General features: G+C 42.8%; 48 protein-coding genes and 1 pseudogene (2 of these 49 cut by a window edge). 27 read left to right on the top strand and 22 right to left on the bottom strand.

All coding sequences use genetic code 11. The annotated features are described in order from the left end of the window. The 6 genes from JMW61_RS12730 to guaD form a co-directional block, all read left to right on the top strand. Positions 1-666, top strand: partial view of a 1-pyrroline-5-carboxylate dehydrogenase gene (locus JMW61_RS12730; RefSeq protein ID WP_201551760.1) — the 3' portion only. Its footprint begins 24 nt before the window's first position; only the last 666 of its 690 coding nucleotides appear in the window; the start codon falls outside the window, past its left edge; it ends in the stop codon at positions 664-666. A gap of 370 nt (positions 667-1,036) precedes the next feature. Continuing rightward, a complete protein-coding gene (locus tag JMW61_RS12725) occupies positions 1,037-2,398 on the top strand; it encodes a uracil-xanthine permease family protein (RefSeq protein WP_265090124.1) in 1,362 nt (453 codons plus the stop codon). A 261-nt stretch (positions 2,399-2,659) separates the two neighbouring features. Then, positions 2,660-4,288 (top strand): xanthine dehydrogenase small subunit, encoded by a 1,629-nt coding sequence (locus tag JMW61_RS12720; protein ID WP_201551759.1) that lies wholly within the window; start codon positions 2,660-2,662, stop codon positions 4,286-4,288. A gap of 176 nt (positions 4,289-4,464) precedes the next feature. Next, on the top strand, positions 4,465-7,035 hold the full coding sequence (gene xdhB, locus JMW61_RS12715; protein WP_201551758.1) for a xanthine dehydrogenase molybdopterin binding subunit: 2,571 nt from the start codon (positions 4,465-4,467) through the stop codon (positions 7,033-7,035). Continuing rightward, positions 7,028-8,113: an XdhC family protein gene (locus JMW61_RS12710; RefSeq protein WP_227687466.1), complete on the top strand. Its 1,086-nt coding sequence runs from the start codon at positions 7,028-7,030 to the stop codon at positions 8,111-8,113. Before xdhB ends, JMW61_RS12710 begins: the two co-directional genes overlap by 8 nt. A 216-nt stretch (positions 8,114-8,329) precedes the next feature. After that, positions 8,330-9,772 carry a guanine deaminase gene (gene guaD, locus JMW61_RS12705; protein WP_201551757.1) on the top strand — a complete coding sequence of 481 codons (1,443 nt, stop codon included), beginning with the start codon at positions 8,330-8,332 and terminating at the stop codon, positions 9,770-9,772. Between the two features lie 345 nt (positions 9,773-10,117). On the opposite strand, the gene JMW61_RS12700 is transcribed toward guaD, so the two are convergent. After that, positions 10,118-11,290 (bottom strand): cupin domain-containing protein, encoded by a 1,173-nt coding sequence (locus JMW61_RS12700; protein WP_201551756.1) that lies wholly within the window; start codon positions 11,288-11,290, stop codon positions 10,118-10,120. A 158-nt stretch (positions 11,291-11,448) separates the two neighbouring features. On the opposite strand from JMW61_RS12700, the gene JMW61_RS12695 reads away from it, so the two are divergent. Beyond that, positions 11,449-11,631, top strand: coding sequence for an NF038104 family lipoprotein (locus JMW61_RS12695; RefSeq protein WP_197133471.1), 183 nt, complete (start codon positions 11,449-11,451; stop codon positions 11,629-11,631). Between the two features lie 25 nt (positions 11,632-11,656). Here the strand turns inward: JMW61_RS12695 and JMW61_RS12690 are convergent, their stop codons facing one another. From JMW61_RS12690 to mnmA, 3 genes are all read right to left on the bottom strand, one after another. After that, positions 11,657-12,295: a DUF2238 domain-containing protein gene (locus tag JMW61_RS12690; RefSeq protein ID WP_201551755.1), complete on the bottom strand. Its 639-nt coding sequence runs from the start codon at positions 12,293-12,295 to the stop codon at positions 11,657-11,659. A 40-nt stretch (positions 12,296-12,335) separates the two neighbouring features. Then, positions 12,336-13,739: an adenylosuccinate lyase gene (gene purB, locus JMW61_RS12685; RefSeq protein WP_194197511.1), complete on the bottom strand. Its 1,404-nt coding sequence runs from the start codon at positions 13,737-13,739 to the stop codon at positions 12,336-12,338. 112 nt (positions 13,740-13,851) lie between these two features. Further along, positions 13,852-15,078 carry a tRNA 2-thiouridine(34) synthase MnmA gene (mnmA, locus tag JMW61_RS12680; protein ID WP_201551754.1) on the bottom strand — a complete coding sequence of 409 codons (1,227 nt, stop codon included), beginning with the start codon at positions 15,076-15,078 and terminating at the stop codon, positions 13,852-13,854. A 274-nt stretch (positions 15,079-15,352) separates the two neighbouring features. Here mnmA and ispF point away from each other — a divergent pair, with 274 nt between their 5' ends. The 6 genes from ispF (at position 15,353) to JMW61_RS12650 (ending at position 21,677) form a co-directional block, all read left to right on the top strand. Next, on the top strand, positions 15,353-15,853 hold the full coding sequence (gene ispF, locus JMW61_RS12675) for a 2-C-methyl-D-erythritol 2,4-cyclodiphosphate synthase (RefSeq protein ID WP_201551753.1): 501 nt from the start codon (positions 15,353-15,355) through the stop codon (positions 15,851-15,853). Positions 15,854-15,976: 123 nt separating this feature from the next. Then, entirely contained in the window at positions 15,977-16,327 is a 351-nt protein-coding gene (grxD, locus tag JMW61_RS12670; RefSeq protein WP_110922946.1) for a Grx4 family monothiol glutaredoxin, read from the top strand. 276 nt (positions 16,328-16,603) lie between these two features. Next, entirely contained in the window at positions 16,604-17,134 is a 531-nt protein-coding gene (locus JMW61_RS12665) for a hypothetical protein (RefSeq protein WP_201551752.1), read from the top strand. A gap of 331 nt (positions 17,135-17,465) precedes the next feature. Beyond that, positions 17,466-19,361 carry a tRNA uridine-5-carboxymethylaminomethyl(34) synthesis enzyme MnmG gene (mnmG, locus tag JMW61_RS12660; protein ID WP_201551751.1) on the top strand — a complete coding sequence of 632 codons (1,896 nt, stop codon included), beginning with the start codon at positions 17,466-17,468 and terminating at the stop codon, positions 19,359-19,361. A 257-nt stretch (positions 19,362-19,618) separates the two neighbouring features. After that, positions 19,619-20,578: an AEC family transporter gene (locus tag JMW61_RS12655; RefSeq protein WP_197100289.1), complete on the top strand. Its 960-nt coding sequence runs from the start codon at positions 19,619-19,621 to the stop codon at positions 20,576-20,578. Positions 20,579-20,645: 67 nt separating this feature from the next. Further along, a complete protein-coding gene (locus tag JMW61_RS12650; protein WP_201551750.1) occupies positions 20,646-21,677 on the top strand; it encodes an ornithine cyclodeaminase family protein in 1,032 nt (343 codons plus the stop codon). A 91-nt stretch (positions 21,678-21,768) separates the two neighbouring features. Here the strand turns inward: JMW61_RS12650 and JMW61_RS12645 are convergent, their stop codons facing one another. The 4 genes from JMW61_RS12645 to katG all read right to left on the bottom strand — a co-directional run bounded on the left by JMW61_RS12645 (position 21,769) and on the right by katG (position 26,657). Next, a complete protein-coding gene (locus tag JMW61_RS12645) occupies positions 21,769-21,924 on the bottom strand; it encodes a hypothetical protein (protein ID WP_201551749.1) in 156 nt (51 codons plus the stop codon). Between the two features lie 48 nt (positions 21,925-21,972). After that, entirely contained in the window at positions 21,973-22,974 is a 1,002-nt protein-coding gene (locus JMW61_RS12640; RefSeq protein WP_201551748.1) for an LLM class flavin-dependent oxidoreductase, read from the bottom strand. Positions 22,975-23,302: 328 nt separating this feature from the next. After that, the gene (locus JMW61_RS12635; RefSeq protein ID WP_197100293.1) at positions 23,303-24,229 is read right to left on the bottom strand and encodes a LysR substrate-binding domain-containing protein; all 927 of its coding nucleotides are present in this window, start codon (positions 24,227-24,229) and stop codon (positions 23,303-23,305) included. 250 nt (positions 24,230-24,479) lie between these two features. Next, positions 24,480-26,657, bottom strand: a complete 2,178-nt coding sequence (katG, locus tag JMW61_RS12630; RefSeq protein WP_201551950.1) for a catalase/peroxidase HPI — start codon at positions 26,655-26,657, stop codon at positions 24,480-24,482. Between the two features lie 814 nt (positions 26,658-27,471). Here katG and JMW61_RS12625 point away from each other — a divergent pair. From JMW61_RS12625 to JMW61_RS12610, 4 genes and pseudogenes are all read left to right on the top strand, one after another. Beyond that, complete coding sequence (locus tag JMW61_RS12625) at positions 27,472-29,397, top strand: AmpG family muropeptide MFS transporter (RefSeq protein ID WP_201551747.1); 1,926 nt, start codon at positions 27,472-27,474, stop codon at positions 29,395-29,397. Positions 29,398-29,453: 56 nt separating this feature from the next. After that, positions 29,454-30,350 carry a peptide chain release factor N(5)-glutamine methyltransferase gene (prmC, locus tag JMW61_RS12620; protein WP_201551746.1) on the top strand — a complete coding sequence of 299 codons (897 nt, stop codon included), beginning with the start codon at positions 29,454-29,456 and terminating at the stop codon, positions 30,348-30,350. Positions 30,351-30,457: 107 nt separating this feature from the next. Further along, positions 30,458-31,252: a HesA/MoeB/ThiF family protein gene (locus tag JMW61_RS12615; protein WP_201551745.1), complete on the top strand. Its 795-nt coding sequence runs from the start codon at positions 30,458-30,460 to the stop codon at positions 31,250-31,252. Between the two features lie 90 nt (positions 31,253-31,342). Then, positions 31,343-32,655 (top strand): annotated as a pseudogene (locus JMW61_RS12610) (ABC1 kinase family protein). Between the two features lie 310 nt (positions 32,656-32,965). Here JMW61_RS12610 and JMW61_RS12605 read toward each other — a convergent pair. Further along, on the bottom strand, positions 32,966-33,454 hold the full coding sequence (locus JMW61_RS12605; RefSeq protein WP_201551744.1) for an Lrp/AsnC family transcriptional regulator: 489 nt from the start codon (positions 33,452-33,454) through the stop codon (positions 32,966-32,968). A gap of 216 nt (positions 33,455-33,670) precedes the next feature. Between JMW61_RS12605 and leuA the strand changes: the two genes are divergently transcribed. Further along, complete coding sequence (gene leuA, locus JMW61_RS12600; RefSeq protein ID WP_201551743.1) at positions 33,671-35,458, top strand: 2-isopropylmalate synthase; 1,788 nt, start codon at positions 33,671-33,673, stop codon at positions 35,456-35,458. Between the two features lie 361 nt (positions 35,459-35,819). Beyond that, positions 35,820-36,440: a hypothetical protein gene (locus tag JMW61_RS12595; protein ID WP_201551742.1), complete on the top strand. Its 621-nt coding sequence runs from the start codon at positions 35,820-35,822 to the stop codon at positions 36,438-36,440. A 184-nt stretch (positions 36,441-36,624) separates the two neighbouring features. Here JMW61_RS12595 and accC read toward each other — a convergent pair whose 3' ends face one another. From accC to JMW61_RS12575, 4 genes are all read right to left on the bottom strand, one after another. Then, positions 36,625-37,986 (bottom strand): acetyl-CoA carboxylase biotin carboxylase subunit, encoded by a 1,362-nt coding sequence (gene accC / locus JMW61_RS12590; RefSeq protein ID WP_110922932.1) that lies wholly within the window; start codon positions 37,984-37,986, stop codon positions 36,625-36,627. Between the two features lie 156 nt (positions 37,987-38,142). After that, positions 38,143-38,571 (bottom strand): acetyl-CoA carboxylase biotin carboxyl carrier protein, encoded by a 429-nt coding sequence (accB, locus tag JMW61_RS12585; RefSeq protein ID WP_201551741.1) that lies wholly within the window; start codon positions 38,569-38,571, stop codon positions 38,143-38,145. 359 nt (positions 38,572-38,930) lie between these two features. After that, positions 38,931-40,298 (bottom strand): MATE family efflux transporter, encoded by a 1,368-nt coding sequence (locus JMW61_RS12580; RefSeq protein ID WP_201551740.1) that lies wholly within the window; start codon positions 40,296-40,298, stop codon positions 38,931-38,933. A gap of 373 nt (positions 40,299-40,671) precedes the next feature. Then, a complete protein-coding gene (locus JMW61_RS12575; RefSeq protein ID WP_201551739.1) occupies positions 40,672-41,145 on the bottom strand; it encodes an EVE domain-containing protein in 474 nt (157 codons plus the stop codon). Positions 41,146-41,387: 242 nt separating this feature from the next. Here JMW61_RS12575 and hemW point away from each other — a divergent pair, with 242 nt between their 5' ends. Further along, positions 41,388-42,716 carry a radical SAM family heme chaperone HemW gene (hemW, locus tag JMW61_RS12570; RefSeq protein ID WP_201551738.1) on the top strand — a complete coding sequence of 443 codons (1,329 nt, stop codon included), beginning with the start codon at positions 41,388-41,390 and terminating at the stop codon, positions 42,714-42,716. 440 nt (positions 42,717-43,156) lie between these two features. Here the strand turns inward: hemW and JMW61_RS12565 are convergent, their stop codons facing one another. Next, positions 43,157-43,297 (bottom strand): entericidin A/B family lipoprotein, encoded by a 141-nt coding sequence (locus JMW61_RS12565; RefSeq protein ID WP_101204419.1) that lies wholly within the window; start codon positions 43,295-43,297, stop codon positions 43,157-43,159. A 260-nt stretch (positions 43,298-43,557) separates the two neighbouring features. On the opposite strand from JMW61_RS12565, the gene JMW61_RS12560 reads away from it, so the two are divergent. Beyond that, positions 43,558-44,130, top strand: a complete 573-nt coding sequence (locus JMW61_RS12560) for a tRNA (cytidine(34)-2'-O)-methyltransferase (RefSeq protein WP_201551737.1) — start codon at positions 43,558-43,560, stop codon at positions 44,128-44,130. A gap of 245 nt (positions 44,131-44,375) precedes the next feature. On the opposite strand, the gene JMW61_RS12555 is transcribed toward JMW61_RS12560, so the two are convergent. From JMW61_RS12555 to tusD, 4 genes are all read right to left on the bottom strand, one after another. Then, positions 44,376-44,738 (bottom strand): TusE/DsrC/DsvC family sulfur relay protein, encoded by a 363-nt coding sequence (locus tag JMW61_RS12555; protein ID WP_227687465.1) that lies wholly within the window; start codon positions 44,736-44,738, stop codon positions 44,376-44,378. After that, positions 44,735-45,064 (bottom strand): hypothetical protein, encoded by a 330-nt coding sequence (locus JMW61_RS12550; protein WP_201551736.1) that lies wholly within the window; start codon positions 45,062-45,064, stop codon positions 44,735-44,737. Before JMW61_RS12550 ends, JMW61_RS12555 begins: the two co-directional genes overlap by 4 nt. A gap of 22 nt (positions 45,065-45,086) precedes the next feature. Then, complete coding sequence (locus tag JMW61_RS12545; RefSeq protein WP_110922923.1) at positions 45,087-45,410, bottom strand: hypothetical protein; 324 nt, start codon at positions 45,408-45,410, stop codon at positions 45,087-45,089. An 88-nt stretch (positions 45,411-45,498) separates the two neighbouring features. After that, positions 45,499-45,915: a sulfurtransferase complex subunit TusD gene (tusD, locus tag JMW61_RS12540; RefSeq protein ID WP_110922922.1), complete on the bottom strand. Its 417-nt coding sequence runs from the start codon at positions 45,913-45,915 to the stop codon at positions 45,499-45,501. Positions 45,916-46,132: 217 nt separating this feature from the next. Between tusD and glnE the strand changes: the two genes are divergently transcribed. The 6 genes from glnE (at position 46,133) to JMW61_RS12510 (ending at position 54,458) form a co-directional block, all read left to right on the top strand. Then, the gene (gene glnE, locus JMW61_RS12535; RefSeq protein WP_201551735.1) at positions 46,133-49,000 is read left to right on the top strand and encodes a bifunctional [glutamate--ammonia ligase]-adenylyl-L-tyrosine phosphorylase/[glutamate--ammonia-ligase] adenylyltransferase; all 2,868 of its coding nucleotides are present in this window, start codon (positions 46,133-46,135) and stop codon (positions 48,998-49,000) included. A 261-nt stretch (positions 49,001-49,261) separates the two neighbouring features. Next, entirely contained in the window at positions 49,262-50,191 is a 930-nt protein-coding gene (locus JMW61_RS12530) for a branched-chain amino acid transaminase (RefSeq protein ID WP_197100309.1), read from the top strand. Positions 50,192-50,299: 108 nt separating this feature from the next. Then, positions 50,300-51,136, top strand: a complete 837-nt coding sequence (locus JMW61_RS12525; RefSeq protein ID WP_201551734.1) for a glycosyl transferase — start codon at positions 50,300-50,302, stop codon at positions 51,134-51,136. 108 nt (positions 51,137-51,244) lie between these two features. Beyond that, positions 51,245-52,111: a glycosyltransferase gene (locus JMW61_RS12520; protein WP_201551733.1), complete on the top strand. Its 867-nt coding sequence runs from the start codon at positions 51,245-51,247 to the stop codon at positions 52,109-52,111. Positions 52,112-52,177: 66 nt separating this feature from the next. Then, the gene (locus JMW61_RS12515) at positions 52,178-53,269 is read left to right on the top strand and encodes a glycosyltransferase (RefSeq protein WP_201551731.1); all 1,092 of its coding nucleotides are present in this window, start codon (positions 52,178-52,180) and stop codon (positions 53,267-53,269) included. A gap of 52 nt (positions 53,270-53,321) precedes the next feature. After that, positions 53,322-54,458 (top strand): glycosyltransferase, encoded by a 1,137-nt coding sequence (locus JMW61_RS12510; RefSeq protein WP_201551729.1) that lies wholly within the window; start codon positions 53,322-53,324, stop codon positions 54,456-54,458. Here JMW61_RS12510 and JMW61_RS12505 read toward each other — a convergent pair. The 4 genes from JMW61_RS12505 to JMW61_RS12490 form a co-directional block, all read right to left on the bottom strand. Beyond that, positions 54,455-55,222: a hypothetical protein gene (locus JMW61_RS12505; protein ID WP_201551727.1), complete on the bottom strand. Its 768-nt coding sequence runs from the start codon at positions 55,220-55,222 to the stop codon at positions 54,455-54,457. The genes JMW61_RS12510 and JMW61_RS12505 overlap by 4 nt on opposite strands. Positions 55,223-55,311: 89 nt before the next feature. After that, a complete protein-coding gene (locus JMW61_RS12500) occupies positions 55,312-56,325 on the bottom strand; it encodes an NAD-dependent epimerase (RefSeq protein WP_197216100.1) in 1,014 nt (337 codons plus the stop codon). Next, the gene (locus tag JMW61_RS12495; protein WP_201551725.1) at positions 56,325-57,491 is read right to left on the bottom strand and encodes a nucleotide sugar dehydrogenase; all 1,167 of its coding nucleotides are present in this window, start codon (positions 57,489-57,491) and stop codon (positions 56,325-56,327) included. Before JMW61_RS12495 ends, JMW61_RS12500 begins: the two co-directional genes overlap by 1 nt. Positions 57,492-57,547: 56 nt before the next feature. Beyond that, positions 57,548-57,671 carry the 3' portion of a Stealth CR1 domain-containing protein gene (locus JMW61_RS12490; RefSeq protein WP_201551721.1) on the bottom strand. The gene runs 875 nt beyond the window's last position, so the window shows 124 of its 999 coding nt (coding positions 876-999); its start codon lies off the right edge, out of view; its stop codon occupies positions 57,548-57,550.

The following is a 57,671-nucleotide window of genomic DNA, read 5'->3' as shown; positions in this document are numbered from 1 at the left end:
CATGCACAGGTCTGTGAGTCTTGGAGATTACTGGGTGCAGTAAACCGTGCAACCTATCTACAGGCAGCCATTCCAAAGCTGGCGCTGCTAACTGGTGATGCCAACAAAGCCAAGCGCTTATTCAATCATCTATTGAGTGCAGCACCTAGTTTGGATGAGATACATCGTATGGTTGGTGCCACTGGCGAATCAAACGATTTGTACGTCACTGGTCGCGGTAAGACGATGGTGGTGGGCGGTGAATCTGCCCGTGCAATGGCCGTACTAGGCCAGCTGATTGCAGCACTATTGACAGGCAATGAAGTCATATTGCATTGTCCAAGCCAAGATGAGATGTGTGTTGAAGCAGCAAAAGTGCTTTATGAAACGGGCATTAGCGAAGATGTGTTGAGCGTTGCTAATGACTCACAGACCATTACTTTGTTGTATATCGATCGTCTTGCACAAGTGGCAGTGTCTGGTAGCCGAGCTGATGTACAGACAATCAGCCAAGAGCTGGCTAATACTGATGGTATTTTGACTCAAGTCATTAGCGTAACGGATATGGAAGGCTTATCAGAGATGTTAACGCCTGATTATCTGCATCGTTTTGTCACTGAGCGTGTTAAAACAATCAATACCACCGCTATCGGTGGTAATGCAAGCTTACTTGAGCTTGGTACATAAGAAAAATTAAATGTGCTAGGTAGCAAGACGCTATTTAGCATCGTTCCAATAACGGTTAATGTTTATTTTCAAGAGCTTCAAAACTCTTAGAAAATAAGCATTGACCGTTTTTTTTATGGCTGCTTTTCAAGTATTTCATATTTTAGACGGTGAATACTTAAAATCTTATGACTTATGAACGCTATTTTATCGCTTGTCGGCAAACAGCAGTAGTGATATCATCATAAAACCTGACCAAATGGTCATCTTTCAAATCGGTGTTATCACTAACACCAAATCACTCAGACCGAAACTATTAGCGAGGCTGCCGGCACCTGTTATCAAGAAGTGTTAGTAGACTTAAAAATATATTAATCAAGGATGATTAACAGTGCCTGAATCTATAGAGTCTCAAAAAAACAGCGAGTTGATGTATCAGCTCAATGACAATCCTAGTTTTTGGCCAGCAAGCTTCGCGGCTTTACAACACCTATTAGCCAGCATCGTTGCTATTGTTACACCCACTTTGATTGTCGCTGGGACTTTGGGGTTGGGTGAATATGTTCCTTATTTGATTAGCTGTGCTCTAATCTCCTCTGGTATTGGTACTTATATTCAATGTAAAAAAATAGGTCCCGTAGGTGCTGGCATGTTAAGTTTACAAGGGACTAGCTTTGCTTTTTTGACTGCGATTATTTCTGCTGGCCTGATTGTAAAAGGACGTGGTGGTTCACCAGAAGATATTTTGGCCACCATCTTTGGGGTTAGTTTTTGCGCTGCCTTTGTCGAAGTTGTACTGAGTCGTTTTATTCATAAATTAAAAAGAATATTTACGCCTGTTGTCACTGGTACTATTATTATTCTCATTGGTGTTCCTTTGATCGAAGTGGCCATGACTGATATTGCAGGTGGCTTTGGTGCCGAAGATTTTGGTAGCTTACAGAATCTGTTTTTAGGTATGGTTGTACTGGTATCAGTGATTGTTTTTAACCGCTCAAAAAATCCCTTGTTAAGACTTTCCTCGATTGTTATTGCTTTAGTTTTAGGTATGCTAGCCGCCTTTTTTATGGGCAGGTTGGATTTTTCTTCACTGAGTAATGTTGGCTTCGTAACAGTTCCTATCCCCTTTAGATTTGGTTTTCAATTTGATATCGCCGCCTTTATTCCATTAGCCATTCTGTATTGTGTAAGTGCGCTTGAGACGACAGGCGATTTAACGGCAAATGCCGTGGTGTCAAAAGAGCCTGTCACAGGACCTGTCTATCTCAATCGCATTCAAGGTGGGGTATTGGCAGATGGTGTGAACTCTATGATTGCCGCGACTTTAAACAGTATGCCGTCGACGACTTTTAGTCAAAATAATGGCGTTATAGCGCTTACCGGAGTTGCCAGTCGCCATGTCGGGATTTATATTGCAGCGCTGATGATTATCATTGGGATGTTTCCTATCTTTGGCGCCTTATTACAAACCATGCCTCAGCCAGTACTAGGCGGTGCAACCTTGGTGATGTTTGGCACAGTAGCGGTGGCTGGTATCAAGGTATTGTCGACTGCCAAGCTCGACCGTCGCGATATGTTGATTGTCGCGACTTCTGTCGGAATGGGAATCGGTGTGTCTATGGTGCCTGAAGTGCTATCACATGTGCCTGAATTGATACGTAACGTGCTGATATCACCTGTAGCAATCGGTGCTATCACAGCCATTACATTAAGTTTGTTTTTACCAGTGGATACTCAGGACGCTGATATATAATAAAAATATAGTCAATCCTTTATAAAAGAGCTACAGCGTTAACCTTGCTTGAAGTATCACAGTTACATCTGTACTCGGTTGCCTTGACGCTCTTTTAAAATGAATTAACTATCTAGCCAGAAAGTATTATTAAATGCCATTATTGTTTAAGGTTTATTAAATATAGATTGATTGTTTTGAGCGATTTAGTAGATATTTATGTTGGTGGTTTATCTGAGCTGCCTAATTTTATAAAGCCCAATTTTTTAGCCGAGTCTTGCTATGATTAGTTTCTATCTGAACGGAAAGCACCATGAGATAACCCACCTCAATCCGAATACAACGGTACTTGAGTATTTACGCTTGCACGAACGACAGACCGATACCAAAGAAGGCTGTGGTAGTGGTGACTGCGGTGCCTGTACCATCATGGCGCGACGATTGGCTATAGATGATAGCGAACAATCTACCACTCCTTTTTATACTCTAAATTCCTGCATTACTTTACTGTCACTGATGGATGGTCATCACCTGATGACAGCGGCTTATCTCGCGGACAATCCTGAGCATCATCCAGATCGCGCCTCATTACACCCAGCACAACAAGCGATGGTTGACTGTCATGGTTCGCAGTGTGGCTTTTGTACGCCTGGGTTTGTGATGTCGCTGGCCAGCGTTTATGAAAACCATCGTCTGCAAAAAGTGCAGGATGCGACGATAGATGCGCTAAGCTATGATGATATTGTCGCTTCAATATCGGGGAATTTGTGTCGCTGTACGGGTTATCGTCCTATTATCGAAGCCGGTCTAGCCATGGGTAATATTGGTCTGCAGCGCCATGAAGCGCAGACAGTAGCAAAAGACCTCACGATAGCGTTAGCTACCGATGCGATGGCAACTAGCAAAGCGCCTTTTTCAACGAAGAATAATGCTATCGAACCTGCATTGACGCAAGACTCGCGACAGTTATTTGTGCCACAGTCAATTGATGAGCTGAATCAGGTGCTAGCGGCTAACCCAAAGGCGACTATATGGGCAGGCGGGACTGATTTGGGTCTAAGTGTGACGCAGCATTTGGTCGATCATGAAGTGATTGTGCAACTGTCTGCGATTGATGAGCTAAAATCTTGGTCAGTGGTGGATCCTAATGACAATGCGCTATCAGATGATAAGCAAAACGTAGCATCAGCATCTACAAAATCGCTAGTACTTGGTGCTGGTATGAGTTATAAAAAAATGCTGCCTGTGCTTGAGCAGTATTTTCCTACATTTGCTGCGGTATTTGAGCGCATTGCTTCACCACAAATTCGGAATATGGGTACTATCGGTGGCAATATTGCCAATGCCTCACCGATTGGGGATTTGCCGCCGATTCTGTTGGCGTTAGATGCGCAGGTTCATTTACGTCATTGTGGTATGGCCAATCGTACTGACAAATCTCAGGCATCTTACACTGATGAGATGATACCTTTATCAGCATTCTTTTTAGATTATAAAAAAACCAAGCTACGTGCAGGCAGCTATGTGGTCGCCGTCCATATACCACTTCTGCAATACAATCAGTATCTATACATTCATAAAATTAGTAAGCGCTATGAAGATGATATTTCTGCCTGTCTACTTGCGGCAAGACTGGATATCTCAGCAGATGGCATGACCATTGAGGATGTCAAATTTGGGCTTGGTGGGATGGCGGCAATACCTCTGTTAGCGACAAAATCTCAGCAAGCATTGATTGGACAGCCTTTGACGGTAGCTAGTTTTGAGAAGGCTGCACAGATGCTACCAATGGATGTCTCACCAATGACAGATGTGAGAGCGAGTCGAGAGTATCGTATGCATGTGGTGCAACGACTGCTCACTAAGTGCGGTAAGCAACTGGTAGCAGAAGTGCAAACGATAAGCGTTTGATAGAGACAGCTGGTATCGAAAGTGGGACTAACTTTCCTTTAACCCAAGTATAGATATTTATAACCGTTATGATTTTAACTTTTAATCCAGCTGTTCGTTATATCGTTCTTATCATGCCGCCAAAACGCTAGAATCCGAACATATAGGTTTGACCAAAAATATAAGAGAGCATCATCATGAGCCATCATTCTTCATTATTTGACAGCTACAGTATCCGTCGCGTACGTCCACCTAAAAACAAAATCGGTACTGGCGCAAAGCATGATAGTGCGATCAGTCATGTGATGGGCACTGCCACTTATGTCGATGATATGCTAAAGCCCCAAGGCACTTTGCATTTAGCCATCGGCAAGAGCACTCATGCACATGCACGCATATTGAGCATGGATCTGGACATGGTGAAAGCAGCCGATGGGGTGATAGATGTTATTACCTTTGAGGACATACCGGCTAAAACTGATATCGGCCCTGTCTTTGATGGCGATCCGCTGATGGTGGATAAGATTACAGAGTATATGGGTCAGACACTGTTTGCCGTCGTTGCTACCAGTCATCGGGCGGCCAAAAAAGCCACGCTCAAAGCAGTTATAGAATACGAGCCATTACCAGCAATATTGACTATTGAAGACGCATTGAATCAAGAGCAGTTTGTGCGTCCTAGCCATTTCATGACGCACGGGGACGCTTCAGCAGCACTTGAGTCTGCGTCTACTCGTATTGCAGGCCATATTCATATGCTGGGGCAAGAGCATTTTTATCTCGAAGGTCAGGTATCATATGTGGTGCCTTGTGATGATGGTGGTCTGGAGGTTTACACTTCCTCGCAGCATCCTAGCGAAGTGCAGCAACTCGTCGCTGAAGTAGTCGATCTGCCTTTTCATGCAGTGACTACCGTCGTACGTCGAATGGGTGGTGGTTTCGGCGGTAAAGAAACGCAAGCCGCTGCTTGGGCTTGTCTGTGCGGTATCGTGGCCAAACGCCATAATGTGCCAGTGAGTATGCGTCTAGACCGTCAGGATGACATGGTGGTGACGGGTAAACGTCATGAGTTTGCCAACCGATATGATGTGGGTGTCGATGATGCAGGTCAAATACTTGGCGTGGATATGCAATTATCAGGATTGTGTGGTTATTCGCCTGATTTATCTGATGCTATCGTTGATCGTGCGATGTTCCATTGTGACAATGCCTACTACTATCCAGCGGCACAGATAGCAGGCCATCGTTGTAAGACACACACCGTATCCAACACGGCATATCGAGGTTTTGGTGGTCCGCAAGGATTACTAACGGCTGAATATATGATGGATCATATCGCCTATACATTGGGAAAAGATCCGCTACAAGTACGATTAACGAACTTATATAAAGATGGTCAGAGCACCCATTATGGACAGCCGATTGAGCATTTTGATCTTGCCACGATAATGAAATCGCTGGCTGATGACAGTGAATATGATAAACGTCGTCAGCAGGTTACAGAGGCTAATAAAAAAGCAGACGCCGAGGGCAGTGATAAGCGCTTAGGTCTTGCATTGACGCCTGTCAAATTCGGTATCTCATTTACCGTACAGCATTTGAATCAAGCAGGGGCGCTGGTACATATCTATACCGACGGTACTATCCAGATCAATCATGGTGGTACTGAGATGGGGCAAGGGTTATATGTCAAGATTGCCCAGATTGTCGCCAATGAATTTGATGTAGATTTAGATACTGTAAAAGTTACGGCGACACGTACGGATAAAGTACCGAACACCTCGCCCACAGCGGCTTCATCGGGTACAGATATCAATGGTAAAGCGGCACAGAATGCTTGTATTACCATTAAAGAGCGCTTGGTTGAGTTTGCTGCTGAGCATTTTGAAGTTGTTGCAGAAAGCATTCAGTTTGAGAATAATCATGTCTATATTGCCGACAAAGCCACGCTTACTTTCGCTGAATTAACGCTACTGGCTTACCAGCATCGTATTAGTCTGTCTTCGACTGGCTATTATAAAACGCCGAAGATTTTTTATGACCGATCAAAAGCATGGGGTCGTCCGTTCTTTTACTTTGCACTGGGTGCATCGTGTTCAGAAGTCGAGATTGATATCTTAACGGGTGAGTATAAGGTACTGCGCTGCGATATCTTGCATGATGTTGGACAATCTATTAATCCAGATATTGATATTGGTCAGATCGAAGGTGGCTTCGTTCAAGGTATGGGTTGGCTGACCGCGGAAGAGCTGATTTGGGATAAGACAGGCAAACTTGCTTCCAATAGCGCGGCAAATTATAAGATTCCAACGGCTCATGACTTACCAAAGCAGTGGAGCGTGAAACTGTTCGATCGTAAGAATGAAGAGCAGACTATTTATAATTCTAAAGCAGTGGGCGAGCCACCATTTATGTTGGCCGCCAGCGTCTGGTGTGCGATTAATAATGCAGTCGCAAGCTTAGGTGATTATAAGAAAAATCCAGAATTGACCATGCCAGCGACGCCAGAGGCCGTATTGAAAGCTGTGATGCGTATGCAAGGTCAAGCGTGGGAGATTGCTGATAAAGTAGATGTTGACACTATTGAGAGCTTAACGTCAGCTGATGATAATTACGGTATTGATGATGATCGAGTACAGCCGCAGCAAGTACCTCATGGCAAAAATATCAATCCGACAGAGACTGAAGGTCAGCTATTCGACGATCAGCCCGAGGCGATAAAAGATCCAAATGTATCAACGGCTAGAGGTCCTGCGCACGGTGAGTAATATATCAGCGCCACAAACACCAGTATCACAAATATCCGAGCCACACTTATCTGAGCCACAAGTAACATCGTGTTCAGCTGTACACTCGATGCCCTTGATGCATTCGACGCGTTGGTATGATGGACTGGCACAATATCAGCAGCGGGGTGTCGCACATGTTTTGGCCACTGTCGTTGCTGTTAATGGTTCAGCGCCTCGAGAGTTACAATCCAAAATGATTGTAACGCTTGATGACTGCTGTGACACCTTGGGCGGCGGTAGTCTCGAGCATGATGTGACGATAACTGCTAGGAAGCTACTAAAAGGTGAGCCAGATACAGATGACTCAAAAGGCTCTAAATCATCAAGAGAAGGTAAGTCTGAAAAAGCCCAAGCAGTGCGCCGTGACGCTGTTTATACCAAAAATTATCCATTGGGCGCCAAGTTAGCGCAGTGCTGTGGTGGTAGTGTCACCGTCATGTTTGAGTGCTTTAATGTGACGCCGCCCATGTCGTTATTGGTTTTTGGAGCAGGGCATGTCGCCGCGGCATTAATGACCATACTTGCCGATTTACCTTGTCAGGTGGATTGGGTGGATAGCCGTGCTGAGATGTTTGAGCGGTATGTGATGCAGGATGCTGATGCTATAAATAGCCAAGTCACTTATCAATTGCCTGCGCATATTCGTCCTCATATCGAAGAAGATCCCGTGGACTTTGTACGCCCATTTGTTGTAAGTAGCCGCCGGAATGCAACAGCCAATAAAGGGTCTCAGCACTTCATATTAGTTATGACTCATGATCATAGTCTTGATTTTGACTTGGTGCGTGCGACGTTGGATGCTTCTCTAGATATAAATGCCGATGCTCATGAGGCCAATACCGACGATAGCGCATTACAATCTATGCCTTATCTAGGTTGTATCAGCTCAAAAACCAAAGAAAATCGTTTTAGAACTCGTTTGCTTCAGCGCGGCTATAGTGAGCAAGCGATTGCCAAGTTAACCATGCCAATAGGACTTAAAGTTGGTGGCAAAGAGCCTATGGCCGTTGCGGTATCTATCGCTGCGCAAGTTTTGCAGATTTATCATCGTGAATAAATGTTATAGGTCATAACTGATATTGACCCATAAACTTTGCGTCATTGTTCAACTTTCTATTATTTAGACATTACTTTCGTCTTTTATCTTTGTACGCCATAACGATATATAGGCTGCACTCAGTCACTTTGTGTTCAAAATATGCTCGTCATGCTTGAGTGTTTAACATGGCCTAATCTTGTGCCAAAGTGCTGATCCATTAATGTGAGATTTTTTATGGCCATACATATTTATCAAGCCCAATTACTGCATTATCTTACCGAAGATGACCTTGCTATCCGATCAAAAGAATTGGAGGCTGCGGCAAAAGATTCAGACAATGCCCAGTATCTAAATACCATAGAGCTGGATAGCAGTACCTCACTATTACCTGTCATCGCAGGCGTGAACGTTTATCCTGAATATATTGCAGACGGTGCACTCGTGGTCGATGATACGACGGGTCTAGTCGTGGATTACGGATATTGTGCCTCAATGATGTCACAGTATGGCAACGAGAGCGAGCAAGAGAGTAAAGCATCAGTACAGATTCATAACTGTAAGCACAATCTTATCATGCCAGGTTTTATCGATACTCATGTGCATTACCCGCAGATAGACATGATTGCTGCTTTTGGAGAGCAGTTGCTCGATTGGCTCAATAATTATACTTTTGTCACCGAGGCAAATTTTGGTAATTTAAAAGTTGCCCATGATACCGCGCGATTCTTTTTAAACCAGTTGTTGGCCAACGGTACAACGAGTGCATTGGTGTTTTCGACCAGTCATCCGCAATCGGTAGAGGCTTTCTTTACTGAAAGTATTCGACTGAACACACGCATGATTACTGGTAATGTGCTGATGGATAAAAATGCGCCTGAAAATCTGTGTGTGCCCACTGAGCAAGGTATCCGAGATACACAAAATATCATCGATAAATGGCATGAGCGTGGACGTCAGCATGTGGCCATCACCCCAAGGTTTGCGATTACATCGACGCCAAAACAATTGCAAATGACGGGTGAGCTATACCGCAGTTACGATAGTGTTTATCTGCAAACGCATCTGGCCGAAAACCTTGATGAAGTGGCTTTTGTACGTGAGCTTTATCCCAATCACAAAGGCTATCTGGATGTTTATCATGATATGGGCTTACTGGGTAGACGAACCACACTGGCACATGGTATTTACCTTGAAACCTCAGAGTACGAAGTGTTACGTGATACGGGAACTCAAATAGCGCACTGTCCAACCTCCAATTTATTTTTGGGTAGTGGGCTGTTCGATTTGTCCAAGACCTTGAGTTATACTGGCGTGAGTATCGCGACTGATGTGGGGGCGGGTACTAGCTTATCGATGCTGACGACTTTATCAGAGGCCTATAAGGTTCAGCAATTACAGAGAAAATTACTATCAGCCCATCAAGGGTTGTATCAGATTACATTGGGTAATGCGCAGTCGCTATTGTTGGATGATAAGATTGGTAATTTTATGCCAAACAAAGAAGCTGATTTTGTCGTGATAGATATGGGCGGTACGGAATTGCTCGAGCGTCGTATGACACAGACTAAGTCACTTGAAGAGCAGTTGTTTGTATTGATGATGCTAGGCGATGATAGAGTGATTGAGCAGACCGTTATCGCTGGCGTGAGTCGCTATAAAAGATCTACGATTTTATAGGATAAGTGTTTGTAGAATTAGTGATAAAAGTATGGTTTGTTTAACAAAGTATAGTACTTCAAATGACAGCGTTTAAATGCCCATATTCGAATGGCTTTTATTTGAAGGGCTCTTATTTTAATAGCTTTTATTTGAATAGCACCCAGTATCTATTTTACTAAAGTTACTCTGTAAATAGACACTGAGCGTGTTTCGCTATGAAGCCTGTTTAATATTTAGTCCGCTACTATAGTCAATCCTCTATAAAAGAGTGACAGCGTTAACCTCACTTGAGGTATCACATATACATCTGCGCTTGGTTGCCTTGACTCTCTTTTAAACTGAATCAACTATATCGCTAGTGGATTATTCAGGATAATTAATCCAAACCCAGCCGTTTTCTAACCATTCACTCAAGTCATCTGGATCAATATCCGTGACATCTTGATTGGTTAAATGCTCGCCACTGGCCAAGCGTATTAATACCGCTGCCGCTGCATCATCCAGACCATCAATACGTTGACCATTCGCATATAGCAGGACGCCATCATCAGTGTGGCTGTAAATCAAGCGGTTGTTATAGTCTGCTTGCAGTGTTGCGCCTTCGGCCAAGGCTTGCATCAGCTCGTCTGTATCTAAAGTTTCTTCTGGTACGAGTGCATCATATTGACGCTTGCTAACCACTTCAGACACTGCTTGGCGAATCATGTCATCACCACGATCAGATTGTAGCATTTGCAATAGTTGGTTTTTGATCGCTTGGATACTGTCAGTTTTTAACTCACCTGATGCTTGTAGCGCTTGTGGCAGTATCATCGGTATAAATAAATCGCTGTCGTTGGTTGCGATATCAGCCATATTATCGATGATTTGCATCAAGTTTGGGCGACGGCAGCCAAAAGAAAACGTCAAACAGTCATCTTGTGCAACGCCAAAGTGCGATAATTTAGGTGGTACGTACAGCACATCACCAGCTTCTAATATCTCATCAAATATAATCTCGCCCATATCGTCAAAAAGTCTGATTGGCTCATCGGCGACGAACTCTGTGCTTTTATCACAAAATTTGCCTAGCTGCCAACGGCGATGACCGTAACCTTGTGCCAAAAACACATCGTAATCATCATAGTGTTTGCCCACAGAGCCACCTTTTGGCGCATACGAGACCATAATATCATCGCGCTGCCACTGAGGTATAAAATCAAAAGCTTGCCACAGTTGACCAAGCTCAGGTGACCATTGCTCTAGATTCTGTACGAGCGCCGTCCACTGCTCAGGCAAGTTGTCAAAATCAGCTTCAGTCAATGGGCTCTTTTTAAGTTGCCATTGTGCTTGGCCTTCGGTCTTGGTCGCAGACTGGGTCAGTAGGCGTGCTGATGCTTCTTCTTCTAGTGCTAGGCCTAGCATGTCATCAGGTTCAAACATGCCGATGAGTTGTGGCAAGCCTTGCTTAATAAGGAGTGGTTTTTTTTGCCAGTATTCTGCTAGGAACTGTTCAGCAGTGATAGAGGCTGGCAAGCATAGAGGTATAGAGGTCATGAGTAAATCCGTGTCTTTAGATAAGTATAAGAATAATTAAGTATAAGAATAATAGTGATGATTGCTTTATAGGAAGGGTTTAATAGTTTATGATTATCACCTATCTGATGGCTAATAATGATTAACTATCAGAGCATACAATCAATGGTAGAAAATTTATGAAAAAGTTACATTTTATTGTCATTATCGCCAGTGTTTTCTTACTGCAAGGCTGTATACACAAGCTTGTGACAGTACCTGCAAAAATCGCTTATAAAACCACTAAAGGCGTAGTAAAAGGTACAGTTGCAGTGGGTAAAGCCGTCATACCGGGCGATAGTGACGACGACAAAGACGACTAATTTATTGTTCGGCTGTTGTTTCCGGCTACTTGATCACGGCATTATCGTGACGAATTTGAAATAGAGTAATCACCGCAGCAATTAGCCCACCGAGTAGTGCTAATGCCATGTCTTTGTGGGCATCCCAAACATCACCTTGCTGACCATTATAAGCTTCTGCTGCTTCTGGCGATAAGGTGGTTGCAATTCCCCATTCTAATAGCTCATATAGCAGACTTGACGACATATTAATCATGAGTGCAATCGCTATCAAAAGTTTGATGGATGATATCTTAAAGATAAATTTTGAGCTTTCAACCATCGCCCTGAATAGCAAAAGCCCATAGCTAAAATGTACGAGCCTGTCATACATATTCCGCTGCCAACCAAAAAAATCGTTTAAGCTGACGCCAAATAGGAGCTGTATCCAATCATCATAGGGCACATATGAGTATAGATAACGTGCACCGATAATATGAATGAATAGAAATAGTGAAGCGAGTACATAGGAGCGTGAGCTGATACGCCAATAGCGGTAGGCTAGTAGCATCAACCCTAAAAAAATCAAGGTACCCAACTGATGTAGTAGGTAGCTTGACCATTCTAGAGGCTCAATACTTGCCAACACCAATACGATGAATACCGCAATGGTACTGACAAGCACAGATTTAAAATTTCGCTGCATTCTGCCCGCTTATTTTTTGCTAGCTATTAATAGCAGCCAATTAAAGCTTGGCAATCCAATCTTTAATGGTAAGGGCTTGCTCAGTGGCATTACCAATATAAGTCGCTGGTGTCATGTCACGTAGGCGTGCTTTATCAGCATCGCTCACGGCAGACAATTCATCGCTTTCGACAAACGTTAGCATGGCTTCGCGAGTCATGGCGTTACCACGGGTCAATGCTTTAAGCTTCTCATATGGGTTTTCCACACGGTAGCGACGCATCACGGTTTGAATCGGCTCAGCCAATACTTCTTGTGCATTGTTTAAGTCGTCATTCAAACGCTGTGCATTCAATTCAAGCTTACCAACACCTTTCAAGCAAGCGTCAAAAGCAATCATGCTTTGTGCCAAACCAACACCGATATTACGCAATACGGTAGAATCTGATAGGTCACGTTGCATACGTGAGATAGGCAGTTTTTCGCCCAAATGTGCCAACATAGCATTTGCAACGCCCAAGTTACCTTCTGAGTTTTCAAAATCAATCGGGTTGACTTTATGTGGCATGGTAGAAGAACCAACTTCCCCGTCTTTTAGACGCTGTTTAAAATAGCCTAAGCTGATATATTGCCAAATATCACGGTTAAAATCGATTAAGATAGTATTGAAGCGTTTGACAGCATCAAATAGCTCAGCGATATAATCATGTGGCTCAATCTGAGTGGTGTAAGGATTAAACGTTAGCTCAAGACGCTCATCAATGAAGGTTTCGGCATGTGACTGCCAATCAACATCAGGATAAGCTGAGAAATGAGCGTTATAATTACCAACCGCGCCATTGATTTTACCCAATAGTTCAACTTGACCAATTTGTTTGATTTGGCGGGCTAGGCGATAGGCCACGTTTGCCATTTCTTTACCAAGGGTCGTTGGGCTAGCGGTCTGGCCATGTGTACGCGACAACATAGGCTGCTCGGCGTGAGTAATGGCCAAATCAACGATGCTATCGGTCACTTGCTGCATTTTAGCAACCACAATTTCGCGGCTGTCTTTCAGCATCAAAGCATAAGATAAGTTGTTGATGTCTTCGCTGGTACAAGCAAAGTGGATGAATTCTAGTGAATCAATGAGTGCATTCTGACCACGGAATTTGTCTTTAATAAAGTATTCAACGGCTTTTACATCGTGATTGGTCGTGGCTTCGATATCTTTGATGGCTTGTGCATCTGCTTCACTGAAATCATCAACGATAGCATTTAAAAAAGCATTCGTTGCCTCATCAAACGCTGCCAACTCGCCGATAGCACTATTATCAGCCAATGACTGCAACCAGCGAATCTCAACGGTGACGCGAGCTTTGATCAGACCGAATTCAGATAAATAAGGACGTAAACTGTCGGCTTTAGACGCGTAGCGACCGTCGATTGGAGAAAGGGCTGTCAAGGCAGAAAAAGAGGTGGTCATAGATATCCTTTAGCTTAGTCAGTGATTGTAGTGAAATAAATCGTTTTAAGTACAACAGTAAAAATAATTTAATAATGGTGTCGCGGTTCTCGAAAGTAACGCTGTAATTCTTTTAGAAGCCGCATGGTGCATCAATCGTGGCAATCACGCCGCCACCTAGACAAACTTCATTGATATAAAAAACGGCTGACTGACCCGGAGTTACGGCACGTTGTGGCTCGTTAAACACCACACGGACATCGCTTCCGTCAGCACTTGTCGCAAATACACGACACGCTTGGTCTGGTTGGCGATAGCGTGCTTTTGCCATACAGAGTAGGCCCTCTGTGGTAAACACATCTGCGGGTGGCAGGCCGTCGACCCAATCCATTTTATAAGCCGTCAGCTCATTGCTGAGCATCATTGGATGTTCATGTCCCTGACCGACGATCAAACGGTTTTTGTCCAGATCTTTTGCCAATACAAACCAAGGCTCTTCAGGACGATCTTTGACACCGCCAATACCAATACCGCCGCGCTGACCTAAGGTGTAATACATCAGGCCGTCATGAGTGCCGATAGTATGACCGTCGTCAGTCACGATGTCGCCTTTTTGGGCAGGCAAGTATTGTTGTAAAAAGTCCTTGAAACGGCGCTCACCGATAAAGCAGATACCCGTAGAGTCTTTCTTTTTGGCTGTCGCTAAATCATGTTCTTCTGCAATCTGACGTACCACTGGCTTTTCGAGCTCACCGACTGGAAATAATGTCTTAGCAATTTTATCGCCACCAACAGCATGTAAGAAGTAACTCTGATCTTTATTATTATCTAGACCACGCAAGAGCTGAGCAACTTCATCGCCATCGGCGTTGGTGTAATTCACACTGCGCCGCGTATAGTGACCAGTAGCGATGTAATCAGCACCAAGGGTCAAGGCATAGTCTAAGAATGCCTTAAATTTGATTTCTTTATTACATAAGATATCAGGATTTGGCGTGCGGCCCGCTTTATATTCCGCTAAAAAGTGCTCAAAAACACGATCCCAGTATTCCATTGCAAAATTGGCCGTGTGCAGCTTCATACCGATTTTGTCACAGACGGCTTGCGCATCTGCCAAATCATCCATAGCCGTACAGTATTCCGTACCGTCATCTTCTTCCCAGTTCTTCATAAACAAGCCTTCTACCTTAAACCCTGCTTGCTGGAGTAAGACGGCAGATACAGAAGAATCAACACCACCTGACATACCGACAATCACATGCTTGGTGCTAGGATTGTCGATATCGGCAAGCGTTAATGTACGCTGGGCGCTGAAAGAATCAGAAACGGGTATGCTTGATGTATTTGGGATGGCTGACATAAGACGGCTCAACTATTTATACCTTAATTCAAAATTTAACATGACCATATAAGCTGGTGCTGCTTACTAAAGTTAATAGATTTAGTAAGTTGACCACATTGACACTGTCATCTCATCTTTCAGATTTGGTATTATGATAAAATAAGCGTCATATTATACCAGTTAATTGAAACTGGTGGCGACCTATGGCATCTTACTGCTCGTAAAACTGCTTTGAAAATTCAGATAGTAGTTTTAAATTATTTTAATCGCCTTTATTTTATTTGGAATACTAATGATAAAAATTGGACAAGGTATCGATGTTCATGCTTTCCATAATAATGGTCAGCAGCAGCAATATGTCATACTAGCAGGCGTGCCCATCGAGCACAGCCACAGTTTGCTTGCACATTCTGACGGTGATGTGGTGTTACATGCGCTTGCTGATGCACTGCTTGGCGCACTGGCGCTTGGTGATATCGGTCAGCATTTCCCTGATACCGATGCGTCACATGCGGGTTTAGATTCGCGAGTCTTGCTACGCTACGTCTATGGCAAAGTACAAGAAGCAGGGTATCGGTTAGGCAATGCGGATATTACTGTGATGTGCGAACGTCCAAAGCTGGCGCCGCACAGTCAGGCAATGCGCGATAATATCGCCAGTGATTTGCAAACGGATATTAGCAATATCAGTGTGAAAGCCACCACGACTGAAAAGTTAGGCTTTACAGGTCGTCAAGAGGGCATCATGGCCAATGCCGTGGTATTATTAGTGCCTCATAGAGTTGATGTTTAACCGATATATAATCATACTTGTAATATCGTGTTGATTGCCCCATGTATCAGCCGTCTCTTTACTCAATTATTTTGTAATATTAATTACTGTTTTCAATGAACCGCTTTATCAATAGGAGCTTTTATGACTGAGCAAACCCCAAACACTGCTGCAAACGACGTTGAACAATTGATCCGTGATCAAATCCGTGACAATAAAGTTATTATTTATATGAAAGGCACACCGCAGTTTCCACAGTGTGGCTTTTCTGCTAAATCGATTGAAGTTCTTACTCAGATCGGTCGCCCATTTGCCTTTGTAAATATTTTAGAAAATCCAGAAATTCGTGCGACTTTACCAAAAGTGGCGAACTGGCCAACGTTCCCACAATTATGGATCGACGGTGAGTTGATGGGTGGATCAGACATCATCTTGCAGATGTATCAATCAGGCGAGCTAAAGCCATTGGTTGAAGCAAACAGCCCAGCGGCATAATGCTAAAAACACTTATCTAAGCTTTTTTATTATAGCCATTCCACTATAAAGGTATGACAGCGTTAACCTCGCTTGAAGTATCACATATACATCTACACTTGGTTGCCTTGTACTACTTTTAAATTGAATCGACTATATCAAGCTGATAAGTTTTAACAATAAAAGCTCGAGTCAGTCCTTAATTGGTCGCTCGGGCTTTTATTGTTTTTGTCAGTCTTGACCCCATATATGGCTCAACAGCAAATATTATAAAAACATAAATAATGAGAGAATATTATGAGTAATCAACCAACAGAACAACAATTGGCCGAACCGGTATCTGCTGAGCAAGCAGCAATCGAAAAACGTCGCGAGCATCTAAAAAATGAATCCACGCGCATCATCGAGATTGCTAGTAGTGAGTCAAACTCAGCACTGAAATGCATCCATCAGCTTAGTGTGGCAGGCGGCGCAACAGAAGCGACGTATATTGCTATCGAACAGCGCATTGTCGCCGATCAAGATACGGCAGGTGCTTATCATTTGGCATTACTGGCACAAAACACACCAGATCTACCAATTGACGCGCGCCAACTGATTGAGTTAGTGGCCAACAAAGGCGATAACCAACAACGCTTGGCATTGCTTAAAAACTTACTATTACCGCCTGTCGAACTGATTAAAGCGCAGATCTTAGCGAGCGATGATGGTGATGCGATTGGTCAAATGAATGCGTATCTACAGATCAATCCAGAAGGCTATGGTAGTCATCATATGCTGTCTAGTGGTCAATTCGATCAGATTGTACCGTTGAGCCCGGGTAACTAGTTATTAAATTCGATGATGCTTAACACTTAATGTGAATAGTTTTTGCTGTGACGTTTTTTAAGCATCAAAAAATTGTTATAATGATGGGTTATCTAGGGCGTGTCCTCAATCTGAACGAGAGCACCTAAACAGGCTGCAATTTATCTCATTTCTATCATCATTTTTAAAATGAGAACACACCCTAACCAACTACGAACGACTTATCTGAGTCGTTGTCTTTTTTTATAAATTCGACTGACGTTTATTTGCTGATTACCATGCTGTTTTATCATCACACTGTTTGATAATAGAATAGGGCAATCGGCAGCGTTATGAGTCAAGTGAGGCATATATGCAATACCCAAAACATTACGACGTGATAGTAATCGGTGGCGGTCATGCTGGCACAGAAGCTGCTCTGGCAGCCGCACGTATGGGCGCGCAGACCTTGCTGTTGACGCATAACATTGAGACGCTCGGGCAGATGAGTTGTAACCCTGCGATTGGCGGTATCGGTAAATCGCATCTGGTGCGTGAGATTGATGCACTTGGTGGAGCCATGGCGCTAGCAACGGACAAAGCAGGTATCCAGTTCCGCGTGTTGAATAGCCGTAAAGGTGCTGCCGTTCGTGCCACACGTGCGCAAGCGGATCGTATTCTTTACAAAGCCGCTATCCGCCATACGCTAGAAAACCAGCCAAACCTTGATTTATTCCAGCAAGCCGCTGATGATATCTTGGTCGAAAACGGCCGCGCGACGGCAGTGGTCACCTCGACAGGTATTATCTTTAAGACTGAAACAGTGGTACTGACTTCAGGGACTTTCTTGGGTGGTGTGATTCATATCGGCCTAGAGAATTCTAAAGGTGGACGTGCAGGGGATCAGCCGTCTATCAAGTTGGCAGATCGTTTGCGTGAGCTTAAGCTGCCAGTCGGTCGTTTAAAGACAGGTACGCCAGCGCGTATTGATGCGCGTAGCGTTGACTTTAGTGTGATGACCGTACAGCCGGGCGACACACCGTTGCCAGTGATGAGTTATATGGGTGATGTGTCTATGCATCCAGAGCAGGTCAACTGCTATATCACGCATACCAATGCGCGTACTCATGACATTATCCGTGAGAATTTAGACCGTTCTCCGATGTTCTCTGGCAAAATCGAAGGCGTGGGTCCACGTTATTGTCCATCTATCGAAGACAAGATTCACCGCTTTGCGGATAAAGACAGTCATCAGATATTTATTGAGCCAGAAGGTCTGACCACGCACGAACTGTATCCAAACGGTATCTCAACCAGTTTGCCGTTTGATGTACAGTTAGACTTTATTCATAGTATGAAAGGGTTAGAAAACGCGCATATTACCCGTCCAGGTTATGCCATTGAATATGATTACTTTGATCCACAAAACCTAAAGCCAACACTAGAAACTAAGTCTATCGATCGCTTGTACTTTGCTGGTCAGATCAATGGTACGACCGGCTATGAAGAAGCGGGCGTACAGGGGTTATTGGCAGGTACAAACGCGGCACTCGTGACCACTAATAACAGCGATTTTGACGTGTGGACACCGCGCCGTGATGAAGCGTATCTTGGCGTGTTGGTTGATGATTTGATTACCCATGGTACTACTGAGCCGTATCGTATGTTTACGAGCCGCGCAGAGTATCGTCTATTGTTACGTGAAGACAATGCGGATCAACGCTTGACTGAAACGGGTCGCAAGCTTGGCTTGGTTGACGATGTGCGCTGGCAGGCTTATCAAGAAAAAATGGAAGCGATCACGACAGAGACTTCACGCTTAAAAGACATGTGGGCAACCCCTGCTAATGCGCTAGGCAAAAAAGTGACAGAGCAAACAGGAGAGGTGCTCAGCAAAGAAGCGACAGCTTTTGATTTGCTCAAGCGTCCGCAGATACATTTTGCTGATATCGCCGCTATTACTGATTCGCAGGTTGATACACAAGTGGGCGAGCAGATAGAGATTTCTGTCAAGTATGCAGGCTATATCGATCGCCAGCAAGAAGACATCGATCAGATGAAGCGTCTAGAGAATACCGCACTACCGATGGACTTTGACTATAGTGTGGTATCTGGATTATCAAATGAGATTGTGCAAAAACTCACGCAAGTCCGTCCTTCGACTTTAGCCCAAGCTGGACGAGTGAGTGGGGTTACACCTGCCGCCATTCAATTGTTAGCCATGACAGTCAAAAAACAGAAAAAAGCGAAGGCTGCGCTAGATTCATAATAGTCGTATTAATTTTTGATGACAGCCTAACAAAGTCTTTCATAACAAAGTACTTATAGTATAAAAAGCCCGTAACGAGATATCGTTACGGGCTTTTGTTTGTTAGAATTACAGTTGGTTTCGAAAGAAAGGAGCATGTGACCTTGTCTTACTTGCTACTTTGTCTCTATACTAGGTCAGAAACTTTCTCATTACTTGTTAATTTATCTCGCTGATGTCCATATTATGATGGGCTTGTCACCGAATTGAGCCTATTTATGATTGATGCTATTGTATTTGCTATTACTATCGTCTTACCCAACCTTGCCTTAATGTGGTTGGGTTTTTTTATGCAAAGACGTGGCGAAGCGAGTAAGACGTTTATCGATCAAGCCTCTAGTTTTGTCTTTAATTACTGCTTACCTTGCCTGCTGTTTTTCAGTGTGGTCGACAGTGATGTCGATTATGCCAAGCAAATCACACTGATTATCGCTGGTATCTTAGTGACATTCCTTTTATTTATTGGAGCAGAAATTTACGCCAAGTATTTTGTGAGTAAACCTGCTGACCAAGGCGTATTTGTGCAAGGTGTGTTCCGTAGTAATATGGCGATCATAGGGTTGGCCACGGTTGCCAACGCCTATGGAGAGCGAGGTTTAAGTATCGGAGCCGTCTACATGGGAGTCGTCACGATATTGTTTAATATCTTAGCGGTGATTACCCTTAGTCGTGTGTCTAAAAGTGTGGATGATACGTGGTCCAGTCGCAGCATTATGATAGTCAAAAAACTATTGACCAATCCACTGATTCTAGCATTGGTCAGTGCTTTTGTTTATAAAGCGCTGCCATTGCCGCCTATCACTGGTGTCATTCATACGACCGGCGACTTATTGGCAGCAGTGGCCTTGCCATTAGCACTTATTTGCGCAGGTGCGAGCATCGACATGAAGTCCATGTTGCATCCGTCAGGGTTGTCTATGCAGGCCAGTATAGGACGTATCGTCATTGCGCCAATCGTTGCTATCGCCATTGGCTTGGCATTTGGTCTATCTAGTGTACACATGGGCGTGCTGTTTTTGATGGTGGCATCCCCAACCGCCGCAGCCAGTTACGTGATGGCAAAAGCGATGGGTGGTAATGACATACTCGCGGCCAATATTCTAGCGTTTACCACCGTCGTCGGTATGTTTGGCATGGCGATTGGGGCAGCAACTTTACGTGGATTGGGTATGATGTAAGCTCTGTTTGGGCACTATAAGATGACACACGAGTTAAATAATAAATTCATAAGTAGGAGCACTAAAAGTGCAATTGTTAAATAAAGCAGTCGTGACCGAATACCTTAATATGCAGGCAGCCATTGAGGCGATTGAGACATTGTCACATCAGCAAGCAGCACATCCTAATTGGATTAAATCCCCTGAGCGTTTGGTGATAAGCACCTTTACTGACTCTGATAGTCATCGTTCAGGCTCGCATCTATCTATGCCAGCCACGATGTATGATGGTGAGAACGAATACACGGTCGTAAAGTTAGTGACTATTTGCCCTGATAATCCCAGTCGCGATATGCCAACGACCACGGCTATTATCACTGTATCAAATAACGATACTGGCGCCATACTAGCGGTTATGGACGGCATCTATATTACGCAGGTACGTACCGCCGCATTGTCAGGTATCGCGACCAAGTATATGGCAAAAGCCAATTGCCAGAGTGTCGCAGTGGTTGGTTGCGGCGGCATGGCTTATGAGCAATTGCATGCGGTGCTAACGGTACGTCCAGAGATTGAGACAGTGTATTTATGGAATAGAAATCATGAAGGAGCGCAGCAGTTTAAAACGCGTTTTGCGCGTGATTATGCCCAATGGAATGTAGATATTCAGGTCTGCGAAGCGTTAGACGACGCCGTCCGTGACGCAGATATTATTAATGTAGCAACTCGTGCCACTGAAGGTTTATTTAGCATTGCTCAAATGAAATCTGAAGTACATATCAATGCAGTCGGGGCCTATCAGCCTTCGATGAAAGAGATAAGTAATGATGTTATCGCTAATAGTAAGATGGTCATCGTGGATGATTTGGCTGGCAGCCATCACGAAGCGGGTGACTTAATTCAAGCGCATGACAGCGATGACTGTACGTGGGTATGGGATGATCTGAGCGGTGATTTGCAAGCGTTGGTTACCGCAAAATTAAAAGAAGGCGTTGCTAAGAGCGATAAAGGTATTACACTATTTAAATCGGTTGGTGCCGCCAGTTTCGATGCGGCAGTTGCATTATATGTGGCAAAACAAGCCCAACAACAGAGTCTAGGTTCTTCAGTAGATTGGTAAAACTGCTTATCATTGAAAAATAATAAATGCCTTTGTGATGATTCGCGAAATTAAATAAGCCCCCTTTTCAAATAGGAGAAGGAGGCTTTTTTTATGAATTCAAATTGTCTTTATTGCGTTTGTCTTCTCGACGCTGTTTGCGTTTTGGGCTGGTGCGGTACGTCAAATAACCGCCAACGACCATCACGGCAAGAAACGCGACAATGTACAAAAATATCGATGAACCAATAAAAGTAGAAGTTTCCATAGCACTTGTCTTATTAGGGTTTATCAATAATTATGCAATTGTCCTATATCATTGTAAAGTAAACAAGTTTAGCTCAGATGTAAGTTCAAGTGAACGCAAACGTGCGGCTTGATCGTAGATATTGGCAGTCACAATCAGCTCATCTGGCTCATATTGTGCGAGAAATGCAGCAAGTTTTGGTTTGACGGTTTCGACAGAGCCGATGAACGATACTGACAATGCATTATCTACCATCATTTTTTCTGCTTGACTCCAGATGCTATTCATATCGTGAGTAGGCTTTGGCATTTGACCTGTTTCACCACGGCGCAAGCGTACAAAGCTCTGCTGCGCTGAGGTAAAGTGATACTGTGCGGTCGCATCGTCATCAGCCAGTAACAGGTTCGCGGCTAGCATGACATAAGGCTTATCTAAATAAGCAGATGGCTTGAACTGCTCACGATAAGCGGTAATCGCTTGCTCAAGCATTTGCGGGGCAAAGTGAGAGGCAAATACATAAGGCAGCCCAAAATGTGCAGCCAGCGTCGCACCAAAGAGAGACGAACCTAATATCCAAATTGGGATATTTGATTTTGCTCCTGGGAATGCTTGCACAGCACTGCCATCTGTATCATTGCCTAAGAAATACATCAATTCTTGTACGTCTTGCGGGAAGCGCTCCGCATCTTTCATTTGTCGGCGTAACGCCTGAAAAGTAGCACCATCAGTACCGGGTGCACGGCCCAGACCTAAGTCTACGCGATCGCCATACAATGCTTGTAAAGTGCCGAATTGTTCAGCGATGACGAGCGGCGCATGGTTGGGTAGCATGACACCGCCCGCACCGATACGTATACGCTTGGTTTGACTACCGATATGGGCCAATAGTACTGAAGTTGCTGCGCTAGCAATACCGGGCATATTGTGATGCTCAGCCATCCAGTAACGGTTCAGACCGAATTTTTCTGCTTGCTGTGCGGTGTCAACGGTCTGGGCAATACCTTCAGCGATGGTTTTGCCTTGAGGTACGGGTGCGAGGTCTAAAAAGGATAAGGGAATGGTTTTACTCATAAATCACCTGTTTGGTCGGTTTAAAAGCATTCATCGTTTTTCTGATAGTCTTATAGGCTGCTTATAAAAAACGTTGAGTGCTTGACTCTTAACATGATGGGGCAGTTCTACTGAATATAAAGGTCAGAGATGGAGACGATAACAAATCTTAATAATGTGATGTGAATACAATAGGAGAAGATTGAGAATAGGTGTTTAACGGAAATGGCGGTATGAAAAGCAAACCGCACCCTTATCTAGTGACGAGGGTGCGGTTGAATTTTGTATGAATAGAAATGTTAGCTAATTTGTCTTTTGAATTGAAAAGGTTTTTTAGCTAAGGTAACTTTTAACTAAACTGCTTTTGACACAATTCCATAAAAGCACGTCCATATTGGCGAATTTCGGCATCGTCACGTACGGCCATCCAACTGGTAAAGCGACCAAAATGATCGACTGGAATTGCAGTTAAGTTCTGATAATGACTCGGCTCAAACGCCATCTCGGCGATAATGCCAATACCTAAACCAAGACCAACGTAAGTGCTAATAACATCAGCATCAAGTGCTGCTAGCACGATATCTGGCTCTAATCCTGCCTCATCGAAAGTCTTATCAATCGCGCCGCGCCCTGTAAAGCCGCCGTGATAAGTGACTATCGGATAGCTGGCAAGCGTGGGCAAATCAATAGACTCTTGATTGGCAAGTTCATGGTCGCTTGGCACGATGACCCGATGCGTCCAATCATAATAGCGATAACAGCGTAGATAGTTATTGTGCAGCAAAGACTCGGTTGCGATACCAATATCGGCTTGACCACGAATAACCATCTGGGCGATGGTCTCTGGATCTGCCTGTTGTAAGATTAGATTGACCTTAGGAAAACGCTCTTTAAACTCTTTTACCACTTGCGGCAATACATAGCGAGCCTGCGTGTGAGTGGTAGCAATAGTCAATGTGCCGATATTTGGGTTATTAAAATCAAGACTAAGATTTTCAATGGTACGAATTTCAGCGAAGATAGACTCAATGTGAGGCATGAGCGCTGTGCCCATCGTCGTCAGCCCTGTTAGGCGTTTGCCTTGACGTACAAAAACCTCAGTCTTTAGCTGGTTTTCAAGCGCCGCAATATGCTTTGACAGACTTGATTGGCTGGTATGTAGCACGGTCGCTGCTTGACTTAAGTTATAGCCATTAATCACTGTATGCCATACTGTTTCCAACTGCTTGAGCTGAATCTGTAAATGTCGCTGATTGACCACTACATCGATTGCCATAACTTAGTCCTGTTATATAAATATACAAACCCTGTCCGTATACATAAAATAAAAATGTATCAATATATGATAAGAGAACAGTGTAAAACAAAGTGGTTATTCTTGTATATACTAAATAGTTATCTATTTATATTTTTTTGGAATATATACAATAAAATTTGTTGCTGATAGTGGTATGTATTAAAAAAGCCTTCTTTAGTAGAAGGCTTTCTTGATATAGAACAGTAATGTTTTGAATGAATAGAAAATATTAGCTAAAACGATCCGCATTCATGACTTTATTCCAAGCGTTAACAAAATCTTTAACGAATTTTTCTAAGTTGTCATCTTGTGCGTAGAGTTCAGCATAAGCGCGTAGGATAGAGTTAGATCCAAATACGAGGTCGACACGGCTGGCTTGCCATTTCACGTTGCCAGTAGCGCGCTCACGCAATTCGTATAGTGTCGTGGCTTCATTGTTATCCGTCTTGATAGGATTCCAAGTGTAGCTCATATCGGTTAAATTCACGAAGAAGTCATTGCTAAGCGTACCTGCACGCTCAGTGAAGACGCCTTGCTGGCTTTGAGCATAGTTGGTATCAAGGACACGCATACCACCGACTAATACAACCATTTCAGGAGCAGTCAGACCCATTAGCTGAGTACGATCTAATAGCATCTCTTCAGGAGATACCACATAGCTACCTTTAATCCAATTACGGTAACCGTCATGTATCGGCTCAAGATCAGAGAAGCTTTCGATTTCTGTCATCTCATCGCTAGCATCACCGCGACCCGCATTGAATGGTACTGTAATCTGTACGCCAGCACTCGCTGCGGCTTTTTCAATGGCAGTATTACCAGCCAATACGATTAGATCCGCTATGCTTACTTCTTTATCAAAATTCGTTTGAATAGTCGTAAGTGCTGCAAGTACACGTGCTAATTGCTCAGGCTCATTACCCAACCAGTCTTTTTGCGGCGCTAAACGAATGCGTGCACCATTGGCACCGCCACGATAATCCGAAGCGCGGAAAGTACGAGCGCTGTCCCATGCGGTAATAATAAGCTCGCGATGATCAATGCCACTGTCCAATATCTGTGCTTTTAGGCGATCGATATCATCAGTACTCAGATCAGCATTACCTTCTGGAATTGGATCCTGCCACGTGAAGTCTTCTGATGGTACATCTGCACCTAAATAGCGAGATTTTGGTCCCAAATCGCGATGGGTTAGCTTAAACCAAGCTCTTGCAAACACTTCGTCGAAGTACTCTGGGTTGTTGTGGAAATTCTCTGAAATTTCACGATAAATAGGGTCTTTAATCATCGCCATATCAGCATCAGTCATGATTGGGTTACGGCGTACACTTGGGTCATGCGCATCTAAAGGACGATCTTCTTCTTTGATGTCGACTGGCTCCCATTGCCACGCACCCGCTGGGCTCTTGGTTAATGCCCACTCATGATTGAGCAGTAGGTCAAAATATTCATAGTTCCATTCGGTTGGATTCGTGGTCCATGCGCCCTCGATACCACTTGAGACGGTATCACCTGCATTACCCGTGCCGTTAGGGTTGCGCCAGCCTAGGCCTTGCTCTTTGATATCAGCGCCTTCTGGCTCATCTTCTAATAGACTGGCATCACCATTACCGTGACACTTACCAACGGTGTGACCACCAGCTGTCAAAGCAACCGTCTCTTCATCATTCATCGACATACGACCAAAAGTGGTACGGATGTCTTGTGCTGTCTTGATTGGATCAGGATTACCATCGACGCCTTCTGGATTGACATAGATCAAACCCATTTGCACAGCGGCTAAAGGATTCTCTAATGATTCGCGCTCTTCATCACTGTCGTAACGGTTTTTGGTAGCGGCAAGCCATTCGCGCTCAGAACCCCAGTAGATGTCTTTTTCTGGATGCCAGATATCAGCACGTCCACCCGCAAATCCTAAAGTTTTGAAGCCCATAGACTCATAAGCCATGTTACCTGCTAGGATCATCAAATCTGCCCAAGACAGTTTATTGCCGTATTTTTTCTTGACTGGCCATAATAGACGACGTGCTTTGTCCAAGTTGACATTGTCTGGCCAGCTGTTTAGAGGGGCAAAGCGTTGATTACCAGTATTAGAACCACCACGGCCATCAGCACGGCGATAGGTACCGGCAGAATGCCATGCCATACGAATCATCAAGCCACCATAATGACCCCAATCTGCTGGCCACCACTCTTGTGATTCTATCATTAGGTTTTTTAGATCAGTTTTGACTGCTTCTAAGTCTAGCTGTTTGAATGCTTCAGCGTAATCAAAATCCGCACCCATTGGGTCTGTTTTGTAATCTTGCTGATGTAAGATATCTAGATTAAGCGCATTTGGCCACCAATCTGTTGCAGCAGATGCAGTGGTAGTATGTGCTTGATGCATAACTGGGCAGCCACCCATGCTAGGGCGTTTTGGCTCGTGCGAGTTATCAACGTTTTCGCTATGGATCGTTGGGCCTTGACCATTACCTTGATCATAGGTGGTATTGGTTGATGCAGTATTGCTGCCTTTATGATCTACAGGACAGCCGCTATTATCTGCTGTGTTCTTATTGTCAGTTGAAGTATTGGTTGAGTCAGACATGGTATTACTCCTGGGTTATGATAATCGAAAAGAACAAACCGTTAATCTTGGTAACCGTTGTTTATGTAAAGAGCATAACCAAACTTAGTAGATTTATAAAACTAATATATAAGAATTATATGTTTTAAATTATCAATCATAAAAAGTTTGATGTTTTGTTTATTAAAATCGTTGTTAGTACCATCGCTCATTACTATTGGTTTAATAACAGCTGGTTGAACATACGGCAAACCTACCAAGCAGGCATCCATTCCATTTTATTTATATATTGTTCATCTATTACATGTTGCCCATTGATAATGCCATTATTAGAACCCTTTAAAAAGGGTTGCTAGTAAGAAAAAAGAAAGCCAAACTAACTCTAGTGAAATATTACTACCATTTGTGTCACTACTTAGAAAGATAGTCTACTGTACAAAGTCTACAAGCCATAAGTTAATGTAAAAACATCTAGTCAAAATAAAGGTTCTCAAGTACCATAATTGAATTTTGTTGTAATGGTCGTATTTGTACAACGTTGAGCAATTTTTATCGATCCTTGTTATCAATAAACGATAGCAATTGTGGATAGCAATGATTGATAAAAATTGTGCGCGGTTGTGTTCTTTTTCTTAAGTGCTAGTGAGCTACTATGTCTGCTGTCAAATCTGTGCCACCCAATCAGCCAGTTGTCAAAAAATCATGGGGAGAGGCTGCAAAAGCTTATTTAGACCCCCGTGTCATTATTATGTTGTTTTTGGGCTTTTCAGCGGGTATTCCCATACTGCTTATTTTCTCCAGCTTGTCCTTATGGCTCAGAGAAGCTGGTATTGATCGTAGCGTCGTGACCATGTTTAGTTGGGCCGCACTTGGCTATTCGTTTAAGTTTATATGGGCACCATTAATCGATGCGCTCCCTGTGCCATTTCTGACCAAGTGGTTGGGCCGACGCCGTAGTTGGATGGTGGTATCGCAGCTACTTATCATATTGGCTATCTTTTTGATGGCAAATGTAAACCCTGTTAGTGAAGATGTTTTAGTCTACATGGCAGGAGCTGCGGTGCTGTTGGGCTTCTCTTCTGCCACACAAGATATCGTGATTGATGCTTACCGTATTGAGTTGGCACCGCCATCGATGCAGTCGATTCTATCTTCTATCTACGTGTCAGGCTACCGTATCGGTATGATTGTCGCTGGGGCAGGTGCTTTATATTTGGCTGATTTTTTTGGCTCGAATGAGACTTTTTATAGTTATGAGGCATGGCGTAATACTTACTACATCATGGCAGGTGTCATGACGTTAGGGGTATTAACCACGTTTGCCAGCTATGAGCCAACGGCTGAGACGTTGCAATACAAAAAGCAGAAGAGCAATCTTAAGGTATTCCTGATTTATTCTAGTTTGCTACTAATACCGGGATTGATTTTTAGTTTGATATATCTAATCAATATCTTGGTTAATAAAATATTTAGCAGTACCTTAGCGCTAATACCATTAATGGCGATGCCAACGATTAAATTTTACTTTTTGGCCTTGGTCGCTTGTGCGCCTTTATTGCTGCTGTACTTCATTATCAACCAACCTAAAATTATCAATAAAGCCCCATTAGTTGCTGAAACTCGCGAAGATTACGTAAGATTGGTATTGCTATTTGTATTCTCTGTCGTTGCGTTTGTCATGGCTTATGTCTTGATTGGACCATTATTTCCAGAGTTCGAAGGCGCGTTTTCTAGCTTCTTTGTAGAAACATTGCATCTGCTGATAAGCTTGGGTGTGGCGATGGCTGCAGGTTATGCGCTTGTACAAGTAGGGTTGGTCAAAAAAGAAGTGGCGATGGCCACTTGGGTCGAGCCAATTTTAGATTTCTTTAGACGCTATGGTAAAAAGGCATTTTTATTATTGGCGCTCATTGGGTTATACCGTATTTCAGATATTGTGGCAGGCGTGATTTCTAACGTCTTTTATCAGGACATGGGCTTTAGTAAAACAGATATCGCCAATGCAGTGAAACTCGTCGGTGTGATTATGGCGATTGCGGGTGGGTTCTTGGGCGGGCTATTAGCACAGCGTTTCCGTATGATGCATGCCATGATGATTGGCGCAATTCTTGCGTGTGCTACTAACTTGCTATTTGTGCTACTAACTTACAACCCAGGCAGTTTGCCGTTTATGTATGTTGCAGTCATATTTGATAACTTAGCAGCAGGACTGGCCAGTGCAGTGTTTATTGCTTTCTTATCAGCGTTGACCTCCATTCGTTTTACAGCGGTACAGTATGCTATTTTCTCATCACTCATGACGTTGATTCCTAAAGTCATGGGCGGATATTCGGGTGCTATCGTCGATAATATGGGCTATCCATTTTTCTTTATTTTTACCTTTGCGATTGGTATTCCGATTCTGGCGCTGATTTACTATGTCGATAAGCATATCGTCATCGGTGACAACGATGACATTTATGGCGATGATGACAACAACAGTGATGGAAACAGTAATAATGGTAGTGGTGGCAATAAATTGACTAAGTCTAATCCAAACTTAAGTGATACCAAAGAGCCACCACGTGCTACGGAGTAGTGGCTGCATCTGGTTTTTATCTTATTCACCACGCACATTATTTTTAAGAGCTACCTATGACAGCATCTATTCGTCAGATAAAGCAGCACATTCAGCAATTAACGAATGAGGCTGTAAACAGCAAGCTACCGTCATTTTGGCTAACGGATTGGCTGTTGTATGTCGTTGATAAGCCTGCGATAGCGTTGATGACAGATGAAGGTTATCAGTTAACAGACAGCGAGTTTGAGCAATTCAATGCAGGTGTGGCCAAGATGCAGGCAGGAATACCTCTTGCGTATTTGACTGGTCATCAGGAGTTTTGGTCGCTGACGTTTACTGTTAATGAGCATACGTTAATTCCTAGACCTGATACGGAAGTATTGATTGAGCAAGTATTAGACTGGATAGCAACTCAATCAAATCGTGCAGGTAATAATCAGCCGAAGCGCTTGCTTGACTTGGGTACAGGGTCAGGCTGTATCGCAATCAGCCTTGCGCATGAATTAAAGTCAAAAAATATTGGTGATACATCCAATAGCTGGCAAGTGGTTGCAGTTGATTTGTCGCTAGAGGCGCTGAAAGTAGCTGAGCACAATGCGGCTATCAATGACGTCGCTGATATTAAGTTTATACAAAGCAGTTGGTACGACAGTCTGCCTACTGATGACAGTCAGCGATTCGATGTCATTGTGTCCAATCCTCCTTATATTGACGAGGAAGATGAGCATTTAGCTCGATTAGTCGCTGAACCTATTAGCGCGTTAAGTGCACCCAATCATGGACTGGCTGATATAGAGCATATCGCCCAGAGGGCTTCGCAATACTTGCGTGTAGGCGGATTGTTAGCGATTGAACATGGTTTTGACCAAGGATTGGCTGTTCGACAGCTGTTTTTGGATAATGGCTTTGAGTCTGTGCATACGGTAAAAGACTACGGTAACAATGACCGTGTGACGCTAGGGCAAATTTAATAAATAGATTCAGTAAACAAATATTGTACTGAACGGCTTACTGAGTTGCTTAGTGCTGATTTTTTGTTTGATAATAGGTTTAAGATTGTAGTAGATAAGGGTTAAATATGGCAGATTCATTAGAGACAGCGCAACTATCGGATGATGAGCTACTGCGTTATGCACGGCAGATACTACTCGATGGCTGGGATATTGATGCTCAAATACGCTTGAAGTCGTCTCGTGTGGTCATGATAGGCGCAGGCGGTCTAGGTTGCCCTGCTTCTGAGACACTAGTACGTGCAGGACTTGGGCACGTTCATCTAATCGATGACGATGAGATTGAGGCCAGTAACTTACAGCGCCAGACATTGTTTTTACCTGAAGATATCGGTAAGCCTAAAGCCATAGCAGCAGCGCAGATGTTAGAGAAGACCAATCCTTTAATCACTGCTCACGGTACAGTGGCACGATTGAATGAAGACAATGCTTATGAATTGCTCGATATATCGACTGGTAAGCCTGATTTACTCTTAGACTGTACTGATAATTTTGCCACACGTGATGTGATCAATCGTATTAGTGTGCGTTATCAGATTCCATTGTTGTCTGCTTCGGCAATTGCGATGCAAGGGCAATTGGCTCTATATGAGCCACAGTTAAACACTGGTTGCTATCATTGCGTGTTTGGTTCGGTGGTGAGTGATACAGAGTCTGATGAGCGTACTTGTGCCAACTCAGGTGTGCTTGCTAGTACGACTGCGATTATGGGAAATTTGCAAGCCAATGCTGCCCTGCAATACCTTGGATTAACCAAAAATCCACTGACAAATAAGCTGCTCATATGGGATGGTAGCCAAATGCAACAACGGCTAATGGGCTATCGCCAAGATGCAGAGTGTCCTGTCTGTAGCAGTCATTAATCAATAGATATGAGTTGGTGGCTACTTGGCTCATCTGCATATATTACCGTCTATTTTCCCACATCCCTTTTATGACCATAGTTGTTTCTTATGAAAATTCACCGTCCGCATTTATTAAAACATACGTTCAATGTTGTCAATCGTGTTCGTCAAACGGCGAGTGTCGCTGGTCTGTCAGCGCTCAGAGTCGCAAGAGGGGAAAAGCCCGACGCGATGCTATTAAAAGAAACGTTCGAGCAATTGGGTACGACTTATATCAAGATTGGCCAATTCATCGCTAGCACGCCGTCTTTATTTCCACGCGAATACGTAAAAGCCTTTCAAAGCTGCTTAGATCAAACCACGCCATTGTCTTATGCTTATATCGAGCAGGTGCTAAAAGAAGAGTTAGCGGCTGACGGCATGACGCTGGATGACAAGTTTGCCCATATCGACTCAGAGCCATTGGCTTCAGCGTCTATTGCCCAAGTGCATGCCGCACGCTTGCATAATGGCGATGAAGTGGTGTTAAAGGTGCAAAAGCCTGACGTTGAAACTATTATGCAGACGGATTTAGGCGTATTGCATGGCGTGACCAAATTACTTGAAATCCTTATGCCATCGATGAAGTTTGCCAGTATTGCGCCAATTATCGATGAGATTCGTTTACGTATGCTAGCAGAGACAGATTTTATCGCTGAAGCGCAGAATATCCGCGATTTTCAGCAGTTCTTAGCCGTATCAGGCAATACTCGTGTAGTAGCTCCAACCGTATATGAAGCGTTGACCACTAAGCGTGTATTGACCATGAGTCGCTTATATGGTGTGTCTATGGTTGATGAGTCACTCATGCGTCAGTACTGTGCTGATCCTGCGCAAGTCATGGCAGATACGTTGAACACATGGTTTGCTAGTCTGATGCTGTGCAATAGTTTTCATGCTGATTTGCACGCGGGCAACTTGATGTTATTGACTGATGGCCGCATTGGATTTTTAGACTTTGGTATCGTTGGTAAGCTAAAAGCAGAAAGCTGGCGGGCATGTATGGGCATGATGCAAGCCATGCAAGACAGTGACTATCAAGCAATGGCGCGCCATATGATTGATATGGAGATGACGCATGGTGGCAATCAGGTCGATGTGGTGGCACTGGGTGATGATCTACAGCGTATGATGAAGACCATCATGGCAGAGGACAGAGCCTTTACAAGTGGTGTACCTTTTAATAGTAAAGAACAAGCCGATGAGCTAAATCAAATGATGCTTGAGATTGTGGAAGTAGGTAAGCGTCATGTATTCATTTCCCACGTGATTTTGCCTTATTAACCAAGCAGATGCTGTATTTCGATCGGTTTATGCGTACGCTTGCACCGGATATGGACATGTTTAGCGATCAGCGTGTGCAAATGCTAGGGCAAGCATAAAAATAAGTGGTATTAGGCGCTATTAAACGGATGCAACCTTACCAGCTATATTGAGTATTATTGAATATGTTGTCGCTTTTAATGAGGGGTTTTATAGTGTGTCATCGACAGACATTGCTCAATTCTATATAACCGCTATGCTCTCAATACGTCCGATATCATTTGTATACTCTGATACAGAGGGCTTTGTGTTCATTGCCGACAGAGGATTGTGATCATTGCCGAAAATCAGCTCTGTCATGATGACGCCCTCTAAAAGCTTTTCTTTCCTGTACTTGGTGTACTCACTCACGAATTTAGCAGTAGTTGTTTACACCACGCTACGACTAAACACTTCTCGTAATTCAAAACTGGTATGTACTTGCGCGACGCCTTCGATACGATTCAATCTGTGCAATAAAAACTCTTCATAATGCGCCATGTCACGTACTCTGACTTTGATGAGATAGTCTTCAGAACGTCCTGTGACAATACTGCAGCTAATGACTTCATCAAAGCTCTGTATTTTGGATTCAAACTGTTCAAAGCGCTCGGCAGTATGACGATCCATACTGATAGCAATGAACACGGCCAGCGGGTAGCCAAGCTTTTGCGCATCCGTTTTGGTGTAATAACCAGTGATAACGCCAGCATCTTCTAAGCGTTTGATACGGCGAGCACAAGGCGTGGCTGAAAGGTTCACGTGTTCAGCAAGCTCCGTGATGCTCATGCGTGCCTGAGTCTGTAATAAGCGTAATAATTGTCTATCAGTCTCATCTATATCAGCCAAAGAGGTGCTATCAAAAGAGCTGTTTGGCATAATTTATACCTTATTAGTGAATTCATCTAATTATACTTATCAATATAAACTTTTCCACTAAAAAAACCTAAAATTTAATAGAAGAAAGCCGATTTCTATCTTGCAAACTTTGATATTATAATGACAGAAACATTGGTTATCTCGTATGAGAAAGATTGACCTAGTCATCAACCATTTAGTTACAACATAAATTCCCATACTTTCTAAGGATTGATTATGTCTGACCAAGCCACACGCACTGTAGCCGCTACGACTGCAAAGGTTACACCCAAAAATGCCGCTTTTGATTATAAAAAGTATCGTCCATTTGCATTTGCACCATCGTTGCCAGATCGTACTTGGCCGAGCAAGACAATTGAGAAATCACCGATATGGGCAAGTGTGGATCTGCGTGATGGTAACCAAGCACTGATTGATCCGATGACTATCGAACAAAAAATGCGCTTTTTTGAAACCCTAGTTGATGTAGGTTTTAAAGAGATTGAAATTGGTTTTCCATCAGCTGCGCAGGTTGAGTACGATTTCGCTCGTAAACTTATTGAAGAAAACCATGTGCCTGATGATGTGACTTTGCAAGTTTTGGTACAGGCTCGTGAGCATTTGATTGCTCGTACCTTTGAATCATTAAAAGGTGTGAAGCGTGCTGTTGTCCACGTGTATAACTCAACATGCCGCATTCAACGTGAAAAAGTCTATGGCAAAGACAAAGCCGAGATTAAAGAGATTGCTATCACAGGTGCCAAGCTATTGCAGCAATATGCAGCGAAATATCCTGAGACAGAGTGGGTCTTTCAATATTCACCAGAAAGCTTTAGCCAAACAGAGACTGAATATGCAGTAGAAGTTTGTGATGCAGTCTGTGAAGTATGGCAACCACAACATGGACAGGAAGTAATCTTTAACTTGCCAGCGACTGTTGAAGCCTCTATGCCTAACGTCTTTGCCGATCAAGTTGAGTATTTTTGCCGTCATCTTGCTCAACGTGAGCATGTGATTGTCAGCTTGCATACACATAATGACCGTGGCTGTGCGGTTGCTGCTGCTGAACTTGGTGTATTGGCTGGAGCAGATCGTATTGAGGGTACGTTACTTGGTAATGGCGAGCGTACCGGTAACATGGATATTATGGTCATGGCGATGAACTTGTTTAGCCAAGGTATCGATCCAGATCTTGATTTTAGCAATATGAGTGAAATCGTTCAGGTCGTTAGCGAATGTAATAATTTACCTTTGCATCCACGCCATCCTTATGTCGGTGAGCTAGTATTTACTGCTTTCAGTGGCTCGCATCAAGATGCCATCAAAAAATCTCTCGACTATAATGAAAAACATCAAGACGAAACAGACAACGTTTGGGATGTGGCTTATTTGCCGATTGATCCGGCGCATATTGGTCGTAGCTATCAAGACGTGGTACGTATCAACAGTCAGTCAGGTAAAGGCGGAGTTGCTTATATCTTGCAGCGTAATTATGGCTTTAACTTACCGCGTTGGATGCAAATTGACTTTAGCGGTGTGGTGCAAAAGCAAGCTGAAAGTGCAGCACGTGAATTGCAGAATGATGAAATCTTACAAACCTTTGAAAACACCTATCTACAGCAAGGTGAGTTTGAGCTATTAGACTATAGTGTCAATAATAAAGGCGGTGAAGTGTGCTTTGACGGTCAAGTACAGATGAATGGCGAAACCATCAATATTGATGGTACGGGTAACGGTCCATTGTCATCATTCATCGATGGTCTTGCTCAGCATACAGGTAAGTCGATACATGTTATTAATTACGCTGAACATGCGATCAATCCGCAGCACAATAGCGGTGATGGCATCGACGATGACACCAATCGTGACAACAAAACCAATGCCAACGCAGCGGCTTATATTCAGCTAAATGTGGATGGTGAGGTTTACTCAGGTATTGGCACTTGTAGTAGTACCGTGTCAGCCATGCTTAAAGGCGCATTATCAGCCTTTGCTCAGGCACTTAGTACTGCGACTACCGCTTAATATCAGAAAACATTAAGTTTAAGATATAGTCTGTTCAATATAATTTGGATACAAGGAAGGCGAGTGAAAGTGCTACAAGTAGTAGACTAAGCGAGACTGACACCGTATCCAACCTATAGAGGATTGACTATAGAAAATAACATCATCGCTTCTTGCTTATCGCAAGTAAAGGGGTGGTGTTATTTTTTTGTATAAGAAAAAGATAAGCAGTTTGAGAGAGTGCTATCTCAGGACCGTCTACGTTTGAGTTGATTAAGGCACCACGACCAATAGCATAATATTACTTGTGTTTTTGGTGTCTAAGACTTACGCTAATGTATACAGTACCTATTATTATATTAATATAAACATAAGGTTAATCATGGAACCTCTATCCTTTGCTTCATTAACATTGGCATCTATTCTGGCTTCAATACCACCAAATGGTGAAATTATCACTAAGCCGACCATTACTACTCATATCAGTCCGGCTATTGCGGGACAATGGGAGATCGACTTAGATAGTCCAATTACAATGACAAAAGAAGCCAAAGCCGAGCAAGACACGTTGAAACTTCCCCAACAGGCAGAAAGTATCGAGTCTAAAGTAAAAGCTGGTACAGAGGGCGGTATTTTCTCGCAAAGCGAAAAGCGTGTTTTTGATATCAAGCCTAATATGAATACAACATTGAGCGCATCTGCGAAAAAGCCAAATCAGTGCCGCGAGCTGTATAATTTTGGGGCTGATAATGAGATGTGGGCAGTGAGTGGTAAAGAGCGGACTTACAGTCGTTATTTGGTCACGCACCGAGAGGAAGGGCTACCAGTCATTGCGATTAGAACGGTCTCTGACAATAATGAAATAGACTGCTCTGGCAATCAAGTTGATCAGACTGGCGAAGCATTGATTGCTTTTTTGAATCACGATGGTAATCAGATGCAGTGGTGTGCAGATCCTGAAGGAAAGGAATGTTTTATGAATTTTCATAAGGTGTTGCCATAGAGGTCAGATGTTTATCATCTATCACCGCTATCGAATACCGATCATCAATTTCTACATATAGCTATATGCATCACCATATAGCTATCTAGCATGAATCATTTCGCCTAACTCTATTGCTTGTACAAATAAAAAACCGCTATCTATTTAGATAGCGGTTTTTTAGGTTCTGAGCCAGTTGAATAACTTATGACTTGGCTTTTTCTTTATTCGCAGTCAAAAGCTCTCTTTCGAGATAATGAATATTTTGCGCTTCATGAACAAAGTTATCATCTGCCAAAATCACATCACGATGTAGCGGTATATTAGTTTTGATACCCTCAATGACTAATTCATCGAGTGCATGTAACGTTTTAGATATCGCTTGCTGACGTGTTTGACCATGACAGATAAGCTTACCGATCAATGAATCATAATAAGTCGGTATCTCATACCCAGGATACAGATGCGAGTCAAAACGCACACCTGAGCCACTTGGCGCAAACAATTGGCTAACGGTACCAGGGCAAGGCACAAAGGTCGCAGCATCTTCAGCATTGATACGACATTCAATCGCGTGGCCTTGGATTTCAATTTCGCTTTGACGATAAGACAAGCCATAACCAGCTGCAATCTTAAGCTGCTCAACGACCACATCAATACCAGTAATCATTTCGGTCACAGGATGTTCAACCTGTACACGAGTATTCATTTCAATAAAAAAGAACTCGTTGTTTTCAAATAAAAACTCAAAAGTTCCCGCTCCGCGATATTTCACGAGCTCGCATGCTTTGACACAGGCTCTTAAAATAGGCTCGCGTACGTCATCAGGGATATCCGGTGCAGGGGCTTCTTCTAGCACTTTTTGATGGCGACGTTGTAATGAGCAATCACGGTCATATAGATGGATAGCGTTACCGTTACCGTCACCAAGTACCTGTACTTCTACGTGGCGCGGGTTTTGTAGATAGCGTTCCATATAGACCGTATCATCGCCAAACCACAGTTCAGCTTCTTGTTTGGCAGCTTGTACTTGTCCGATTACTTCTTCAAAGCGTTCAACGACACGCATACCGCGACCACCACCGCCAGAAGCAGCTTTAATCAATAGTGGAAAGCCGATATTGCGCGCTTGTTCTTCAGCGTTATGTAGTGTCACAGCACCAACAGAACCAGGTACGGTAGGTACACCTGCTTTTTTCATGGCATTGATAGCAGAAACTTTATTGCCCATTAAGCGGATATGATCAGCATTAGGACCAACAAAGGTCAAACCTGCTTCTTCAACTTGTTCAGCGAATTCAGCATTCTCTGATAAAAAACCATAGCCAGGATGAATGGCATCGGCACCAGTGATTTCAGCAGCGGTTAGAATAGTATTGATATCAAGATAGCTTTGATTGGCATTAGGTTTGCCAATACAGATTGCCTCATCAACAAAACGCAAGTGCATCAAGTTGGCATCAGCCGTGGAGTAGACACCGACGGTCTCTATGCCAAGCGCTTTACAAGCTCGAACGATACGTAGGGCAATCTCACCTCTATTGGCGATGAGCAGTTTTTTTATCATGGGGTCATCCTTGTCGAAGCGGCAGTCATTGATAGAGTCGTTATTTTGGCATCGTGACGCTAAGCTATTATAGTTAATGCACTATAACTCAAACTCAGATGCCAAATGGTAACGAGGTCTCAATCATAATGAGATAAAGTGTGGCGAAAGTTATCGTTATGCTTTGTAGCGTACGATAGGTTGGCCAAACTGTACTACTTCAGAGTTATCGACTAAGATTTCGTCAATGACGCCACTTTGAGTTGCCTCAAGCGGATTCATGATTTTCATGGCTTCAATGATACCGAGCGTGTCACCAGCCTGTACCTTTTGTCCAACCTTGATGAAAGGTGGGTCATTAGGGCTAGGCGCTGAATAGTAAACGCCAACCATTGGTGATGTCTCAACGCTACCAGCTTTTACCGCAGGTTTTGCTTCGGCAGCAATGGGAGCCGCGCTCGCAGTAGGAGCAGCCATCATCGTTGGTACAGGGGCATCATAGTGACGAGTCAAACTAATGTGTTCGTCGTCTGAGCTGATTTCTAAATTAACCAGTTCACTTTCTTCCATGAGTGCGATCAGAGTGCGTATTTTTTCAATATCCATAGTTTTAATTTTGCCTTGTACTAAATTCGAGAAATAGTGTAACTAAATATTGTGCAGATAATTGCTAATGATACCTATATTCACGTCAATGAGCAATCGATGTACAGTTGTTAACTGAGATTTTTTACATATTATGACGTATGCATATGTTATGCGTAAGAAATGCTCAATGATTTATCATAGTCTATGTGACCATATAGCGCCAGTGATGGTTACCAGATACTATAGTCAAATCCATATAAATCCGCTACATCATCATCTTCGCTAACCATACTAATGTATAGCTTGCACTCAGCTTCCTTGTATCGAAATTGTTTGAAATCAACTATACGTTAGATAAACATGATTTAGATAGTCTATTAAGCCCACTTTGCTGTTAAGCGTCTCTGTTGATAACGCAGTCGCAGCGTCAGTAGAATAGATGATAAAAACAACCCTGTGATTAATGCCATCCAAAAACCTTGGGCGCCAACGTCAGTGAAACGCACCAAGTAAATACCGAGCGGTAGAGCAACTAACCAATAGCAGAATAGCGTGACCCACATTGGTATGGTCGTGTCTTGCATGCCGCGTAATATCCCAGCAATGTTGACTTGCCAGCCATCAAATAACTGATAAGCCAATGCGAAGATGAGCAAGTGCATGGCTTGTGCTCTGACCACTGGATTGTCAGTAAATGCTGCTGCCAGTTGTGGTCTAAACAGCCATATGCCAAGCATACAAGTCAATGCAATCAATACGGTCCAAATCAGCCCTGTGGCTTGTACTTGTCGTAATGCCAGTAGGTTTTTTTCGCCGAAGCGATTGGATATCATAATAGTCAGCGCCATGGCGACTGATATGGGTATCATAGACAGCTGCGAGGTTACCGCCAATGCTACTTGATGCGATGCTGTTGCTATCTCACCTAAGGGACTGATGACTAGGGCACCTAAGCTAAATAGGCTTGCTTCAAAAAATATCGAGATACCAATTGGAATACCCAATTTCAGCAGTTTTTTGATCTGTTCACGATTGGGACTGGCAAAGCCATAAAAGAACCGTGTGCTGGCAAACTGCTGTCGTTTAGTGAAGCTGGTATAAGCCGCAAGTAGTAATACATTTATCCATAATACTAAGGCCGTCGCGACACCGCAGCCTGCGCCGCCCATCTCAGGCATGCCAAATAAGCCATGAATAAAAATATAGTTGAGCGGAATATCTGCCAGTAGACCAATGATACTAATGACGGTGACGGGCTCAGGTCGTCCAAGCGCCTCACAATAACTGCGTAGGACGGCATAGACGGCTAGTGCAGGAAAACCAAACGAGACACCATGCAAATACTGCGTGGCGATTGGCTGGATGTTTTCAGGCACCCCCATGATTCCAAGTACGTTTGGGGCCAAATTGACCACAATAAAGCCAATAATACCAATGACACCAGCCGTCCATAAGGATTGCTGCGTGATATGAGGTACTTGGTCATGCTTGTTTTGACCAATTGCCTCACCAATGAGCGGTGTGGTAGCAATCAAAATACCAGTGGCTAATAAGAATAGTGGCAGCCAAATACCAGAACCAACGGCAACAGCAGCCAAATCGAGCGCAGAGACTTGACCTGCCATAATAGCGTCGACTACGCCAAGTGCCGCTTGGCAAAACTGAGTAATCAGAATAGGTAGCGCGAGCACACCTAAGCGTAAGCTGTAGCTTTTAAAATCTCTAAAGGATAATGGGAAAACCATAGTGAGCAACTTTTTATTCTTTACGGTATTGATTAGGAACGAGCAAAACCTGCCATCAATAAACTAATAGCGAGACAGGGAGATAAAACGAAACAATGAGATGAGAATAGTGCCGACGATAATACTCCGATAAATAATATGAGCAAGCCTATAATGTTGCCTAAGTAGATAGATAGAGTATGGAAATAAAAATGACGGCACTAAAATAAAAATAACCCGTCAATCCAAAGGGTGGATTGACAGGTCATAAATAAATAAGATGGTAAAGAAGCTAGGCCATAATGTCAATATTTCAGAGGCGCGCAATGATGGTGGATACAAGACAACTGTAAAAAAAGAAAATTATGATATTAAAAAAGAAAATTACGATCTTTCACATGAGATCCAGCGTCTCTGCCATGTCCATAATCGCTTGCCAATGCTTTGGCTCTAGCGGAATGACCGTCAACTGCTGACAGCCTTTTCTGAGTAACAATGAATCTTCAAGTGCGGGCAAAAACTTAAGATCTAGTAGTGGTATTACATCAGTAAAGGCCTGCTCAAATTTGACATCTACCATATACCAGCGTGGCTCATCTTCGGTTGCAATAGGATCGTAATGGCGATGTTCAGGATGGAACTGGGTTGGATCAGGGTAGCCCGCTTTGCTAATAGTCATGATGCCAGCCACACCTGATGGTTTGGCACTAGAATGATAAAAAATAACTTGGTCGCCAACTTTCATGTCATCGCGCATGAAGTTGCGGGCACGATAATTACGTACGCCATCCCAACGATCCGTTTTTAGACGTTGCAAATCCTTAATACCAAAAAACTTTGGATTAGATTTCATCAACCAGTAAGCCATATTTTTATCCTGTTAATTATTATGGTTTTGTTAGGGGGTGTTGAATATTTACCAGCCGTCAACCGATGACAGTAGTAGCTATTCTGCCAATAAGAGGATGTAGTTAACATGAGTGTTTGTTACTGGTTTTGTTATTGCAGGGATTTTCTTTAAGAGAGTCTTTTTTTTACTGAATTTAGGCGTTATCCTAGCGCTACTTTCTGCTAATGACAGCAGCAACGCATTTATAGATAAATCCTTTTATGTCAAATATTCAATCTGTTCACGGTTCAACTGATGTTAATGCCTTCAATAATGATAATGCGGGCGCAATAGAGGTGAGTACCATTCCACTAGCGTTATATATTCATATACCATGGTGTGTAAAAAAATGCCCTTATTGCGACTTTAACTCGCATGAGTTACCGATAGACAGTCAGATATCGATGTATGACGAATACGTAGATGCATTGCTGTTAGATGCAAATATGCAGCAGCCATTAGCCCAAGGTCGCGAGATCAGTTCAATATTTATCGGTGGAGGCACACCATCGCTACTACCTATTGCACAGTATCGGCGACTATTCGCTAGCTTACGCAATACCTTTACATTCGCTGATGATATAGAAGTGACCATGGAAGCCAATCCTGGCACGCTAGAGCATGCACCCTTTGCTCAATACCTAGAGGTCGGTATCAATCGTCTGTCGATTGGTGTACAGAGCTTTGCTGCTGATAAGTTGACCACGCTTGGGCGCATACATGATCCTGCTCAAGCACTGTCTGCCATTCACGCTGCACGCGCTGCGGGTTTTGAGCGCGTCAATGTTGATTTGATGCATGGATTACCGCAACAAACGATGAGTGAAGCGTTGGATGATATTCAAATGGCTCACGATGCAGGGGCGACGCACATCTCTTGGTATCAGCTGACGATTGAGCCCAATACCGTGTTTTATCGTAGTCAGCCTATTTTGCCAGACGAAGACAATTTGGCAGATATTGAACAAGAGGGTCAAGCGCTATTGCAGCAATTGGGCTACAACAATTATGAAGTGTCCGCTTGGGCAGGCGCATCCGATCAGCCGTGTCGTCATAATGTCAATTATTGGCAATTTGGGGATTATTTGGCCATTGGGGCTGGTGCACATGGCAAAGTGACAATTAGTCATAAAGCGACGATGCATCACAAAGCGAGCGAAACAGCAGAAACGAATAAAACGTTAAAGAGCGAGTTGTTAATACAATCTGGCATTTATCGTTTTAGTAAGTCGCGATTGCCTAAGGATTATGTAGGGCATTTAGATGCTAATGAGCAATCTACTGTCAGCCAAAATACACCGAAGATGGTGGGCTGGCAAGAAATTGACAGTGATGAGCTGGTCAGTGAGTTTATGCTAAATGCGCTGCGCTTACATGGCGGGGTAGTTTGGTCACTGTTTCAAGAAAGAACAGGACTAAGCGCTAATAGTATAACTTTATCAGTAGCCAAGCTCGTGGCTCAAGGTTTATTGACAGACAGTGCTGAGCGGTTACAGCCAACAGAATTAGGACAGCGTTATCTCAATCAAATATTACGAGAGTTTTTATAGCACTGTATTTTAATGGTAGTGCAAAAGCAGGATAAGCATTAGGGTCTGTTGAACATTCAAATGTGGTGCTGGCAGTCACTATTTTTTAGGCAATATGCAGTGAAATTTTTGACGCCTAGTCATTCTAGGTTAAACCATTTCGCCATATATTGGCAAAAAATAGTACTGCCCTCCACTCGAGCACAGCTCTTGCCTTGCGAACGGGCAAAGCAGTGCTTTGCTCGATCCGTTCTCAAGGCTGATGCTAAAATCACCCCAAATGTTGTTGCAAACCTAGCTAAGGTCTCGACATTATCTTCGGCTTGCGCCTAATTTGGTGCAATTTGCCTAGCAATCAGCAGCCCTAATATTTGAATGTTCAACAGACCCTAAATAAAGGAATAAAAAAAGGCTTACCAAATAAATGATAAGCCCTTTCTAAAATCTAAAAAAATCAAACCTTAGATTTTATCTTGTACATCTTGTGCGCCACCAGTTACAGCATTACCAGCGCTTGATACGTCTTGGCCTAGACCTTTAAAAGTGTTGCAACCAGTTAGTACAAACATAGCGGTCAAAGATGCGATGATTACTTTTTTCATAATAGTATCCTCAAAAAATAAATGGATTGTTATAAATAATAACAGCGATGCTAAGCATAATGCTTAACACTCACTGAAGGTTTATTAGATAGAGAGATAATTATAAGTAATAACTATCTCTTTATCCGTTACAGACATCATAGTGAAAGTTAAAAACGCTGCACAGTATCAAAATGTAATTATTGGCAGTAAACTGTAACTTTCGATTACTTATCGATGATAAATACAAATAATAAGTTTTGTCCACTGACGGAGTTAGTATGACCATCCATATTGTGTTGGTAGCCCCTAAAATGCCCAGTAATACTGGCAATATCATTCGTTTGTGTGCCAATAGCGGGGCACAGCTGCACTTGGTCAGACCTTTAGGGTTTGAGCTCGATGACAAGAAGCTACGCCGTGCAGGTTTGGATTATCATGAATACGCACATCTGCAAGTACATGATGACTGGGCAGCCGCAAGAGAGGCATTGAACGTTGCCGATTGCCATGTGGTCACAGCATTGACTACTAAACTGAGCAAACCATTTTACGATTATGATTTTAGTGGGTTGCAGGCTAGTGAAAATTTGAATAGTGCTCAGACAGCTAAGAAAATGCCTAATATCGCATTGGTATTTGGTTCCGAAACGGCAGGTCTGGCAGATGAGATACGTGAAGATATTGGCGCTGATAATTGGTTAAGATTACCTATGCTGGCTGATTCGCGCAGTCTAAACCTATCTAACAGCGTTGCGATATGTCTATATGAGATATGGCGCCAGCAAGGCTTCGCTGGTGATGAAGGACGTAGTGTCGGTTATGAGACCTTGACGGTATATGATCCTAAATAGCGTTGTTTTTACTGACTAGTGAAATACTGAATATACAGCAAGGTATCCATATTTAGATCAAGGTGTAGCACCACTCTAATGAGCTATACCTTTAATGATGTACTGTTGGGATAAGTATTTGATAGCTTATGTTTGCATCAACACAGCAAGCGAAAAATTTATCCCAATAGTTAGTAGGTGTTTTTAGTAGGTCGCTTTGTTCAGAATGACGTTCAGAGCGACTTGATGTAGCAGTTACTCATCCACTACAAACAATTGGGTGGCTTAGGTAGACCTGACAGGCGATTGACATGTCGGGCGACCAACCCTGTTTTGAATAGCTGCTGTAGTTTTTGATTACTGATATCGTGCTCAGGCAAGGTTTTTTGTAGCCATTTAATCAATGGGCGTGTGGCTGGCGCATGATTGAATTTAGCAAAAAAGGCACGTACTTGTTGTAAAATCTGCAAATGCTCAGCTTCCAAATGAACATCTAATGTGTCGGCCAATTGTTGTGCGATATCAGGTGTCCAGATAGTATGATCACACAGGTGACCGTCTTGATCTAATTCAACACTGATTTCAATATTATTAGGCGTCATAGCAGGGGTAGTGGCATCATTATTCATAAGGCAATGGTCACGACTTTATCAAATTGTGTGTCTTGAGTCAGCTCGACCCACTCGTTATCTGTCAATATTCTACTCAATTTGGCCTCTAAATTAAGCTTGAGAGTCGTATTGGTCGTTAGTTGCGAGACATCATCGGCTAATGCATAAATACCAGCAATACCCTCAATTTCAATATCGCCCAAATAAGCGTCTAACCAGTCGATAAAGGCAACAGTAGTGCCTAGCAGTAGAATGCTATCACCAGTGCGCCACGTGCGTGACATCTCGTCAATACCGCGTCTCAGTGTATCCATCGGACTATGCAATTGATATAACGTTGCCATTTGGTTCTTCCTATCTGATCAGTTAAAAGGTCAGTATCTGCTCAAAGTCTTGTGAGTTGACGACTTCTGGTATCAAGGTCAGTTGTGACGCCAGATCTGCTGGCAGCATACCTGTGACCCATCCACTGAAGACATCATCAGGCAGCCAAGCCGCTGGCATGTCGTACAGCTCCAGTGATTGAATCATGCCATGCAAACGCGATTCAGACTGCATCAATAGGCCAAAGACAGGGGCATCCAAATATAGTTGTACGTCATGACCAAAGGTCGCTAGCGTTAGCGCAAGCGCGCAGCCCTCATAACTGGCCATTTCAGTCGGCGTGTGCAACTGAATTAATAGTTTCATGGTTAAATCCTAATCTGATTACTTGCGTGACGATTACTGTTTTCGCAATCATATCTTCCAAGCCAAAATATCTCAAAGCGATGCGTTGTTAAAATTGAATCAGGCGACAGTCTTCTTGCATCATCATCGCAAGCTCACTCAGGCCGACCAGCGAAAAGCCTGTCGCAAGATTGTCACCATTGAGCTGATGGCGTGAGCTGTTATCCGTATCACTAATCCCGCGACTGAGAGCAGTACTGACGCAGACGGGTAGCGATAACTGATACTGCTCGGCAAGGTTTTGCCACTCTTTGGTCAAATCAACTTGCTCTGCTGACTGCCAGCGTAAGCGGTTGGCAGTATGGGCAGCATCTCCATAAAAAAAGACATTTAACGTTTCACTGCTATTCGTGTTTTCTTCGTTTGAGGTGTTTTTAAGATAAGCACGAGCATAACGTAGCGCTAGAGAGCCCAGTGGATGACTGGGATCAGCGGTAATCAAAAGTAAAGGGGGCATGGTTGTCATAAGGATTCTTGTCGATCGTCAATGCTAAAGGTGTTTATGCTACCATAAAGCGCTCAAAAGCAAAGTGCGTCAGTGTGATTAAAAGTGGTTTTATCATAAATACTGGCATATATTAGTATGGTTGTCAGATTCGGTGACTACCTCGTAAGAAAAAACGCTAATATTATGCGCTAGGTTCACGTAGTCTTATCATTCCATGCAAGGAGTTTATTTACCTATGTTACCTGCTATGCCTTCACGCGAGACCCATGGTACAGATAGTCAGCCTACAGTAGAGCAGCTGCAAGTATTGCAGACGGCGAGTGAGTTTGCTTATCAGATTTGGGAGAGCCGTACGATCTCATGCCAAACATTTTTGCGCAGCTACCCATTAGATCAGACCCTAACGCGCCAGCAAATCGACGATCTGATACAAGACTATACTTTGGATGAGAACTATCAGATCGCTGATGAAGCCAAGGTAATGAAAGGACTACGTGATTTGCGTACTCTGCTAATGATGCGTTGGATCTGGCAAGATGCCTTGCAGATGATCTCACTTGAGCAGTTGACTGATGAACTCTCTGAGTTTGCAGGGGGTTGTATCTCCTTTGCCAAGGGTTATACCTATCAGCATCTGATCAAGCAGTATGGCGAACCAACTTTTATTGATGCCAAAGGTAATGTGCAAATCGACGATATGGCCATCATGGCTATGGGGAAACTTGGTGCCCACGAGCTGAATCTATCTAGTGATATCGATCTGATTTTTGTCCATCAAGCACGTGGTGAAACCAATGGTGATAAGGCCAAAGGTACTCGTAGCATAGACAACAAGCGCTTTATGACTCGATTGGGTCAAGGCATTATTAAATTGCTTGATCATACAACGGCTGATGGTTTTGTCTTTCGCGTTGATATGCGTCTACGTCCATGGGGAGATGGTAGCGACTTGGCTATTCATTTGTCAGCGCTGCAAAAATACTTTTCTCAACATGGCCGCGCATGGGAACGTTTTGCTTGGCTAAAAGCCCGCGTAGTCGGGCAGTTAGAGCAGCCATTTTATGATGAGTTACAAGCGCTCATCAGGCCATTTGTTTTTCGCTACTATGTCGACTACAGTGCTTTTGCGGCACTGAGAGAGATGAAGTCTCTCATTCAGAACCAAGTGGCACAGCGTGAAGATTTGGACAATATTAAGCTTGGTGCAGGCGGTATCAGAGATATTGAGTTCATCGTACAAGCGTTTCAGTTGATTTATGGCGGAAGACATCCTCAGCTACAGATTAAATCCTGTCTGGACGCGATGAAGGTGCTATATAAACTCAAATATTTGGAGCTTGAGACCTATAAGAAATTACAAGCCGCGTATCGGTTTTTGCGTCGGCTTGAACATGCGATTCAGGCAATTAACGATCAGCAGACCCAACGCTTACCACACGATACGCAGTGGCAATATAATCTGGCTATCACCCTTGGGTTTGAGGATTGGGCTGCGCTACTCAGCACGCTCAATCAGCATCGAAATAATGTAAACGTCCCATTCGAGCGTATGGTTACCGAACGTCAAGTACCGGATCAAGAAGATGCTAGTCTCGAGCCAAAAGATCTTGATGAGCAGATTGCACGATTGGATAACGTACTCACGGAAAAAAACCGAGATCTATTAGATAATTTTTGGCAGTCAAAATTGGTTGCCAACTTAAGTGAAGAAGCCAGAGAACGTCTAGATGATGCATATCCTGTCATCGTCCACGCGCTGTTGGCACATCAAGACCAGCAGCAACTTGCGAATACAGCGTTGCCTCGTCTTATCTCGTTACTCGAAGCGATTTGTCGTCGTTCCATCTACTTAGTGATGATCGCAGAAAACCCCAATGCAACGATTGAGCTGATTCCGATGCTATCAGCCAGTCCTTGGATTGCAAAAGAGCTGGCACACTATCCTGTACTGCTAGATACTTTTTTACAGCAGCGCTATCACCATCTACCTGATAAGCGTGAGCTGCGTGACATTTTACGTCAACAATTACTACGCGTAGAGCCTAATGACGAAGAGAAGCTGCTCAGCGTTGTGCGGCTGTTTAAAAAGAACCAGATACTGGCAGTAGCGGCTAGTGATATATTAGCTGCGCGTCCGATTATGAAAGTGTCGGACTCCTTAACTTATATCGCTGCAGTGGTACTAGAAGCGGTGTTAGAGCGCGCGTTTGCAGAGATTGTCAGGCGCTATGGTTATCCTATTGGTCAAGATGGCGATCCGGTCACTGAAGCGGATTGTGGCTTTGCTATTATTGGTTACGGTAAGCTTGGTGGGTTGGAGCTGTCATATTCCTCAGACTTGGATTTGGTGTTCTTGCATAAGATAAAAGAGCAGGGTATGACCACGGGCGAAAAATCGGTCAGTGGAATGAAGTTTGCCGCGCGTCTGGTGCAAAAGCTGATGAACTATCTGAACACCCAAACGCGAGATGGCCGTGCTTACGAGATTGATATGCGTCTGCGTCCCTCAGGTAATGCAGGTATGATGGTGGTGTCATGTGACGCTTTTGAGACGTACCAACTAGATAAAGCCTGGTCATGGGAGCATCAAGCATTGGTGCGCGCGCGGGCGATTTGTGGCGATAGACGAGTAACAGCACGCTTTTGTGATATTCGCCGAAATGTACTGGCATTGCCGCGTACGTTAGAGCAGGTACGTACGGAAGTCACCAGTATGCGTATCAAGATGCAAAAGCATTTAGGAACCAATCAATGGCAACAGAAATCTGGCAAGTTCCATCTTAAACAAGATGCAGGCGGGATAATCGATATTGAGTTTTTAGCGCAATTTGCGGTATTGGCTTACTCGCACGAGCATCCAAGTTTGACCAAATGGAGTGACAACGTCCGTATCTTTGAGGAAGTTGCATTACTTGGCATTTGGGAGGCGCAAGTCTGTCAAGATTTGACAGATGCTTATCTAAGAATTCGTGCGGCTACCCATCAATTGGCATTGTCAGAGCAATCATTGTTGGTTGACGAGTCATTATGGAAAGAAACACGGGCATTGGTACAAGACCAATGGAAGCATTTGATGGGCGTCGATACAGCAGATGAAGAGTAGTATGAATCCCCGGTTTTTTAACTATAAATAATAGCCTGCTAGGTCCAAACCAAAAGAGTTCATTTGCTAGGACTGCCAGTGATATAATCGGTCACACATCGTGATATTACTGGCAATTCTTCATCATTTATTGGTGACAATAATGCTGAATTTTAGCAATGAAATTTGACGCAGTGGTGTTATCATATGATGTCGATAAATACTATTAAATATAATTTACCTAAAAAAGTTAGACGTTAGCGCTAGCATAAGGACTACAAAATGAACATGGCAACACAAGACGGTAAGCTTTGGATGAATGGCACAATGATTGAACAGCCAGATGCTAAAGTTCACGTACTGACCCACAGCTTGCATTATGGCATGGCTGTATTTGAAGGTGTGCGTGCTTACCAAACTGCTGATAATCGTACTGCTATTTTTCGCCTAAAAGAGCATACCGAGCGTTTATTAGGCTCTGCAAAAATCTTTCAAATGGACGTACCGTTCGATGCCGCGACTCTAGAGCAAGCACATAAAGATGTTGTTAAACAGAACAACTTGGCAGAAGCTTATATTCGTCCATTAATTTGGGTCGGTGCAGAAAAGCTAGGTCTGTCTTCGCGTGACAACAGTATCAATGCGATGGTTGCTGCTTGGCATTGGGGTGCATATCTTGGTGACGAAGGTATCAAAAACGGTATCCGCGTGAAAACGTCTTCATTCACACATCATATGACCAATGTGACGATGTGTAAGGCAAAAGCGTCAAGCAACTATCCAGTGTCTATCATGGCCAACCAAGAAGTCACTCGTAATGGTTACGACGAAGCTATCTTGATGGATTCACAAGGCTATGTTTGCCAAGGTGCAGGTGAAAACTTGTTCTTAGTAAAAGATGGCGTATTGCATACTCCGGATCTTGCTGGTGGTGCGTTAGATGGTATCACTCGCCGTACTATCATTCAGTTCGCTGATGACCTAGGTATCAAAGTGGTTGAACGCCGTATTACTCGCGATGAGTTTTACTTAGCGGATGAGATATTTATGACAGGTACTGCTGCTGAAGTGACGCCTATTCGCGAATATGATGATCGCACGGTTGGTAACGGTGGCCGCGGGCCTTTGACTGAAAAGCTACAAACTTTATACTTTGATGTAGTACACGGTCGCAATGAGCAATATATGGATTGGTTAAGCTTTATTGATTAACAATGCAGTTACTTTGAAAAACTAAAAAAGGCTGAACGTAATTGTTCAGTCTTTTTTTTATGCTAATATAGCCATCATATTTATTCATATCGTTAAAGTGAGCAGTCAATGCCAATAGATTCTAATACAGCAGATAATAAAAATATCAAACAAATCATTTGTATTAAATGGGGTACAAAGTACGGGGCTGATTATGCCAACAAACTATATGGCATGGTGTCTCGTAATATTACGCCGCCATTTCGTTTTGTTTGCTTTACAGATGATACCACCGATGTACGTCCAGAGATCGAATGCCAAGCATTGCCACCATTAGATGTCACTATGCCAACCAATACACTAGGTAAGTGGCCAAAATCTCGTTTATGGGGTGAAAAGCTTGGCGATTTAACCGGTACAGTACTGTTTGTAGATTTGGATGTGATTATCGTCGATAGCCTCGATCCTTTCTTTGAGTATGGCAAGCCGGACGATGTTATTTTATCTTATAACCCGAGCAACCCGTTGGAGCGTTTGGGGCAGACTTCTTGTTTCAGATTTCAGATAGGTTCGCTTGTTTCACTACAAGAAAAATTCAAGGCGGATCCACAAGGCATCGCTGATGAGTATCGTTTTGAGCAGCGTTTTGTCACACGTAACGCACCCGGTGGTGTAAAGCTGTTTCCAAAGGCATGGGTGGCTCACTTTAGACGTAAATGTCGTCAGCCGTTTCCGTTCAATTATTTTAAAGAGCCAAAGATTCCTAAAGGTGCTCGTCTGGTTATTTTCCCTGGTGATTTATACCCTACGCATGCAATTGATGGCATGTATAATAAAAATGCGGCTAATAATGCTAAAGATCATTTGAAAAGAATTACTGAGCCCAAAAACTTGAAACGCCCTTTACGACATTTACGTCACTTTATCTTGCCAGTAACTTGGATTGAGAAATACTGGAAGGAGTAGGCTTAGCTTTACAACTGAGTATTATCACATTAGACGTAATTAATACTGATGTTTTATAGCCTTGTAAATGACTAGGGTTAGAGTATTCTCCAGTGAACGGATAGAACTATGAAAACGAACGATATCATCAGAGTATTTGTGGGCTGTGACCCAAACAACTGTGATCTAGAGCAGATGATGGTTCTAGATTATAGTATCCACAAACATACCAGTGTGCCAGTAGAGATAGTGTGGATGCAGCTCTCACGTGACCCTAATAGTTATTGGTATTCTAACCCTGAGACTGGTAAAGGCTGGGATACCACCAAGTGGTCAACGCCTTTTTCTGGTTTTAGATGGGCGATTCCAGAGTATTGCAATTATTCTGGACGTGCGATCTATATGGATGCTGATGTCGTTGTTTTAGATGATTTGGCAAAATTATGGCAGCATCCTATCGAAGGACAGGCCGTAGTAGCAGCTAAAACGAATGCTGATATGACTCGACTATGTACTTGCGTGTGGGATTGTGAAGCTGCAAAGTCTGTCATTTTACCTATCGAAAAACTCAAACAAGATCCTAAAAGCCATAAAGAAATGATGGCGGTATTTAAGAAAAATACTCAGCTGATTGAGTCTTATCAAAATAGCTATAACTGTATAGATGGTGAAGACTTAGCGATAGAGGACATCAAGGTCTTACATTACTCGGATATGGGAACGCAGTTCAGTCACAAATATTCGTTACCCAGAGTGAGCGAGGAAGGGTTCGAGCATTGGTTCGATGGTGAAATAATGCCACATCCAAGACAAGATTTGGTCGGCCTTTTTGATAAGTATTATCATGAAGCGCTTGCCGCTGGATATCATTTAGACAGTTATCGAGTTGAACCTTTCGGTAGTTTTCCAAAAAAATCTCAACAAGGCTACAGTGGTAATAAAGTCACTCGCCCGAGTGCTTCCAAATCACTGTTTTCGAGACTCTTTAAGCGCTGATTTTTCGATCAAATAATTATAAGTTTCTTTAAGTGGACAAAGATATCACTCGATAGGTCGTAGTTTATGAAACAGCACAAAAAAATAGTGTTACTTGTTATTAATTGCTTACAAGGCGGCGGTGCGGAGCGTGTGGTATTGACGTTAGGTCAAGGGTTTTATGAATTGGGCTACGAAGTACATGTTCTAAGATTCAAACCCTTGGTAGAGTATGAGTTGAGCCCAGACCTTCATTATCATGTGCTCAAATTTAAACCTTACAAGCTCATACCAGGATCTGAAAGGCGTGATAAGCTTTTTGCGCGTTCTGTCGATAAGTATGTTTCACAAAATATCGGTCAGCCTGACATGATACTTTCTAATCTTGATCGTGCGGATAGTATCTTGAGTAATAGTAAGCTACCGAATATCACTTATATTATTCATAACACCGTATCGCTGCTCTACAAATTCAATAAAAATCAAGATGCTGAGCAATTAAAAAGAAAAATGGTCGAGATTTATTCTAAACATCCTTGTGTATGTGTGAGTGAGGGTGCTGAAAAGGATTTTACCAAAAGCTTTGGCAATATCACACCAACGGCGGCCATCCACAATCCAATTGATAGAGACAATATTCAAAAACAGGCCAATGCTTTTGTTCCTGAATATCAGAACTATATAATACATGTAGGAAGCTTCAAAGATGCGAAGCGTCACGATGTATTGGTAAAAGCCTACGCAAAGACTGATCAATCTATGCCATTGTTGCTCTTAGGCCAAGGCAAGCATAAAAATGAGATAGAGAATTTAGTCACAGCGTTAAAACTAGAAAATAAGGTGGTGTTTTTAGGCTTTCACGAAAATCCTTTTCCTTATATCAAACATGCACAATTTAAGGTACTGACTTCTGACTGGGAAGGCTTTGCTTTAGTTATTGCTGAAGCTTTAGTGCTAGGTACACCGGTCATCAGCACCAATTGTCCGTCAGGCCCGAGTGAGCTATTACCTGAAAGCAACTTGATGCCGATGGGAGATATTGAAGCCATTGCTGAAAAAATGCGTCAGGCAATGAGCAACCCACAACAGTTTCATGCCCCGTTTGATGAATCACTGCTTCCAGTTAAAATAGCTGAGAAATATCTAGAATTCTCTCAAAGACTAGATGTCATAAAGTGATACTGTCAAATCCTCTTTATACTCAAAATACTCACTTTTAAGAAAGTTTAAAATGACTAATAATGCCACGAGCATAATCAATAATTTACCCAGAGAAAATAAGAAAAAAATACTTTTAGTCATCAACTGCCTACAAGGTGGTGGCGCTGAGCGTGTTGTACTTACATTAGGGCAGGGCTTTTATGAGTTGGGATATGAAGTACATGTTTTAAGGTTCAAGCCTCGGGTAGAGTATGATCTTAATCCGAACCTTATTTATCATGTTCTAAAATTCAGGCTTTATAAAAAGATACCAGGAGCACAGCGTCGAGATAAGTTTTTTGCTCGTACTGTAGATCGTTATATCACAAAAAAAATTGGTCAGCCTGATGTTATTTTATCCAATCTTGATCGCTCAGACAGCGTTTTTAGTTATAGTCGTTTGCCCAATATTGTATATGTGATTCATAATACTTTATCTTTATTGTATAAGTTTCAACAGGCTGATATCGGTCATCAGAAAAAAGAAAACTTTACTAAGATTTACTCAAAAAACCCTTGTGCCTGCGTAAGCAATGGCGTTCAGAAAGATTTTTTAGAAAATTTTGGTGATATTACACCAACGATAGCCATTCACAATCCAATAGATAGAGACTGTATTCGAAAACTAGGTGACGCATTCGTTCCTGAATATCAGAATTATATTATTCATGTGGGTAGCTTCAAAGAGGCAAAACGTCATGATGTGCTGCTAAGAGCTTATGCTAAAACAGATCAGTCTCTACCTTTATTGCTTTTAGGTAAAGGTAAGCTCAAAAACGATATAGAGCAATTGGTAGTAGAACTCAATTTGGAAGACAAGGTGGTTTTCTTAGGTTTTTTAGAAAATCCTTTCCCTTATATAAAACATGCAAAATTTAAGATATTAACTTCAGACTGGGAAGGGTTTGCTTTGGTGATTGCAGAGTCTTTAGTTTTGGGAACACCAGTTATCAGCACCGATTGTCAGTCTGGCCCCAGTGAGCTATTGCCTCAAAACAACTTAATGCCAATGAGAGATATAGATGCTATTGCTGCTAAATTAAGCTTAGCAATGAAAAATTCAGAGCAATTTCATTCTGAATTTAATGAGGCATTGCTACCTATCACGATAGCCAAAAAATATATTGAGTTCGCTTCTAATTGTGAGAATACAGGTGAGAAAGCTTAATCCAACCACCATTTAGACCAATCATCTCTGTGTAATTGCCGTAGCGTGGCAAACGCACTTTGATTATTTTGTAGTTTTTCGAATACAGCCAATAGTATAGTTGTCGCTAATTTGTCGACTTTAAGGAATTTACTATAGCGTTTGCGCATATTTCTTAAGCTATCGTCTGTACCTATACGAAAATAGGTAAGCCCGTCATATAAGGGTAAATCCCCAGCATAAAGTTGATCAGTTTTTTCATCCAGTAGTGGCATAGGTTCAGCCTTAGCACTTAACTGTAAAAAACTTCTAGTTTCATGCACTCTCAACGTATTCATTAGAGTAATGACGTTCATCAGGATTGCAGCTCTATTAGTATCATCTGAATAGTCGATGAAAGTATCGCAAGCAGAAACTATCCAACGTAATGAGAGATGCTCTAATAAATAATCGCTTTCTGCCTTCCAAAGTCTTTCAAATTCAGCAAAGGTTTTATCTGTTTTGTATTTGCGACGCATCAATATAACAAGCGTATTGTGATAAAAACAGAGCTCAGACTCACCCAACGATTGATGCTTTAGGTTGTTTAAATGGATCTCTAAGTCTGTACTTTTACGCTCATCTGTTAGCGCTTCAATATCGCACAATGCTTCAGTAATGGTTGTTGCTTTCATCTCATCAAAGCTTTTGCCATCATAATTTTTAAAAACTTTACCCGCATTCAATCTTTTTTCACTTCGAAATATTAATAGCAGTTTTCTTTGCCAGTTTGTAGATGTGGTCATGTCACTAAAATCCTTTAAAAAGGTATGATGCGATTAGAGCTTAAATGTCCGAAATATAGATGCTTATATTGTTTGTAAAAGTTACCTAATCATACTGAATAATATTGTTTATACCAAGTGACAAACTTTTCAATCCCATCTTCGATGCTAGTCTCAGGTTTAAAATCAATATCATCTACCAAGTCGTCTATATCTGCGTAAGTGATCGGTACATCGCCTGCTTGCATAGGTAACAAGTTCTCTTGAGCTTTTTTGCCACAAGCGCTTTCAATAGCAGTGATAAAACGGCGTAAAGTTACAGGTTGATTATTGCCAATATTATAAATCTTATAAGGGGCTGATGTCGTCGTGATAGTGGAATGTTGGGGAGAGGGAACTTTGTCTATTATTCGAATGACACCTTTTACGATGTCATCAATATAAGTAAAATCACGCTGCATATCGCCATTGTTGAAGACGTCAATTGGGTCGCCAGCCAGTATTCTTTTAGTAAAAGAGAAATATGCCATATCAGGTCGACCGTAAGGGCCATAAACCGTAAAGAACCGTAGTCCTGTCGTTGGAATGTTATATAGGTGACTATAGCTGTGTGCCATGAGCTCATTTGATTTTTTTGTGGCAGCATACAAGCTAATAGGGAAATCAACACAGTCAGAAGTTGTAAATGGCTGCTTGATGTTCATACCATAGACAGAGCTAGAGCTTGCATAAATCAGATGCTTGATAGCATGGTGACGACAGCCTTCGAGGATGTTCACAAACCCAACCACATTTGAATCAACATAGGCGTGTGGGTTTTCTATAGAGTAGCGGACACCTGCTTGTGCACCCAAATTAATAACCGTATCGAATTGATAGGTTGAAAAAAGTCCAGATATGGCTTCGCGATCAGCAAGATCCAATTTAATGAAGGTAAAATTCTCTGGCTCTGATAAGTCACTTAATATTTTTAGACGTTCTGCTTTTAGATTGACGTCATAATAATCGTTGATGTTATCGATACCAACGATGAAATGGTTTTGATCAGTCGACTCTATTTTTAAGAGCGCCTTGATTAAGTGAAAACCGATAAAACCTGCCGCACCAGTGACTAATATATTCATCAGTCGCTCCCGAATAAGTCTCTTGTGAATACTTTATCCGCTACATCTTCTATATCAGTAGATAGGCGGTTTGCTACAATGACGTCACTCATTGATTTGAATGCTTCTAAATCTTGAATAACTCGCGAGTTAAAGAAGTTATTTTCTTTCAATACAGGTTCGTAAACAACGACCTCGATACCCTTTGCTTTAATACGTTTCATGATGCCTTGAATAGCGGAGGCTCTAAAATTGTCTGAGCCACTTTTCATAACCAGTCGATGAATACCCACAATTCTGGGCTTTCTTTCGATGATTTTATCCGCAATGAAGTCTTTACGGGTACTATTTGAATCAACGATGGCTCTAATAAGATTGCTCGGCACTTCATCATAATTTGCCAATAGCTGTTTGGTGTCTTTGGGCAGGCAGTAGCCACCATAGCCAAATGATGGGTTATTATAGTGGTTGCCAATACGAGGATCTAAGCCAATGCCTTCTATAATCTGCTTGGTATCCAGTCCAAAGGTCTGGGCATAGGTATCTAGCTCATTAAAATAGGCAACACGCATCGCTAGATAGGTGTTAGAAAATAACTTAATGGCTTCAGCTTCAGTAGACTCTGTAAACAGCTGAGGGACTTCTTTTTTCAAGGCGCCTTCAAGAAGTAAGTTTGCAAATTGCTTGGCACGTTCAGATTGCTCACCAACGATAATTCTAGAAGGGTAAAGATTGTCATAGAGCGCTTTACCTTCTCGCAAAAACTCAGGAGAAAATACAATATTATCTGTTGAAAAACGTTCTTTAACTTCGTTAGTGTATCCAACAGGGACGGTAGATTTTATGATGATTAACGCAGTTTCATTGACACTAAGCACTTCCTCAATGACATTCTCTACACTTTTGGTATTAAAGTAATTGGTTTTTGAGTCATAATCAGTAGGAGTGGCAACGATAATGAAATCAGCATCTTTATAAGCAGATTTAGCATCTAACGTAGCGGTAAAGTTAATATTTTTATTCAGTAAAAAATCTTCAATCTCTATGTCTTCAATAGGCGACTGCTTGGCATTAAGCAGCTCGACTCTTTCAGCGATGATATCAACAGCTACAACGTCATTGTGCTGAGCAAGCAACATAGCATTAGATAAACCGACATAGCCTGTACCTACCACTGTTATTTTCATAAAAATCCCAATATTATATTTTGTTTATTATTTTATCGACTGCTATCTAGTATTTATTAGTTAGTAGCTTGTAATAGTGATGGCGGCAGATACGCTGAAAATTTATGAATCATAGCATCGCTAATTTTTTTGCATGAGCCTGAATCGAGCAAGTCTAAGCTTTGTATGCAGCCATATTTG

Source organism: Psychrobacter fjordensis, assembly GCF_904845995.1.
Lineage (GTDB): Bacteria > Pseudomonadota > Gammaproteobacteria > Pseudomonadales > Moraxellaceae > Psychrobacter > Psychrobacter fjordensis.
This window is presented reverse-complemented; position numbering and strand designations above follow the sequence as displayed.

Bases quoted from the DNA above. Each gene is read 5' to 3' on its own strand.
- prmC (WP_201551746.1), top strand. From the start codon at position 29,454: ATGACAGCATCTATTCGTCAGATAAAGCAGCACATTCAGCAATTAACG.
- guaD (WP_201551757.1), top strand. From the start codon at position 8,330: ATGGCCATACATATTTATCAAGCCCAATTACTGCATTATCTTACCGAA.
- JMW61_RS12545 (WP_110922923.1), bottom strand. From the start codon at position 45,410: ATGAAACTATTAATTCAGTTGCACACGCCGACTGAAATGGCCAGTTAT.
- katG (WP_201551950.1), bottom strand. From the start codon at position 26,657: ATGGGTGGCTGCCCAGTTATGCATCAAGCACATACTACCACTGCATCT.
- accB (WP_201551741.1), bottom strand. From the start codon at position 38,571: ATGGATATTGAAAAAATACGCACTCTGATCGCACTCATGGAAGAAAGT.
- JMW61_RS12560 (WP_201551737.1), top strand. From the start codon at position 43,558: ATGACCATCCATATTGTGTTGGTAGCCCCTAAAATGCCCAGTAATACT.
- JMW61_RS12690 (WP_201551755.1), bottom strand. From the start codon at position 12,295: ATGCAGCGAAATTTTAAATCTGTGCTTGTCAGTACCATTGCGGTATTC.
- JMW61_RS12720 (WP_201551759.1), top strand. From the start codon at position 2,660: ATGATTAGTTTCTATCTGAACGGAAAGCACCATGAGATAACCCACCTC.
- JMW61_RS12525 (WP_201551734.1), top strand. From the start codon at position 50,300: ATGCCAATAGATTCTAATACAGCAGATAATAAAAATATCAAACAAATC.
- ispF (WP_201551753.1), top strand. From the start codon at position 15,353: ATGATAAAAATTGGACAAGGTATCGATGTTCATGCTTTCCATAATAAT.
- accC (WP_110922932.1), bottom strand. From the start codon at position 37,986: ATGATAAAAAAACTGCTCATCGCCAATAGAGGTGAGATTGCCCTACGT.
- JMW61_RS12615 (WP_201551745.1), top strand. From the start codon at position 30,458: ATGGCAGATTCATTAGAGACAGCGCAACTATCGGATGATGAGCTACTG.
- JMW61_RS12510 (WP_201551729.1), top strand. From the start codon at position 53,322: ATGACTAATAATGCCACGAGCATAATCAATAATTTACCCAGAGAAAAT.
- JMW61_RS12555 (WP_227687465.1), bottom strand. From the start codon at position 44,738: ATGAATAATGATGCCACTACCCCTGCTATGACGCCTAATAATATTGAA.
- JMW61_RS12500 (WP_197216100.1), bottom strand. From the start codon at position 56,325: ATGAATATATTAGTCACTGGTGCGGCAGGTTTTATCGGTTTTCACTTA.
- JMW61_RS12595 (WP_201551742.1), top strand. From the start codon at position 35,820: ATGGAACCTCTATCCTTTGCTTCATTAACATTGGCATCTATTCTGGCT.
- purB (WP_194197511.1), bottom strand. From the start codon at position 13,739: ATGACCACCTCTTTTTCTGCCTTGACAGCCCTTTCTCCAATCGACGGT.
- JMW61_RS12605 (WP_201551744.1), bottom strand. From the start codon at position 33,454: ATGCCAAACAGCTCTTTTGATAGCACCTCTTTGGCTGATATAGATGAG.
- hemW (WP_201551738.1), top strand. From the start codon at position 41,388: ATGTCAAATATTCAATCTGTTCACGGTTCAACTGATGTTAATGCCTTC.
- JMW61_RS12495 (WP_201551725.1), bottom strand. From the start codon at position 57,491: ATGAAAATAACAGTGGTAGGTACAGGCTATGTCGGTTTATCTAATGCT.
- xdhB (WP_201551758.1), top strand. From the start codon at position 4,465: ATGAGCCATCATTCTTCATTATTTGACAGCTACAGTATCCGTCGCGTA.
- JMW61_RS12700 (WP_201551756.1), bottom strand. From the start codon at position 11,290: ATGACCTCTATACCTCTATGCTTGCCAGCCTCTATCACTGCTGAACAG.
- JMW61_RS12565 (WP_101204419.1), bottom strand. From the start codon at position 43,297: ATGAAAAAAGTAATCATCGCATCTTTGACCGCTATGTTTGTACTAACT.
- JMW61_RS12580 (WP_201551740.1), bottom strand. From the start codon at position 40,298: ATGGTTTTCCCATTATCCTTTAGAGATTTTAAAAGCTACAGCTTACGC.
- JMW61_RS12695 (WP_197133471.1), top strand. From the start codon at position 11,449: ATGAAAAAGTTACATTTTATTGTCATTATCGCCAGTGTTTTCTTACTG.
- JMW61_RS12625 (WP_201551747.1), top strand. From the start codon at position 27,472: ATGTCTGCTGTCAAATCTGTGCCACCCAATCAGCCAGTTGTCAAAAAA.
- JMW61_RS12575 (WP_201551739.1), bottom strand. From the start codon at position 41,145: ATGGCTTACTGGTTGATGAAATCTAATCCAAAGTTTTTTGGTATTAAG.
- JMW61_RS12550 (WP_201551736.1), bottom strand. From the start codon at position 45,064: ATGGCAACGTTATATCAATTGCATAGTCCGATGGATACACTGAGACGC.
- JMW61_RS12645 (WP_201551749.1), bottom strand. From the start codon at position 21,924: ATGGAAACTTCTACTTTTATTGGTTCATCGATATTTTTGTACATTGTC.
- JMW61_RS12665 (WP_201551752.1), top strand. From the start codon at position 16,604: ATGAGTAATCAACCAACAGAACAACAATTGGCCGAACCGGTATCTGCT.
- grxD (WP_110922946.1), top strand. From the start codon at position 15,977: ATGACTGAGCAAACCCCAAACACTGCTGCAAACGACGTTGAACAATTG.
- JMW61_RS12635 (WP_197100293.1), bottom strand. From the start codon at position 24,229: ATGGCAATCGATGTAGTGGTCAATCAGCGACATTTACAGATTCAGCTC.
- glnE (WP_201551735.1), top strand. From the start codon at position 46,133: ATGTTACCTGCTATGCCTTCACGCGAGACCCATGGTACAGATAGTCAG.
- JMW61_RS12505 (WP_201551727.1), bottom strand. From the start codon at position 55,222: ATGACCACATCTACAAACTGGCAAAGAAAACTGCTATTAATATTTCGA.
- JMW61_RS12640 (WP_201551748.1), bottom strand. From the start codon at position 22,974: ATGAGTAAAACCATTCCCTTATCCTTTTTAGACCTCGCACCCGTACCT.
- mnmA (WP_201551754.1), bottom strand. From the start codon at position 15,078: ATGTCAGCCATCCCAAATACATCAAGCATACCCGTTTCTGATTCTTTC.
- leuA (WP_201551743.1), top strand. From the start codon at position 33,671: ATGTCTGACCAAGCCACACGCACTGTAGCCGCTACGACTGCAAAGGTT.
- JMW61_RS12515 (WP_201551731.1), top strand. From the start codon at position 52,178: ATGAAACAGCACAAAAAAATAGTGTTACTTGTTATTAATTGCTTACAA.
- tusD (WP_110922922.1), bottom strand. From the start codon at position 45,915: ATGACAACCATGCCCCCTTTACTTTTGATTACCGCTGATCCCAGTCAT.
- JMW61_RS12520 (WP_201551733.1), top strand. From the start codon at position 51,245: ATGAAAACGAACGATATCATCAGAGTATTTGTGGGCTGTGACCCAAAC.
- JMW61_RS12530 (WP_197100309.1), top strand. From the start codon at position 49,262: ATGAACATGGCAACACAAGACGGTAAGCTTTGGATGAATGGCACAATG.
- JMW61_RS12655 (WP_197100289.1), top strand. From the start codon at position 19,619: ATGATTGATGCTATTGTATTTGCTATTACTATCGTCTTACCCAACCTT.
- mnmG (WP_201551751.1), top strand. From the start codon at position 17,466: ATGCAATACCCAAAACATTACGACGTGATAGTAATCGGTGGCGGTCAT.